We start from the raw sequence: 57671 nt of genomic DNA, 5'->3' as shown, positions 1-57671 counted from the left end.
ACCCCAGCACTGTTGTAGCGTTGGGCATATATCCCACTGCTAGACCCGTCCTGACCATCGTCATTGCTAGTCCAGGAAATGACAAAGTTCCCTGTGGCATCTATTGCTACTGTGGGGTTAGATTGATTGCCGTTGGTATTGAAATTGACTTGGAATTCGTTTCCTTGAGCCACCCCAGCACTGCTGTAGCGTTGGGCATATATCCCACTGCTAGAGCCGTCCTGACCATCGCTTTGCCAGGAAATAACAAAGTCCCCTGCTGCATCCATCGCTACTGTAGGGTTAGATTGACTGCTGGTGGTGTAGGTATTGACCTGAAATTCCCCCCCAACTGCCCCAGAACTGTTGTAGCGTTGGGCATATATCCCATAGCCATCCCCCCCATCCTGATAATAGCTTTGCCAGGAAATAACAAAGTCTCCTGCTGCATCCATCGCTATTGTGGGGTTATTTTGATAGCCACTGGTGTAGGTATTGACCTGAAATTCGCCTCCAACAGCCACCCCAGCACTGTTGTAACGTTGGGCATATATCCCATAACCAGACCCGTCCTGACCATCGCTTTGCCAGGAAATAACAAAGTCCCCCGCTCCATCCATCGCTACTGTGGGGTTAATTCGCTTATTGTTAGTGGAGGCATTGACCTGAAATTCGCCCCCAATAGCTGTCCCAGAACTGTTGTAGCGTTGGGCATATATGCCAGAGCCAGACGCGTCTTGGCTTTGCCAGGAAATAACAAAGTCCCCAGTGGCATCGATCGCTACTGTAGAGTTAGATTGATTGCCGTTGATATTGGAATTGACTCGGAATTCGTTTCCTTGAGCCTCCCCAGTCTTGTTGTACCGTTGGGCATATATCTCATCGCCAAACCCATCTTGACCATTGCTAGTCCAAGAAATGATGAAGTCCCCATCAGCATCCATTGCGACTGCGGGATTAATTTGATTATTGTTGGTGTAAGTATTGACTTTGAATTCATTCATGAAAAAACCTCTGAAAAAACTAAAAATTTGATTTCAACAATTACGGCCTGATTAAACAGATTTCTTAGTCATTAGGAATCACTGCACTCGGTCGCAGCCAATAATTCAACTCTGGTGCAGTAAATGCTTGGCGGATTTCTTTTCGTTCCTGATTCAAAACCATCGGACGCTGTACACCAGCAAGAAACTGTACATCATAAAGTTCTTGACAGCCTGCGGTGAACTTCAGCATTCCCACCTGTTGCCCATTTCGTAAATCCACAACTGCCACGCCACAGAGCAACTTCTCAAACCTTTGGGTTATGGGCAACCCTCCGAAAATATGCCGTTCCCGAATCTGGCATAGTCCGACTAGAGCGTAATACCCGACGCAGCACAACCCCCGCAGAAATCCAGGTAGTACACAAACTACTTGTTGGTCTCCTGATTCTGGATGAATGCGCCATATTTCCCCTGCACCAGAGTTGAGTAACCACAAAAACCCGTCATGCCAAATCGGGGAATGGGGCATTGATAATCCATTTACAATAATTTCACTGCTCTCTACTTCCACTAAGACTCCACCGTTGGCTTTACCCGGACGCCATCCCCCAACGGTATCTGTCGCACCGAGGGCAGTCACATACTTGGGTTTGCCATCCACCATCGCTAATCCATTCAGGTGACATCGGTCTTCTGGCACTACTTCAGAAATAAATTTCGGATGCCAGCGCGGTACAAAGCTAAAGTCTGGACTCAAAGCAGAAAGACACGAAAAGCGGGTGTTGACAATCCACAGCCCTTCTCTGCCAAATTCCAGGTCGTGAATATTAAGGTCGCCTGTAAAATATGTCATCCGTGGCAGATAAAGGGCATCGTAGCGTCCAGGCTGGTCTTCTAAAAACTCATAAGCTAAGGCGGGGGCATTTGCTAATAAACAGACTTCGTGATGGGTAGCCAGTGCCAGTCGTGAACCATTCACTGCCAATCCCATTGGTTTAGAAAATTGGCGTAACAGCATGGTTATCTGTTCCCCATTCCAGCCTACTAGTGCCAGTTTTCCAGCTTGGTAGGTGGTGATGGCAATTGAACCTCCGGCTTGACTTAGCCAGGAAATAAATCCCCCATCAGCATCACATTGAATTAAGTTATTCTCTTCTGGCGCAGTAGTAGGAAAAGTGGACAACATAAATCAGTTGAAATAAATTTCAAATTTTGTTGAGGAACTTTAGACTTAGTTAAATACAAAATATACTCAGTGGCTCCAGCCCTTAAAATTGAGCTGTAAATCACCAACTACGAACCCCGAAAATTGCTGGCACAAAGCACTAGTACAGCATGGCGTAAATCCAGGTATCACATCAATAAGTAGACAAGTTGCTCTGAGCAACTGATTAAAGGTGAACAAATTTATGCCAGAGTGTACTAGTGATTGATGCCATTAGTTTTGATGAGTTGTGAAAGTTTGTAGTCAGGGCTAAAACCCTTGAAATTGACTAATAAATCGTTCACTACGAAACTTTCAGAATTGATGACATAGACAACTAAGTGTGCCATCATTGTCAATAAACAAGCTTGTACCAGAAACAGTACCTGAAGGAATCGACCCCAGAAAATAGGTCGTGCCGCCATAAAGCTGCACTGGATCTAACTTTGCGGATATTTTGAACTTAGTTTTTTATAATGTCCTAGCGGTAAATATTGTTTGGTAATCTACTGTTATAATAAAGACTTTTCTATTTAAAAATAAACTGTATATATACTGAATGTAAAAATTAGTTAAAACTTCAATAATTTAAAAACTCGATCGGCAAGTTTTGTTACTATAACGGCAAATTGCGTTGTTAAAGTAGAGAAAATGCGTAGATGTAGCCCGTCGTATACATTGCCATTCTTCGTATTAAATATTTAGCCGAAATACGTATAACTATGCGATTTTTCACTTGAAATCAGTAGAGGTAAAAGTAGCAAGGTTGACATAAAGTGCCTTGCAATTGCTGAAATTCCTGCTACAAAAGGATTATAAAAATAAAATTACTATTTGACCCACAATTACATAAAAAAGCTTTTTTAGTGTGCCATTTAAAATTTACGACGAAAGTAGGATGAGACAACAAGAGTGTGGTGTGACAGTATGGTTCACTGGTCTGAGTGGTGCTGGTAAAACTACTATCTGTCAATTTGTGGAGAAGGAACTGCGGATACAGGGATACAGAGTTGAAGTTCTAGACGGTGATGCGGTGCGTCAAAACCTATGCAAAGGATTGGGTTTCAGTAAAGAGGATCGAGAGGAGAATATTCGGCGCATTGGTTTTGTAGCTCAACTTCTTGCCAGAAATAATGTCATTGTATTGGTTTCGGCTATTTCACCATACCGCGAGATTCGGGAAGAAGTGCGCCAAATGACTCCATTTTTCATTGAAGTTTATGTCAACGCATCATTGGCAGTTTGTGAACAGCGAGACGTAAAAGGGTTATATAAAAAAGCAAGAGCAGGAGAAATTAAGCACTTTACTGGTATTGACGATCCTTATGAAATACCACTCTGTCCTGAAGTCGAATGCAAAACTAACCAGGAAAGCGTTGCTCAAAGTGCAACTAAGGTTTTAGAAAAGCTAGAAGAGTTGGGTTATATAGTTGCTAGAATGAATGATTTATGAGTTAAATAAAGTTTTTAACTCATAACTTTTACTAAGATGCCAATAATTGCCGAATTAACCTGGCCACAGCTTTCTGCGTGAAGCGGTTGGCAATTTGTTGACCTAAACGTTGTACATCTGAATTTACCAATAACTGAGCAATTTGGGATGTAATTTGCACTGGGTCAAAGCCTCTTGTTTCTCGGAGAATACCTAATATACGTTTGATATGCTCCAAGGTTTGTTGTTGCTCAACTGTAGCTGCTGGAGTTTTATTAACTGCTGTCAATCCTACCCGTTCTCGTAACAAGGAGGTAAAGTTATGCAAAACATTTTTACCTAAAGCATCGAGTCCGTTAACAGATTCATCTACTAGCTTGTCACGAATAAAAGCACCGCGTTCAGATGACAGAAATTCTATCCCCTGATTTAGCACTAAATTAAAGTCGTAGTCTTGACTATTACGCGCATTTTTTAACAAGTTTTCTAAGCGATTCCAGCGAAATCTGCCATCTTTAAATAGCAAATCTTGCAATGATGCTCTTAATTGCGGTGCTGGATCTGTTAACAGGCGTTTAGAAACGTAGGGATAAGCTTCGCTGAGAACTTTAAAGTTTGGATCTATATATATCGCAATACCTTCAAGCGTCACAAGGGAACGAATAATTAAGGCGTAGTAGGGCGGTACGCGGAAAGGATACTCATACATCAAAGCTGATAGTTCATCGGTAATGCTTTTAATGTTGAGTTCGGCAACGCTGGCTCCTTGGGCATCAGCAAAAACTCTGGCAAAAGCTGGGATAATTGGTGTTAAATCGGTTTCTGGTGATAAGAAATCTAACTTCACGTAGTCTTTTGCTAATCCTTCAAAGTCGCGGTTGACTACGTGGACGATCGCTTCGATCAAACCATAACGCTGTGGTGGCTTAATCTCGCTCATCATCCCAAAGTCGAGATAAGCTAACTTACCATCGGTTGTCGCTAACAAATTACCAGGATGGGGATCTGCATGGAAAAATCCATGTTCTAGCAGCTGGCGCAAGGAACACTGCACACCCACTTCAATGAGATAACGAGCATCTATCCCTTGGGCGCTAATTTCTTCTGTCTGGGTTAATTTAGTGCCGTTAATCCACTCCATCGTCAAGACGCGGCGATTGGTGTATTCCCAGTAAATTTTCGGTACGTATACGTCTTTTATATGACCGTATAACTCAAAAAATCGCTCCGCATTTTCACCTTCATGGATGTAATCCATCTCTTCAAAAATGCGATCGCCTAATTCATCGAGAATCCCAACTAAGTCACTTCTTACCTTTTTAACCTTTTTCTGCACCCAAGCCGCGAGGTTACGCAAGATATACAAGTCAATGGTGATCCCCTCTCTTAAGTCGGGGCGTTGAACTTTAACAGCAACTTCTTCACCAGTTTTTAGCTTGCCTTTATACACTTGCCCCAATGAAGCCGCAGCAATTGGCTGGGCTGAGAGTTCGGCATAAACCTCTTCTGGAGGTGCGCCTAATTCTTCTTTGATAAACTGGTAAGCAATTTCGTTGGGAAAAGGCGGTAATTGGTCTTGTAGTTTAGTTAATTCTTCTAGGTATACGGGAGGAACTAGATCGGGTCTGGTGGATAAAGCTTGTCCAATTTTGATGTAAGCTGGGCCTAATTGGGTCAGCAATACTCGTAGCTGAGTGGCTCGGCGGCGGTCATTTTTGACGACAATTCCCCGTTTACTATCCGACCACAATCCAAAAACAAAGGATAGAGTTGGCCCCAACACGGCAAAAATCCGCCGTAAAACTTGTACTTTTCTATTTTGGTAATGCGCCGCTATGCCCACGGGATCGTAAAGCGTCTCAGGCTGGGATGCTATTCTCACCTTTTGGGCTGCTAAAAGTCTTGGCGAGCGTACAACTAAGCTTGGTGTAGCATCTTCTGGCACTACATCAATAACGTCCGGTTCGTCGCCTCGGCGATTGGTGCCGTTGCGACTGTCCTCCTGAATCGGTTGGGAACTAGGGGGAAGTGTCTTAACAATCATGAAGAAGGCCACCAGTCAGAACGATCACATTAAGTATTGTAACAATATGTTTAGAAATTGGGAATTGGAAATGGAGCATTGGTTATTTCTTCCTCATCTTCTCCTGCTCCCTCGTACTAATAGGTCTGCTACACTTAAACGGGCATACTAGTTCAATAGTAGTAGGTATTGCTAGTTGCTGAAAGATCGTACTTATTGTCTTGTAAGTTAGAAGTATCTGGCATCTGCCCTCATGGAGAATTTGGCTTGATGTTGCTTTGCCTGCGAATTGAAAACTTTGCCCTCATTGACCAACTGGAATTAGAATTTGGCGCGGGACTAAATGTGTTAACAGGTGAAACCGGCGCTGGAAAATCGATTATCTTGGATGCCATTGATGCCGCTTTGGGCGGTAAAGTCTCTAGTCGAGTCATTCGCACGGGGACAAGTCGGGCGATGGTAGAAGCTACTTTCACCTCAAACGCTCCCCTAGCAGCTTGGTTGACTGAACAAGAAATAGATTTACTTGATGAAAATTCTGTAGTCATTAGCCGAGAAATCACAGCCACTGCGAGTAATGTCCGTAGTCGATCGCGGGTGAATGGTGTGTTGGTGAATCGGCAGATCATGGCAGGAATGCGCGATCGCTTGGTGGAAATTACCGCCCAAGGTCAAACTGTGCAAGTGGGACAATCTGCCCAAGTCCGGGACTGGTTAGATTTGTATGGCGGCGACTCCTTGATGCAGCAGCGTCATAAAGTCGCCACGAGCTTTAGTAATTACCAACAGGCGCATTTAGCACTAGAAAAACGCCGAACATCAGAACGGGAACGGTTGCAACAACTAGACTTGCTCACTTATCAAGTGCAAGAATTGGGAGCAGCCAATATCAGCGAACCTAATGAATTGGAACAGTTGGGACAAGAACGAGAACGCCTGAATCATGTCGTCGATTTGCAACAGATGAGTTACAAGGTTTATCAAGCTTTGTATCAAAACGATCATGAAACTCCCGCCGCAGGTGATTTATTGGGAGACAGTGAGGCGATATTAAATGACATGGTGGAATACGATACCCAACTACAACCCCTATTAGAATTGGTACGGGACGCGCAAGCTGCCGTAATGGAAGTGGGAAGGCAGATTAATGCTTATGGGGATGGATTGGAAGCAGATCCGCACCGATTGGAAGAGGTAGAAGAACGAATTCAGGAGTTAAAGCAAATTTGCCGCAAGTATGGGCCGACACTTACAGAAGCGATCGCTTACTACCAACGTATCCAAGCAGAATTAGCCCAACTTAACGACAGCGAACAATCTATCGAAAAGTTAGAACAGCAAGAAAAGGCTTGTTTTGAGAAACTTACCCAAGCAAGTAATCAGTTAACTCAATTGCGGAGTAAGGCGGCGGCCAATTTAGAATCACGTTTGATAGCTGAACTCAAGCCCCTAGCGATGGAAAAGGTGAAATTTCTGGTTGAAATATTACCAGCTTTCCCAACTGCGATGGGAGCAGATAAAATTACCTTTATGTTTAGTTCCAACCCTGGAGAACCACTGCAACCTTTAACAGAGGTTGCCTCTGGCGGGGAAATGAGCCGCTTTTTACTGGCGCTGAAAGCTTGTTTTTCTCAGGTTGATGTGGCTGGGACAATGGTTTTTGATGAAATTGATGTCGGGGTTTCGGGAAGAGTCGCCCAAGCGATCGCGGAAAAATTATATCAGCTAAGTCAACGCAACCAGGTGTTATGTGTTACCCATCAACCTTTAGTTGCGGCAATGGCCGATCGGCATTTTCGTGTAGATAAGCAAACTATTAATCAAGGCAAAGGTAAAAAAGCTAACAATGATAATGCCGAACAGCGTACTGTTGTTAGAGTTACTACCTTGGATAACTTAAACACCCGTCGGGAAGAACTAGCGCAATTGGCTGGTGGTAAATCTGCAACTGATGCGATCGCTTTTGCAGAATCTCTATTATTACAAGCTGCTAACCACCGTCGCGCGAAGCATACTTAACCAAATAATTACGAATTACGAATTACAAATTTAGGCTGCCAATTCTGAAAGACGTAAACCAGCAATATTCTCACAGGAAAAAGTCTCTTTACCCATACATCGCCGACAGATTAGCTCTATAATTTGACCTGCCCGGTTACGGAAAAACCATTGGCACAAGGAATCATCTTCTTGAGGAGTTAGAGACAGAGGAATAAAGCCTTTCTTCTGCCATACTTCTGCTGCTGTATAGATATCATCAACAAGAATGGCAACGTGATGGACAGTATTAAAACCTTGCTCCTGGAATAAGCTAGCAATCTGTTCATTTGGGGCGTTAGGCGCAAGGAGTACCAAAATCATTCCTGACGGCATTAAGGCTGAGAGAAAGTACATACTTGCATCTTCGGGCAATAGGTTTTGCTCAGGACAAAAATCATCAGGCCATTTTCCTGGGCCTTCAGTGATTTTGGCATCATAGTTAATCAGAGATTTAGCATAATCTGTAAGAGTTTCTGAATCAGGAAACAATAGTACATAGTGATCTACGATCACTCGTTCACCAAATAAATGTATACAAAAAGATGAGCTTAAAAATTCTGGAGTCTTGTACCCATCTTTATACAATAGCAATCCATCATTTTCTACAAAAGGCGACTCCTTATTCATTGAAGTTTCAGCTAAGTTAAAACCTTTTCTAGGATCTAATGAAAGGTTATTGTTCATAATACTTACCTATAAAAACAATTTATAATATTTATTCAAAAAACAGGGTTTATGTTTATATCTACTATTATACTCAAATGCTTTGAGCTAATCTCAAACACCCGCAAGGCAATTATAGTAACTAAGAATACTAACTGTCTCTAAACTTGCGTCGAATAATTCTTAACTTATCTCTTCTTTTTATTCCCGATGAAAGGTACTACGTAGCTTGTCTCTTTGTATTCTTCTGAGCAAGACGCTGTACTTAGCAGGCAAGGAACAGCTTTGTTGCCCTTCCACTCTAGGTAACTTTCCAAGTATACGAGCAATCTGTTCTTTGAAATTTTCAAATACAGCATTATACTCTTTCTATTCATGAAGCCCATTTGTCAAGTCCAATCTATACAAATTTAAATGAGTTTACCCTGCAAATTTAAATACAAAAAGCATCTAAAAATTTGACATAAGCATCTAAAGATTTTTCATTGTATAGATCGGTGATTTTTTATATATTTTTTAGGTAAATAGCATTAATTATTAGATTAGTGTTTTTTAAAGTTAGTAAATTTCATAAAAACACTCTGTAGCTTAGTCCAAAAAGCTCAAAATTAGCAATTTAAAAAACGAATAAAAAAGCTATATATGAAGCTTAATTATGCTTTTTGATATTTATTAATGAAGCAAAATTTATGTCCTAATAGGAGAATTAACTCTAATGGCATCTGATTCAAATTCTGTTTTTGGTAATACCGTTAATAGTGGTGGTCAGGCTAGCAACCCCAGCGATCCTTTCGCATCTGGAGGCGCTTTTGGCATCCCAACGGCTGACAGCTTCGATTTTGATAAGTATGGAATTCCAAAAGAAGGCAGCTTTAGTTTAGGTAGCTCTAGCATCCCAACGGCTGATAGCTTCGACCCTTCTAAGTATGGTATTCCAACGGCTGATAGCTTCAATCCTTCTCAGTATGGTATTCCAAGCGGAGGCAGTATACCAAGTTTTGGTGGTGGCCCAACTGCTTAGTGGCAATTATATAACTTGAAGGGCAAATTCAAGTTATACATAATTTCAAAAGTCTGGGTTGATCTATCTTTTAATTACGTGATGTGCAACTTTCACTAAACAAAAATCCCATCCTAGCAAGAGATAACAATTATAATTTTGTAGCTTTTGCATAGGGTGGGGTTTTTATTATCTATGGAAGACTTAGTAGATATAACTCCATCATCTAATACTGCCATTTTAAATTTATTTATACTCTTGCAAAGCTCCTAACTTACGAATTCCTGGCCAAATCATAGCTGTAGCAATCACTACTAAAATTGTGCCAATTCCACCACCCACAACGGAAATCATTGGGCCAAATAAAGCCGCAGTCAAGCCTGATTCAAAGCCCCCTAATTCATTCGAGGCACTAATAAACACGCTATTAATAGCAGCAACTCGACCACGCAAATGATCTGGTGTTCTGATTTGAACTAATGTGTGGCGAATCACAACGCTAATACTATCTAGTGCGCCACCAAGGATCAGCATCAACATAGACAGCCAAAAGGAACGAGAAAGTCCAAAAATAATTGTTACAACCCCAAAGCCAACTACTGACCACAATAAGGCTGGGCCTGCTTTACGTAATGGTGGTAAATACGCCAGGGTAATGGCCATAGTCAAAGCACCGATGGAGTGAGCTGCTTGGAGATATCCCAACTCCACTGGCCCCACGTGTAAAATATCTTTGGCAAAAATCGGGAGAAGCGCGATCGCACCACCCAACAATACTGCAAACATATCTAATGTAATCGCGGCTAAAATCAACTGATTCTGCCAAACAAATTGAGCACCGGCTGCAAGTGCTTTAAATGAAATTGGCTCGGTTGCGCGAGTGACTTTTTGCTGTTTGATCGCCAGCGTTAAAATAAAACACAGTAAAGCCGCGATCGCTGCTACTACATAAACTCCTGTAGCACTTCCTAACAGCGCAATTCCAAATCCCCCCAAGGCTGGGCCAATAACTGCGGCTAACTGAAAGCTACTACTATTCCAAGTAGCTGCATTGGTAAAAGCACTGACAGGTATTAATTGCCACATTAGAGCATCACTGGCAGGTTTAAGAAATGCCCTCGCTACACCCGTTAATACCAAACAGGCGTAAATTAGAAAAATTGCACCCTGAGTATAGGAAAGTACCCCTAAAGCTAGGGAGCAGAGGGCTAGCAACATTACCGAGAGTAACATGGTCACTTTGCGATCGCGGCGATCGGCAACATCTCCGGCAATTAAGGTGAGAATAATCATCGGTAGGACTTGCGCCAGTCCTACACCACCTAAAGCGATCGCTGAGTTAGTTCGCTCATAGAGTTCCCAGCCAATCGCTACAGTTTGCATTTGCGACCCCACGAACAGCACCAGCCGTCCAATGGTAAATAGCCGATAGTCTCGAAACTTAAAGGCTGCAAAGGGATCGTGTTGTGCAACCTCAAAGTTATGGGGCTTTGAGTTCTGTTTTCTCGAAGACATTTTTTAGTAGAGTTAAGCCTTCTTCAATGTTGGAAATTTGGTCTTCTGAAAGACCTTTTAGCAAGTCGGTAATATGAGCGCGAGTTTGATCTTGGGATTGCTTGAGATGATGTTTTCCATCTTCAGTTAAATTGAGCAGCACCCGCCGCCGCTCTTGAGGATGAGCAATCCGTTTCACGAAGTCGCGTTGTACCAAGCGTTCTATGGTTGCTGATGCCGTGGCAGAGGTGACACCTAAATGCTCTGCTAAGTCAGATAATGAAGCACCAGGATTACGGTTGATAAATGCTAGCGATCGCAATTGAGGTATAGATAAAAAAGCGGCACTATGGGCACGCATATCCGCTCGGATAAACCGCATCACTAATGGAACTGTTTCCATTACTCTAGCGGCACATTCTTCGGAAGTTGCACCTTGATTAGGTTTATCCAAGGTCATGGGCTTGTTGTTCTCCTAGTTACATAGCCACCCGTGGATAAAGTTTTCCACCAAGGATGGCCAAAATTATTAATGTGAATAAGAGAATTGTACAATCCAGACCAAAGCCATAGATGCTAGTGCCGTTTAACAGCATGGTGCTACGTAACCCGTCAACCAGATAAGTCAACGGATTTAAATGAGAAATGAACTTTAACCAACTGGGCATCAAAGAAATTGGATAGATGGCATTGCTCGCAAAAAATAACGGCATGGTTAACAATTGTCCGATACCCGTCATCCTTTCTCGGCTTTTCACCAAACAGCCAATAATTAATGAAAAAATACAAAATGTTCCCGCCCCTATTATGACTAGCAGCAGTACTTGGAGAATAGCTAGGGGATAAAGATTTAGTTTGACACCTAATAAAAATGCTAATCCGTAAATGAATATTACCTGAGATAAGCACCTCACCCCACACGCCAGGGCTTTGCCCAACACCATCGCCACGCGAGGCGTAGGACTAGCTAAAAATTTATGGACAATCCCTAAATCTCGCTCCCAGATTAGCGTCATTCCACCACTAAAAATTGCCACAAACAGAATACTCTGAGCCAAGATGCCAGCAGAAATGAAGTCTAAATAGGGTAAGTTCCCTGTAGGAATCGCGCGAGTTCGGGTGAAAACTTGCCCAAAAATTAGTAGCCATAATGCTGGTTGCACAGCTCGAACTATTAAATCAGTGGGATCGTGGCGGAGTTTACGTATTTCTAATTCTGCGATCGCCAGGGTTTTCGTAACTAGCTCTTTAATTGCAGAGATCGAATTTACTCGGACAGTGGGTGGTGCTTTAACCCAACCGTTGAGCAGTACGTCTGGTTCTTGCTGTGTCACGGTAGTTGACTCCTGATGTTAACTGGTCGCCTGTATAGTGAATAAAGACATCATCCAAAGTTGCATTTGGGTTATCTAAAGAAGCTTTTAAGTCGCTTGGTGAACCTGTGGTAACGACTTCACCTTGTTGCATAATCGCCACTCGGTTACATAAGCTATCTGCTTCTTCTAAAAAGTGGGTTGTTAAAAATATAGTTGTGCCGTAATCAGCACAGAGTTGTAGTACAAGTTGCCATACCTGAGTTCGAGCGATGGGATCTAGTCCAACAGTCGGCTCATCAAGAAACAAGATTTGGGGTTGATGTAAAACTGATATGCCGATTTCCAGTTTGCGGATCATCCCACCAGAGTAGTTTCGTACCAAGCGTTTCGCCGCATCTTGCAAACCCATGTATTCTAGAATTTCATAGATGCGGCGATCGCGTCCTTTGGCAGGTATTCCATACAACTTGGCGAAGATTAAGAGATTTTCGTAACCAGTGAGGCTACCATCAGCAGAGAGTGCCTGGGGTACATAGCCGATAGCCCGTCTCACTGGATTAGATTGACGAGCCACGTCATAGCCAGCTAAGGTTGCTTTCCCTGCACTGATAGGCAGTAAGGTTGTCAACATCTTAAGAACTGTACTTTTTCCTGCTCCATTGGGGCCAAGCAGCCCAAATATTTCGCCTTGTTCCACAGATATGCTCAGGTTATTAACTGCGGTGAACTTACCAAAACGGCGTGTGAGTCCCTGAGTTTCCAAAATCAACGGTTTTGGTTCGCTAGCAGGTTGCGATCGATTTATTTTGCCCGTCAGTATTGTCACAAGTTTGATGCACTTCTATTAATTAGTAAATCTAACTATTAGCTTCTCAATAGATTTGCCAGAAGTCAATAGACGAATGGCATAAATTTGAATCAGAGTAAAAAGACACTCAGTAGAGTGGCGGCGAGGTTATCGATGGGTGAAGTTTTACTGAAAAATTAAGCGCAAAGACTTGCTAAGATAGCCAATAGGTGAGGAAATGTTCAGAATGCCTACTGCTGCCCAGCTAGAGAGTCTATACCGCATCGCCTATCAACTGACCTATGTTATGCTTCAGCCCATACATCTAGTTTGCGTTGATAATCGTACTCGCAATGTGTATTTATTAGCTGGTTATAGCGAAGAACTGGAGTTTCAAATTCTACCCAACGGGGAGTTTGCTGATGAGCCGCGTTAACTATGATGCAATGTCTAATGCCGAGTTGAGAGAGTATTTTCTCAAACATCGTAAAGATGAAGCTGCATTTCAGGCGTACTTAAACAGAATTAACCAACGTCCACTTAGAATTATTGCATCTCTCAACGACCCTGATTTTGATGAAAAAGTTCAGGTCGCTATTCGTCAAAAGTTAGAAGCTGCAAGAAATGGTAGCAACCAGCCGTTTAACACAGCATTGGAGCCGAAAGACCAAGATTGATCTGTGAAATTGATTTGCGTTATTGTGGAGTATCAAAAATTAATTTTCATCAACAAGCTGCAAAACCCTCTTGTATAAAGGTTCCGCCACCCAGAATCCTGCTTGGTTAATCAAAGCATCTAACAAAGGTTTCACAGCAGAAATCAGCCTTTGACTTTTAGATTCAACCAAGATCCCTAACATTCCTGTGTAACCAAGATTTAGCCTAGCTGCAATCATGCGACCACGACGTTCATCAATCAAATCTATTACTCTCGTTAAATAAAAATTCATAACCCTTGATTTTTAAGGCTTTGATAAATTTACGAGTAGGTTGGGTTGAGGGACGAAACCCAACACGAAAAATCCTTGGTTTTGTTGGGTTTCACTTTGTTCAACCCAACCTACATTTTTTCTTTCATCAGAGTCATAAAAGAGCGATATGTTGTTGTAGGATGCTGAAGATGATGGCTGGCTTGATGGATCTGATTGGGACGGTGGAGATTTCAGGGGTTCCTTGCCTCCACGAAAGCGATAGCGATGAAGTATGAATAAAATTAGAATTGGCTTGCTAGATGTAGTAGCGCTGACAGTTGATCTGCCTGAATACAACCTGTACCGTGGTCAAGTTGGCACAGTAGTAGGATTATTAGCTGGTGGTGCTGCATTTGAGGTTGAATTTAGCGATCGCTCTGGCCGCACTTATGAATCTGTCGGTTTATGCCCAGAGCAAATTAGTTTAAAAAGCGATATCTAATTTAGGTTACGCCTACGCATATTAGATATATACCTAAAAGCGCGATCGCATTAAAAATTATTGAAAAACTGAGCGCGATGAATACGAATTATATAAAATCTCTGGTTATCTTCAACATTTTATTTCCACCAGGCTGTAGTTCGTATTCAACCTTTTCAATATCTATTTTGTAACCTTTTAAAGTGTAATATTTGACAATTTCATCTAAATGCTGTGAATGTTTCCACATTAAAGTTATGAGGGGGAATATTCGGACTTCTTTAGCAATACGCAACATCTCACCTACAGAATCTAGGTGAAAATCGTAATCGAGATGGTCTGAATATAAAAACAGTAAATGTGAACAAAGCGCTATGTCAAATTCTTGATTATTAAATGCCAATTTTGGCAATTTACCGATTGTGTATCTGTTGCTTTTTTTGCCAGCGTCATAATCATATAGAAATTCTTGAATAACTTTCACCCTATTATGTCGCAAATCATCTGGTGATTTATGATAGCTCCATACCCAATCATTCGTTGTAGCCTTGACTTGATTAATAATATTATCTACTACTTCATTAAATCTTTGCAATATTTCATCACTGGAGAATTGGTATAGTGGATCAACAGAAACTACACTTTTACCCTGACGTGTCATTTCTGCATTGAAGCTTGCTGGCCCATCCCCAATCCCAATGATTCTTTTATTTAAATCAGCATTTGTTAAATTGAATATTTTTATATATTCATCCATTGACCTCCCAAAAGGAACTACTTTATCTAGAACCATTGCCATATAATTTCCCTCGCAAATGACTGATTAAACAAGATAATAGTAAACTCAAAATGTTTTATCTACTGCTAGACGGCAATCATTCAGAAGCACGTTAAGTTCTTTTAAAACTGTCAAGGGATTTCTACCTATAAATACAGCAGCGATCGCAGCTTCATAAGGATTTCTACCTGTTCCTTTGACAGCATTTATTGCAGCCTGATTTGATAATCCTCGGACACTAACTAGCCATGCCGCTAACACATGTCCAGTACGTCCAATTCCACCAGAACAGTGTACAACAACTTTCTCTTTTTGTTTATCAGCTTCTATTAAGAAAGGAAGTATTTTCTGTGTGAGGGTTTCTAAATCAGATAAATGGAAATCTGCAATTGGTGCCCAGCAAACTAGCTGATTCCCAAATTCTTGTTTGTATATGTTTAGAAGATTAGAGTAAAAACCTAGCTGTTGTTCATCAAGAAGACAGCAAACACGCTTGATATCTTGGCGCTTCATGAACTCTATCCAATCCTGAACATTCTTGTCAGTGTATCCAGGCCGCGCAGCACCAAAGACTATTTGCTCTTTCTCGCAAGCTGGGGCAAACTTGTACATATTTGAGTCAAGGTTGGTAAATCTCACCAATAGCAGAAAATAGCGATGGCTGCGCCAACGCTTTCAGCGATCGCAGTTTAAAAATCTCTCTATAGCCGATGCCAGCTAGAGTAACTATATCAAAGACCTAATACAATACCTACGTATACCCTATTATCTTGCTTTAGACTGATACTGTACTGCATCCAACCTACCTGGAAAAAAATAAGATAGGTTGAATGGTAAGAATAAAGTTTTTCAATAAATTTTATATTTTTGTGAATTGTCTTGCTGCTTATACTACCTCTAATGCTTATTTTTAGGACTTTTGCAGCTTACTTAGCTAGCTCCAGTAGTTACCTTGACGAATCAAAGAGGTTAAGAGAAACTAACTAAATACTGATGTATGTGCTTATAATACTAATAAGTTTTGTAAAGATTCTGAGATATATATGTTGAAACATGGAACATTAGTTAACAAATGGCGAGTTTGTATCTAAATATGTTCCTACGGCTATATTTTTAGCCTTCTGCTAAGGCAGTACAATTTAAGCGTACTTATCCTGGTTGGCCAAAAGAATGGAGACATTAGAGTTCATAATCTATCCAGACGGTCGGGTACAAGAGAAAGTCACTGGCATTGTGGGTAATTCTTGCGCTGAAGTTACAGCAGCAATAGAGGCGCAGCTGGGGCAAGTACTTAATCATGAGCCAACCTCAGAATATTTCGCCGCCAAGGTGCAGCAATCTAATGTGGCGAATACACACACCACTTACAGCGATTGGTAAGTTTTCACAGTAGTTTAGTGTTATTAATTCACAACCACCATGTCACACTTTAGCCAAATTAAGACTCAAATCCGTAACCTTGATTCTTTGAAAGATGCTTTGACTGAATTGGGCGTAGACTGGAAACCCGGCCCACGCGAAGTCCGTGGCTATCGCGGTCAAACCCATCCTGCTGAAGTTAGTATTGAGCAGGAAAATGGCTATGACATCGGTTTTAGATGGAATGGCAAAGAATATGAATTGGTGGCTGACTTGCAATATTGGCAGCAAGATTTGTCTGTAGATGGATTTTTGCGCCAAGTAACACAGCGCTATGCTTATCAAACAGTTCTGAAAGAAACCGCTCGTGTTGGTTTTCAAGTTTCTGAACAACAAAAAAATGAAGATGGTTCAATTCGCCTGGTAGTACAGCGCTGGAGTGCGTAATGGCTGATTTTCTGCCGTCGCCGGAAGAACAAGAAGATAACCGTTCCGGTTTGGAACCAGAACTAGGGGGTTTTTTACGGGATGCCCCAGAACGTTCTGGTTTAGAACCGGAATTGGGTGGTATGTTGCGCCAAAATGGTGTTTATGTTGACGAAATCACCTGTATTGGCTGTAAGCATTGCGCTCATGTTGCGCGTAATACCTTTTATATTGAACCAGATTACGGGCGATCGCGCGTAGTTCGGCAAGATGGGGATGCTGAGGAAATTATTCAAGAAGCAATTGACACTTGTCCCGTTGATTGCATTCATTGGGTTGATTACACTGAACTGAAAAAATTAGAAGACGAGCGCAAATATCAGGTAATTCCTTTAGTGGGTTATCCTGTAGAACAGGCAGTTGCTGCTAGCGAACGTCGGCGTAAAAAGCAAAAGTTAAAAACCAAAAAATCCCGTTATTAAGATAAAAACGTTAAATTAATATAATAAAGGACTGGTATATCCAGTCCTTTTGTTTTCGTTATGTAGTTAATTTCTAATGTAAGGATAATTTTGAATTCCCTGTAAGAGCTAACTCTCTTCATTTAAAATTTAGAGGATCGTGTTGTGAAAGCAATTTTTCTACTTTTGCCTCGTCTAACCTAGCCGTTAATCTTCTAGTTTCGTGCAAGTCTCTAGTAGTTTTTGCCAAAGTAAAAGTTGAGCCAACAGAGAAAGCCATACCCATACCTATAAAGCCTTTCACCCAGCCATTTACAGGTAAGTTTACAATACCGAAGCTGGTCATAGAAATAGAAATCACAAAAGCTGCCCAAGTTTGAATAACCCAAGCTGCACTATCTTTTTGGGTACCAATTGTTTGCATATTTTCTACCTTTGATATGAGTTATTAATACCAATTATTAATTCCTAATTAAGAAGCGTAAGATTTAATCTGGGTTTCCAGACTTGTATCTATAGTTTATTTTTGGAGAATTGGTATTAACAGTAATTATATTTCTTGGTAGGTTTACTGATAATTAATAGTAAGACCAGTTTCGTAACTGGACTTCAAAAGGTAAGCTTAAGAGCAATTGGAGTAAGTAGAAACTGGCACAAGATTTGTACCAGTTTTACAAGTGGCATTAAAAAGATGAGTTTAGTTATTCATCTGGAAAAGTTTGTACCTTGCCATCAGGACTGAGAACAACTCGAATTCTGACATTTTGTCCATTTTTATTAGCGGAAACAAAAGGTTTGCCAACTTCAGGCATCCCAGCGTTATCAACGAATTCTCTTGCTGCCTTATTAAGGGGGAAAATTCGTTCAATTGTGCCGTCAACACCAACTATCAAACTGTACTCTAATGTTTGTCCCAGTCCAGTAGGTGGTTGCCAACGCTTCGTTAGGTATTGTCTAGCTTCTGCTACTTGAGGTGTGTCAAATAATGTGCCAGTAGCTACTTCTCTGGATGTGGGGTTTTTACCTGCGTCCCCTAATTGATCGATAAATGGATTATTAGCAGCAGTTCTAGAAGAGGGAAGTTGTGAAGTAGGTTTCTCTCCAGCAGAAGATTGCTGTAAGGAACTGATTGTTTCGTCTAGTTGTTGTGAGGTTAGTGGGGAGGGTTGGGTTGGGGTATTGACACGATTCTTATTGGGTATGGTGTCAAGAGATGGAGGGAGGACTGGTGAAATATTAGTTGGTAAGCTATTGGCGTTAGAAGATAGTCTGGGTGGCAAATTCCGCAGTTGAGGGATAGCACCGGGTTGGGAACTTGACCCAGTTTGATTCTGTGCCAGATTTGGTAATATGGCAATTTCCTGGCCTGGGATTTTGCTGGATGGTGCGATCGCTCGATTACTAGGAAGGGTTGCAGTCCTCCCTTGAGGTATTGTCAATGTATTTGGTGGCGGTGCAGAGAAACTACTAGAACTAGGGGCTGTTAGAGGTGCTTGGGGTAAAGTGGATGTGGAAAGTGGAGGGGTGGAACCTAGCAAATTATTTGATGGAGGGGTTAGCCCAGGTTCAGGGGTGGGAAAGTTTAGTGAGGATGAAGGTTCTAGAGCAGCCTTTACTGCTTCTGAATTTGATGTTTTGGCTGTCTGCTGTTGCTTTTCTCTAATATTGTTAGCATATTGCCAAGTAACTGGTAAAAAACCTACACCTAATACTAATACTGCGGCAACAGGCGCCCAAGCAGGAAACCTCAGAGTCGAACCTGTGCTGTTGAGAGTTGGAAGTGCCATGACATCAGTTGAGTATTCATCTAAAGCACTTGCCAAATCGAATAGTTGCAGCAAACTGAGTTGAATTACGGGGCCAGATGAATAGTTGGCCAGAGAACCAAGAAATAGATTATGAGTTAAATAGCTGCTTGGTTCTAAGTGGATATTTGCCCCTGGAATCTGGTTACTAAAAGCATTTAATGTTTTTGTTGAAGACTTTAATTCCGGATCGTCCAGTGCTGTGCTTGACTCTTGGGTACTGGAGAAACTGACCCAAAAGCTTTCTGGAGATTGTTGGAGGAATTGCTGTACATAGTTGGTGACAGCATCACATAAAGCTTCGAGTTGCTCGCGATCGCCCCGAATTGGAACTCTTTGTTCTTCTGGTAGTCGGGGATCGTCAAAACGTAGCTCAAAGCTCAGATGTTTGAGGACAGTTTTCCCCATCCAACGGGACAGAGGTGAGCTTTGCGCGAATACTTCTAGCGTGCAAGTCGGTGGTGTATAGCAACGAATAACTGAATTTGATAGAGGCATGACAGGAACTACGAAGAAGACTATATTGGGATTTTGCAAAAATTGAGCCAGTTGCTTGCAAAGAAAAGTTGGAACGGTGGATTCTTCCACTCAGAAATTTGTCAGGTTCCTTCTGTTATGCAAACTGGCGTGCAAGGAGGAAGCATTGTTGATAGTGCATCGCTCAAGAACTAATGACCATCAAAAAGGAATCCTTACCTAGCAAACTTTTGAAAACGAATTTTGGTTGAGGAATTTCAAATCTAAAATTTAAAATTTTGTTGAACGGTCTATAAGTGCTAGCCAAAGACGGCGATGCCCACCAGGAGCGCTGTAAAAAAGTAAATCTACAAGCAGTTTTAGAGCCAGGTTAGTTAGTAAATCCGTTGAGATTTGCTCGTCCTCTTCCATCCGCTCTTGGTAGGTGTTGCAAAAAGCATCAATATAGTCTCCAAGTAAAGCAGCCTGGTGAGGTTCCCGGTTATTTTCTGCCATTTGTTCTAACAGACCAACAGCGCGGCGAATCAATTCCTGATGCTGTTTGGCTAGGTAGCAGACGATCAAAACAAGCGATCGCGCTTCTTCGACATCTAGCTTTTTTCGCCCTCCTTGACCTTTGCGTAGAGGATTTGATTGGCGCAATCGCCATAAAGCTACGCGGTCTGGCACTCTTGACTCTAAATTCAGATCGGTTGCCGCCGAAAGCATTGCCTCTGAACCAATCCCAGTTAAGGTTTCTAGCGCTAACAGCACCAAGTCTAATTGGGTTTTGATATTGTCCCATTGAACTGTGTTTGGGGCTGGAAGCTTGATTAAATCCTCCCACTGGGAATTTGGAGTGGCTGAGTTGGCGGCCGAGTGCATAACTTTTAGCATAGGTGATCGAGCTGATAGGGGATGTTGCTGTTACCCATTTTGAAACCAGACTCTTAAGAATCAAGCTTGGTTTCCCATAGATAGCTATGAGCCAGAGGCTTCAGCTAGCTTTTTTATCTGGTAAACAGTAGGTATCTTTGTCTTACTCTAGATGAAAATTTATTTTCGACAAAGTAAAAAATTATCAATTCTGATTAAGGTTTACCCGACTTTCGCTGTTAGCTCCGTATCAGAGTATAAATAAACTATTGTTTTAAATGCTAACCGCTAACGATCGCTAAGTAATTATGTAGAATACCTCCTAATTTGTTTGCATTTTTAAATTTTGAAATTTCTTGATATTTATTACTTGGTCTTAATATATACATAACTACTCTACAAATATTTTTCCTGTTTGCTAAAGGCACTTTTTGCTGCTGGACATTACCCCAACTGAGTTTTAGTTGTGTGCAGCCTGTTATTTCAGTATAGGCTGGGCAACATCAGGACGATTGACGCCCCTATGAATAAAACTGATGACAAACTTAAAAATTTGATAAAGTCAGCGTTTGAAGATGTTGGGTAATTGATTTATTCCAACTAAGTTGGTACTATAACTCTAACCGCAAACCACGCACATATCAGAACTCATTTATAAAGTTAATGGGCAGAGGTAATAGTTTAGATATTTACCAAAACCCATGCTTTAGTATGGGTTACAGATAATTCATTTAATAGGAATAGCAACGCAATAATATAACAACTATGAAAAAGCATTTTTTTGCCTTTTCACTGATAGCTTGTGCTGTCGGTGTGACTCTGCCAACTCAGGCATTTGCAGTTAAGCTATATGGTGCTGGAAGTTTGCGCGATAGTCTTACAGAAGTAGCTGAATCTTTTAACGAAAAATATGGAATTCCAGTAGAAACGCGATTTGGCCCGTCTGGTTTGACACGAGAATTGATAGAACAAGAATTTTCTGAAACTGGAAAATCCGCAGATGTTTTTGCCAGTGCAGATATTGATAACCCTCAAACATTGTTTGAAAAAGGTTTGAGTGAACCTGTAGTGAACTTCACTAGCAACCGCATGACTGCTGTTGTCAGATCGGGACTTGGTATCACGTCAGATAATTTGTTGGACTTTTTGTTAAAACCTGAAATCAAATTGGGAACTTCAACGCCTATAGCAGATCCATCTGGTAACTATGCATGGGAGATATTTGACAAGTCCGATCGGGTTACGCCTGGTAATTCCCAAATTCTGAAAAATAAAGCTTTACAGTTAGTAGGTGGTAATCCTAATGCTCCTATAGTTCCTAATGGCAAAAATAATTTAGTCTACTTTTTAGAAGAAACAAAACAGGCAGATATATTTTTAGCTTATTACACCAGTGGCAAGACTGCCCAAGCAACAGAAGGTGGTGAAAATCTGCAAATAGTAGAGTTACCCGAGTATTTAGCAACGAAAGCTAATTATGGACTAACTACACTGAAAAATGCCGATCCTGATGGTGAAAAATTGGCTGAATATATCCTGTCACAAAAAGGGCAAGAAATTTTAGCAAAGTATGGATTTAGCGCACCTTCGACTTCTATTCCCGAACATCAAGATGCGGGTGGAATTTTACTGGCGGTAGGGGTAGCTTTTATCTTGAATAAAAAATTAGTCAAAAAGCAATTAATAAAAATAGACCAAGATAGGTAGAAAACTTCCTAATCTAATCTTGTTCTAAGTCAACCTGATAGCACCTTTAACAACAAAGTCAAATATGAATAAGCTCAATACATTTACTTTTTACTCTCAAAAAATAGTAAAAGCAGGTATAGCTTTGATAGCATTAATGTCATCGAGCATTTTGCTTACTAGCCCTACCCATGCAGCTACCTTTGGTCAAAATCTTATTGTTAATGGGGATGCAGAACAAGGACAAGGAGATCCCATTGGTAATGCTGTTGGAACTGATATTCCCTCCATCCCTGGTTGGATTCCAACTGATAGTTTTAGTGTCCTGCAATATGGAGCAACTGGCTTTGAATTTACTAACCCTTTGGGTAATATAGTCGCTGTTAGTGGACTTCCTGATGCTAATAGTTCAGGGCCAAATATACGTGGTAAAAATCTCTTTTTTGGTGGTGCTAATAGAAGTTCCTCAAGTGCTTCTCAACTAATTGATATAGCTAACCTTGCTTCCATAATTGATGCTGGGCAAGGAACATACGATTTGAGCGCCTGGTTAGGTGGCTACGGCACTGATTTAGATAATGTGAAGTTTAGTCTTAATTTCCTCAATCAAGATGGTCAATCTTTAAACACAGCATTCATTACTTCGCCCATTCCAGACGAAAGAAATAACACTACAGGTTTATTATTCCAGTCTACAAAGGGTTTTGTTCCTATCGGTGCAAGACAAATTAATGTTGCTCTAGATATGAACTATGTTCGTGGGCGCGTGAATGATGGCTATGCCGATAACCTTTCGTTAGTAATCACCAAAGTTCCAGAACCATCAATTTCAGGTTTATTGCTAGTTAGTTCATCTTGTCTCATGGTATATAAATTACGTAAAAATCGCCAATGATTACTATATATTTCATCATCACTTTAGGTGATGATGAAATTATCAATAGAGGTGATAGCTCATAAGTAAATACATTTGTCCTAATTCATATTTAAGAAAAAATTTGATGTTGAAAGCAAGATTTTTTACAAAGCAACTAATTATTGCTCTGGGGCTAGGATTAACTACTCTTTGTACCGCTACTCCCTCTAGAGCTTTCGTATTAACTTATCAAGGTAATACAACAAATCAACAAACTTGGCGGCGTACTGCACCGGGAGATCCTCCCGATCTAGTAAGTGGTGAAAAAGATGGGACAAAGGGTATGATTGTACCCTATAGCGTTTTTCAGTTTACAGTCGAACAATCCAGTTTATATACATTTGCAAGTGCTGTACCTGGAGCTACGACATCTACTAATGGAGCCTGGGATAATTTTTTAGTTTTATATCAGGATAGTTTCAATCCCAATAACCAATTGACCAATGTCCTAGTAGCAAATACTACTCCCAATGATGGTAGTTCTGCATTCAGGCGGCAATTAACCACTCAACGAAATTACTTTTTAGTTACAACTGGTCGTCGGGTAAATGACTTTGGTGGTTTTACAAATACAATCAGTGGTTCTGGTAAAGTCGTAGCAGTTCCAGAATCGGATTCAATATTTGGCCTGTTAGTAGGTACTAGTGTCATTTACTTGCTGGTATCCGATTTTACTGCTAAGAGTAAAAATGGGAAATGCACAAGAAGTGGACAGTCGTACTAACTTTTTAAGAAAGAGGCTTGCAAACAGTAAACGTTGGTTGGTATTTTCTCTAACTATTGTGAGAATTACCATTTGCAAGTGAACTTTATTTTATGTGAGCAACGGTAACACCAGTGCCGCCATCTGCTTGTTCTGCTGGTTCGTAGTTGTTCACTCTGGGATGCTGTTGCAAAAATGCGTGAACTCCTTGTCGCAGTTTCCCAGTACCGTAACCATGAATAATCCAGACTGGACCTGTAGCTTCCGAAATGGCTTTATCTAAAATGTATTCGGCATCAGCCACCCGTTTACCACGCAAATCGATGGTATTTTTGGAAGTCCGAATTTCTGGGACAACTGGCGGTGGCGGGGTTACTGCTGCTGGGGCTGGTTTGGCTTTAACAACTGGTTCGGGTTTTTGACCATCTAGAGATTCTACATCTTGCAACTTCACGTTCATCTTCATTAGCCCAAACCGAACGCTTAACTCGCCATCTTCATCGGGGGCGGCGATCACATCTGCTATCTGTCCCAATTTTGGAATGCGGACGCGATCGCCAATTTTGGGCATAAACCCAACTTTTGGTTTTGCTGGCGTTGGTGGCTGATATTGCTGGCCAATTTGATTTAAAGCATTGGTAGCTTGCTGGGCTTCTTGGGCTGTGGGCGTACCTTTCTGCAAACGGCGAATTACTTGGGCAATTTCACCTTTTGCCTGAGCGATCGCTTGTTGCACTGCTATTTCCTGTGAAGCCCGCAAACTGCTTTCCCTTTCTTCCAAACTTGCGGCTTTTGCAGATACTTCTTTATATAAACGTTCCGCTTGCTGCAACAAAACTTGGGCTTCCGCGGCTTTGGTTTCCTGGCGGCGGCGTTGCGCTTCTAAGCCAGCAATCACCTGGTTAACTTCATCTGTGGCCTCTCCCACTTGGGTTTTTGCCTGTTGTACTACTTCTGGTTTTAATCCCAAGCGCAGGGCAATGGTTAAGGCATTAGAACGTCCGGGGATGCCCCACAGCAGACGGTAAGTAGGCGAAAGAGTACTTTCGTCAAATTCTACAGAGGCATTTTCAAACCGATCGTCTTCGTATTTCAGGGCTTTCAGTTCCCCGAAGTGAGTGGTGGCGATCGTTAACTGGGAATGATTGGCAAGATATTGCAACAAGGCGATCGCTAAAGCACTACCTTCCACTGGATCGGTTCCTGCGCCGACTTCATCAAGTAAAACGAGTGCTGAGTGCTGAGTGCTGAGTCCTGAGTCCTGAGTGCTGAGTGATGGAAAGATAACTCCAGTCTCCTGCTCCTCTGCTCCTTTGCTCCCCTGCTCCTCTGCTTCGCCATTCCCCAATGCTTCTAAAATCCGACTAATGCGGCGGATGTGTCCAGAGAATGTGGATAAGCTTTGCTGTAAGGATTGTTCATCGCCAATATCTGCTAGCACTTTATCAAACCAAGGTATTTCTACTGGTTCGCGGGCGGGAACAAATAAACCCACTTTGGCCATTAATGCTGCTAACCCCAAAGTTTTTAAGGTTACAGTTTTACCGCCAGTATTGGGCCCGGTAATTGTCACTACCCGAATTTGCGGACTAATCAACAAATCTACAGGAACTACTGGTTGCCCTTGTTCGTGCTGTTGTTGCCACACTAACAGAGGATGTCGTAAGTTCCGCAAGGTAATCATTTCCCTGTCTTCGCGCTGGATAAATCGCGGGGGATTGGCTCCTAACCAGAAACTATATCGCGATCTAGCGGTTGCCAAATCCAAAGTAGTAGCGATCGCTAACAACCTCTCTAAATCTGGTTTGACTGCGGCTACTTGTTCCGTCAAAATGCGGCGAATCGTTTCTTCTTCAGCTTGCTCTCTCCTGATAATCTGCCGCAGTTGGTTGCCTAAAGGTACTACTGAATTCGGTTCTACATACAGGGTGGCACCACTGGTAGAGGTATCGTGAACTATACCGGGGATGGCATCTTTTTGGGGTGCTTTTACAGGGATAACAAAGCGATCGCTGCGTTGCGTAATCAGCTGTTCTTGAACTGCGCCAGATTTTGCCTGTAAGATATTTTGCAGCTTTTGGGTAATTTGGCTGCGTACTCGCCGCAAGTCTGTGCGAATTTCTCCCAGTTTTTGACTCGCGCGGTCAGTTACCTGGGCCCGTTCATCAATACAGCGGTGAATTTCTTGTTCTAGTTCGGGATAAGTTCGCAAATCGGCAACCAAATCAGTCAATATCGGCAAATCTTCTTGATTGTCGATGACACGGCGCAAATTTCTCGCACCAGCAAGGGTAGTAGCGATCGCTAACAGTTCTTCCCCTGCCAAAACTCCACTGCGTTCTGCTCGTTCTAAGGAATCGCCAATATCTTGAATTCCTTCAAATGATAGTCCCGTGGTCAGGCGACTTTCCAGTTGGTAGATTTCTTTGGTTTGCTCTAACAACAGTTCGCTTTGGGTCTGAGAATCAGGTATTTTCAGATGACGCGCAGCTGTCGCCCCCAGCTTCGTTGCGGCAAAAGTGGCAAGGTGCTGGCACAGGCGATGCCATTCTAATAATTCTAAGGTTTCAGATTGGATCAAGGTTTCAACATCTAATCTGAAATTATGGTAACAATTCTAGCTGCTAGATGGATAAATCTTAAAGGAGAAAATTTTGCTTTAATTCAATCAGCCAGCTAGTCTGTGGCAATAGTCAAGTAATAACTGGCACATTAAACATCTTTTCTGAGAAAGTATCCCAACACTAACTGCCATCGAAAACAATACAGAAACGAATTAGGCAGCAACTATTTCTTGTGCCAGAACGTAAGGCTGAACGATGAGAGTATTAAATCGCTTACTGCGATCGCCATTCCATTCTCCCACTTGTACTGTTGTGGGTTTGGTAATTAATTGTTTATCAATCCACTGTTCCACTGATGGAATGTGATCGCTGGCGATCGCTACTCCAACATCCACCAAGTCTAGCTCAAGCGCTACCAAAATTACTGCATCTCGTTGTACATGAGGAATTAACCATTCCCACTCTGCCTCATCCAAAATTTCTGTTAATTCCGCTCTTAAATCCGACATTACTTCCCAATGTTTATTTGTAAATGGCTATTTTTACATTATTCACTAGTTCCGAGTTCCTGACAAATGACTAATAATTAAACTTCAGATTTCATTTCATCTATTTCAAATAAAGACACAATTACTCCAGCGATGGGAATAGATATAAAAACACCTAATAATCCTGCTACTCTAGCCCCTACTAGTAAAGCAAAAAACACCACTACAGGATTAAGATTCAGCGCGCCTTGCATAATTCTGGGAGCAATCAAGTTGTCTTGTATCTGCTGGAGCACAATACAAGCTATTAATACTTTTACTGCTAACCAAACACCTTGAGACAACACAAATAGAGTCACTGTGCTTACTCCTAATGTCGCCCCTATGCCAGGAATTATATCAACAATTCCGACTATTATTGACAATATCAAAGCAAAAGGCACTTTTAATATTACAAAAACTAGGAACGTCGAAATTGTTAAAAATCCACTTAATAGCAACTGACCTCTAAAAAATCCTAAAAAAGACTTTCTGATTATATTTGTAAATCTATTACGACGTTGTTTTGGTACTACTTTTAAAATAAAATTCCACAATTTATCTCCATCTAATAGCATGAAAAAAGCTACAACTGCAATCAATATAAAAGTTACAAAGTTCGTCATAAACCCTTGTATAATAGCCAAACTAGTAACAAGAGTGGATACAGCTTGATTGCGCAATTGTTCTTCAATAAAACTTAAATCTATCTGTAAATTACGGTTACGTAAAAATCCTTCTATTCCCTCTAATAAAGGTACTAAAGAATTTAAAAATGCAGTAATACTATTAATTAATTGTTGTCCTTGAGATAAAACTGTTAAGCTCACAGTAATTATCAGACCGCCTATAATCACAATACTGAGCAAGAAAACTACACCAACAGCTAGACCGTGAGGCAAAAAACGCCTCAGCCCTTGTACAGGATAACTGAGCAAAAAAGCTAAAATTGCTGCAAATGTAAAAATAACAATGACCGATTCAAAATAAGCTAAAAGTTGTACAATTGCCCAGCCAGAAGCAACTAAAAGCAAAAATCTAACTAATGCTAGATTATTTAATCGCTCCCAAAAATTCTTGGCTTCAAAGCCGCTCATAATAATTCATAATTCGTAATTCGTAATTAAGCAATAAAAACGCTAGTTGTTTAGGGCGATCGAGTTAGCTGCCCTGTAAGATTGAGAGTTATTAGTTGTAATTCCTTTACTTTATTGCTAGAGGAATAAAGTTTAAGATTAGAGTAATCGAATAGCGATCGCTACCTCCCTAAAGCATATATCTGTAGTATCTCTAGATTCATCGTCCTAAATCATGCATTTCGTTAATTACTTTGGCACACTTTTGTGTCAACGTTTCCAATTCTTCTTTATTACTGGAACTAGGAGCATCAATCAAGTTACCAATTCTAACGGTGATGGGAACTGCGTGAGGTAGGGACGAGCCTTTTTGTAAAATCTTCTCAGTACCCCAAACACTTACTGGTAATATTGGGGCTTTTGCTTTCGCCGCCAGCAGTAGTGCGCCTCTTTTGGGGTCTGTAATTCGACCATCTGGGGTGCGAGTACCTTGCAAGAAAACACCGACAGCCCAACCTTTATTGAGATATTCTAGGGCGGAACGGATGGCATTGCGATCGGCATTTCCCCGACTTACTGGGTAAGCACCATACAGTTTAATCGCTTGCGCCAAAATGGGAATATTAAATAACTCTTCTTTAGCCATGTACGCCACTGGACGACGTACACAATTAGAAACAATCGGCGGGTCAAAGTAACTAGCGTGATTACTTACTACTAATAGAGGCCCTGATTGGGGGACATTTTCCGCACCATAAATCTGGCCCCGAAAGTAAGCGTGAAGCATGGGGCTGACGACTGACCATTTAAAGGCGTGGTAAAGTGCCAGACTGATCAACGGTTCGCGGTTTTTGTCCACAGAAGATAATGCAAATCAAACTGAATTTAGCATACGCGATCGCAACACCCAGATCAAACGCGAAAAAGCTATAGATATGAATTACTTCACCCATCTGGGAACACTAAATCTAGAAATCTTTAGAATTTAACAGTATGTTTCTCACTACAGTCAGTATTCCTGGATACAAGGTTAGCGAACAACTCTACAACGGTTCTCGAACCCTGGTTTATCGTGGTTATCGAGAAACTGACTCTTTACCTGTAGTGATTAAATTGCTGAAAAATCCTTATCCGAGTTTCAGCGAACTCTTATCGTTTCGTAATCAGTACGCCATAGCTAAAAATTTAAACTCACCTCTAATCATCCAAACCTACAGCTTGGAATCGTATCAGAATGGCTATGTGTTGGTAATGGAAGATTTTGGCGGGATTTCTCTTAAAGATTATTTCACCTCTGTACAGAGGCGACATATCCCTTTTCTCCAAGAGTTTTTAAGAATTGCGATCGCACTGTGCAATACCTTAGATATACTCTACCGCGAACGGATTATTCATAAAGATATCAAACCCGCCAATATTCTAATTAATCCCGAAACCAAACAAGTTAAATTAATTGACTTTAGTATTGCATCTTTACTGCCACGAGAAACTCAAACGCTGGTGAGTCTAAATGTATTAGAAGGGACACTCGCTTATATTTCTCCAGAACAGACAGGAAGAATGAATCGGGGGATTGACTACCGGACTGATTTTTATTCTTTAGGTATCACTTTCTATGAATTACTTGCAGGAGAATTACCCTTTCAATCAAACGATGTGATGGAGTTAGTTCATTGTCATATTGCAAAACTTCCACCACTTTTAGGAAATAGGGAAGAGGTTCCTGAAGTTCTCTGTGATATCGTGATGAAACTGATGGCGAAAAATGCTGAAGACCGCTATCAGAGTGTATTAGGAATTAAATTTGATTTAGAAAATTGCTTAACTCAACTTCAAACAACTGGTAGGATTGAGAACTTTGAAATTGCCCAAAGAGATGTGTGCGATCGCTTTCTTATCCCCGATAAACTCTATGGACGAGAAACAGAAGTAGAAACCTTACTCCAAGCATTTGAGCGAGTTAGCGTGGGTGCAACTGAAATGATGCTGGTAGCTGGTTTTTCAGGGATTGGGAAAACTGCGGTTATTAACGAAGTTCATAAACCGATCGTGCGCCAATGTGGTTACTTTATCAAAGGGAAATTTGACCAATTTCAACGGAATATTCCTTTAAGTGCATTGGTGCAAGCATTTCGAGATTTAATAGAGCAACTATTAACAGAAAGCGATCCAAAAGTTCAGCAATGGAAAAGCAAAATATTAGAAGCTGTAGGTAAAAATGGGCAAGTAATTATTGAATTTATTCCGGAATTAGAAAAAATTATTGGTCAACAACCATCAGTTCCAGAATTATCAGGCAATGCAGCACAAATCAGATTTAATTTAATATTCCAAAAGTTTGCTCAAGTCTTTACCAGTGTAGAACATCCATTAGTGATGTTTTTAGATGATTTACAATGGGCAGATTCAGCATCATTGAAGTTAATGCAGTTATTAATGGCTGATACAGGACATCTTTTATTAATTGGTGCATACCGTGATAACGAAGTCGAAAGAGCACATCCGTTAATGTTGACTTTGAGTGAAATTCAAAAAACACAAGCAACGATTAATACGATTACATTAGCACCATTAAGTCAAAGACATGTGAATCAGTTAGTTGCTGACACACTTAAGTGTTCTGAGGATTTAGGGTTGCCTCTTTCCCAACTTATATTTCAGAAAACTCAAGGCAATCCATTTTTCGCTACACAGTTTCTCAAAGCATTATATCAAGATAAGCTGATTCAATTTAACTTTGAGTCAGGCTGTTGGGAATGTGACATTGCAGAAGTGAATCAGCAAGCGGTTACAGATGATGTTGTTGCCTTTATGGCATTTCAAATACAAAGACTGCCGCAATCAACTCAAAACATCTTGCAGTTAGCTGCTTGTATTGGTAATCAGTTTAATTTAGCTACTTTGGCAGTTGTTTCGGAATCATCGGAAATCGAAACTGCTGCTGATTTGTGGAAGGCTTTAGAAGAAGGATTAATTTTACCTACTGGTGATATTTATAAATTATTTCAACATAGCGGACAGGATTCTGATTCAAAGCCTTTCAATTCAAATTTCCAAGTACCCATCTATAAATTTTTACACGATCGCGTCCAACAAGCTGCTTATTCTTTGATTCCAGAAGATCAGAAACAGACTACTCACTTAAAACTGGGACAACTACTGTTAAATAATATTTCTGCAACCGAGCAAGAAGAGAACATATTTCAAATTGTTAGTCAATTCAACCTGGGGTTAAGGTTAATTACTCAACAGACACAACGAGAGCAAATAGCTCGGTTAAATCTGTTAGCTGGACGGAAAGCTATGGCTGCGACTGCCTACACTGCTGCGATTGATTATCTAACGCTGGGAATGGAACTGCTAACAACAGATAGCTGGCAAAGTCAGTACGATCTTACCCTAGCGCTGTATGAAGATGCAGCAAAAGCAGAATACTTAAACACCAACTTTGAACAAGCTATCAAACTGACAGACTCGATCTTGCAACAAACTACGCAGATGTTGGATAGGGTTAAAGCTTATGAACTGAAAGTTCAGATTTATATTGCTCAAGATCGGCAAGTTAAAGCTATTGAAACAGGGTTAAAAGCACTGGAGCAGTTAAAAATTCCTTTGATATCGCTTGATGTAGAACAGGAGAATCGTTTAGCTCAACTACCAACTTTAACAAACTTAGCTAATATTCCAGAAATGACCAATCTGGAATCTTTGGCTGCATTGCGGTTGCTGATTAGCATTACACCTCCTGTTCATCATGTCAAACCGGATATGTTTCCGTCAGTAGCATTAACAAAGCTCCATCTTTGTCTTGAACAAGGACATTCATCCTTGGCTGCTTTTGCCTATGGAAGTTATGGTGTATTTCTATGTGCTGTAATCGGAGATATCGATACAGGTTATCACTCAGGTCAGATATCTTTAAAGCTATTAGAGCAATACCACAGTAAAGAAATCAGTTCAAAAATTTATATGATTTTTGGTGTTTTTATCTGTGCTTACAAGGAGCATGGCCGAAATACACTCATAGCTTTACGGGAAAGTATCCAGTGTGGGTTAGAAGTTGGAGATATCGAACACGCTAGCTATTCAATGATGGCTGAGTGTACGCATTTATTCTTAGTTGGAGAAACTCTAGATGCTGTTGAAGAAAGGCAAGCAAAATATATCGATCTACTTTTAAAACTCAAACAAAAACATTGTGTTGATTATGCCCAGATTTGGAGGCAAGTCACCTTAAACTTACTCGGTCGATCTTCTCACCAATATTACCTGACTGGTATTAATTTTGATGAGACAGAAATGCTGCCGCATTTTCATAACACCCATAATCATCAGTCACTATTTGCCATTTATGTTGCCAAAACAGCTATCCTTTATACCTTTAACCAGTATGAACAGGCTGCAAGCCATGCAGAAAAAGCCACCGAATATGTAGATGGAGCCTTTGGTCTACTGTTAGTTGTGGCACATAACTTTTACTACTCTTTGTGCTTACTTGCAAAGTATTCTAGCTGCGATCGCCAACAGGATCGGCAAGAATGTTGGCTAGATCGGGTAGTTACCAACCAAAAACTTATGCACTACTGGGCTGGCTATGCTCCTGTTAATTTTCAGCACAAATATGACTTAGTTGAGGCAGAAACAGCACGAGTAACGGGAGATAAGCTCAAGGCGATGGAATATTACGATCGCGCCATCTCCCTCGCTAAAGCCAACGGCTATATCCAAGAAGAAGCACTTAGCAATGAATTAGCAGCCAAATTCTATCTCGACTGGGGTAAAGAAAAAGTCGCTCAAGCATATATGCAAGAAGCATACTATTGCTACGCTCGTTGGGGTGCAAAAACCAAAGTGGAGGATTTAGAAAAGCGCTATTCCCAGCTACTCCAACCTATCCTGCAACAGCAACGAATCAACCTCAATCCCTTAGAAACCATTGCTTTTCGTGGGACTTCCTCATCTACTCGCACGAGTAGCACTGGTAGCACTAGTATTTTTGATGTTCTAGATTTTACCTCTGTCCTCAAAGCGGCTCAAGCTATTTCCAGTTCTCTGGAATTAGATCAACTCATTGCCAGTCTTACTCGTATTATCTTAGAAAACTCTGGTGCAAAAAAAGCTGTACTGGTTCTTCCCAAAGAAGATACTTGGCAAGTACAAGCAATTACCTTTGTTAAGCATAAGGAAATACAAACTATTTCACAATCACAATTGCTAGACAATTGTCAAGACATTCCTGTAAATATTATTCATTATGTAAAAAATACCCAACAAACAATTGTTATTGACAATTGTAAAACAGATATCCCTGGTTTAATTGGGAAATATATGTTGGAATATCAACCTCAAAGTGTATTGTGTATCCCGATTATTAATCAAGGACATTTGCTAGGAATTCTCTACCTAGAAAATAGGTTAACTCAAGGAGTTTTCAATAGCGATCGCCTCAGCGTAATTAACCTTCTTTCATCTCAAGCTGCAATATCTCTAGAGAATGCTCGGCTATATCAACAAGCTGGGCAAGCATTACAAGACTTACAACAAGCACAATTACAAGTTGTCCAAAGTGAGAAAATGTCTGCATTGGGTAATTTGGTTGCTGGGGTAGCTCATGAAATGAACAATCCTTTGGGCTTTATTGCTGCCAGTCTCCAACAAGCTAAACCCACTATTGCAGATATTATTGAACACTTAAAACTATATCAAGAAAGTATACCAAATCCCAGCGATGAAATCAAATATCATGCTGAAGATATTGACTTAAATTATAGTTTATCAGACTTACCCAAGATAATTGATTCTATGACGATGGCGTGCGATCGCCTCCGCAATATCAGCACCAGTCTTCGCTCTTTCTCCCGTACCGATCGAGATTACAAAGTGCCATTTAATATTCACGAAGGTATCGACAGCACGATTCTAATTCTCAAACATCGTTTGAAAGCTAATGAAGAACGTCCAGAAATTAAAGTGGTAACTGATTACGGTAATTTACCTCAGGTTGAATGTTTTCCTGGGCAATTAAATCAAGTATTTATGAATATTATCGCCAATGCTATTGATGCGCTAGATGAATCAAATACAGGACGGACTTTTGAGGAAATTAAAGACAATCCCAACCGAATTACAATTAAAACCTCAGTAGACAATGAAAGCGTGAAAATTGCGATCGCGGATAATGGTCAGGGAATCAATGAAGAAGTGAAAGAAAAGATTTTTGACCACTTATTTACTACCAAAGGCGTGGGTAAAGGTACGGGGTTAGGATTAGCGATCGCTCGTCAAATTGTTGTAGAAAAACATGGCGGAGTAATTGAGGTAGATTCTAGACCAGGCGAAGGTACTGAATTTGCGATCCAGCTACCGATGTAGTATGTATATCCGTCTGCACATCCATAGGGACTTTCAGTAAATCTTCAGCCTCAATACTTATCTCTGCCACTTCATGCTTACCCAAGTTAGACAAATCCTTAATAAAAAGTGCTCTTTCAAAAATTTAGAAGTATTGTTATTACTCTGAGTAATCCCTGAAAGCAAGGATTACTACATTTTTCAATAATCTAAAAAAGTTAAACGGGTAAATCAGCAGCACTTTGGATGTTTTCTAATATTAAATCAGGGCTATTACGTTTAACTAAGCCAGTTAGTACTTTACCAGGACCAATTTCTACTACTCGCTCGATACCGTTAGCTGGTAATTGCAGACAAATTTCTCGCCATCTTACAGAACCAGTCATTTGTTTGTTCAGGCGTTGCTTTAAAATCTCAGCATCAATGGACGGAATTGGTTCGACATTAGACACCACTGGCACAATCGCGGGTTGAAATTCCACAGATTCTAAAATGTCTTGGAATTCCGTTGCTGCTGGTGCTATTAAATGTGAATGAAATGCTCCAGAAACTTTTAAGGGAATAGCACGCTTTGCTTTAACTTGAGTCATCACCGCTTGTACAGCCTCAGTCGTACCTGAAATTACCACCTGAGCCGAACTATTATCATTTGCTATCACCACATCAGGCGTTTGAGCAATGACTTTTTCTAACTGTTCGCGGTCAAAGTTCATCAAAGCCGCCATCATCCCACCGACGGAACTATCCATAAGTTCTGCACGACGCTTCACCAAATATAAACCAGCCGACCACTCAAAGACACCCGCTACATAAAGAGCAGTGTATTCTCCCAAACTGTGGCCAGCAACTAAATCTGGCTGATATCCTCGTTCTCGAAGCAGGTCAGCAAGGATGCTTTCGATCGCATAAAGACTTGGCTGAGTATACAGCGTCTGTGATAACTTCTCTTCTTGAGTTTGACAAATTTCAGTTACAGACCAACCCAAAATATCCTCAGCTTTGGCAAGCTTGTCTTTAGCAGACGGTATATCTAGTAAATCCATTCCCATTCCCAGCGTTTGGGAACCTTGTCCGGGAAACACCCATGCAGTTTTTGTCATTTGTCAATAGTCAGTGGTCATTGGTCATTTGTCATTGGTCATTTGTCGTTGGTCATTAGTGAATAACAAAGGACAAAGGACTAATGACAAAGGACAATATATTATCTTCCCCATTGAAAGATTGCTGCGCCCCAGGTAAGACCGGCACCAAAGCCGGATGTCGCAACGATGTCATTGGATTTAATTTTACCTTGTCGTACTGCTTCATCTAAAGCTAAGGGGATGGAAGCAGCTGAGGTATTGCCATACTGGGCGAGATTACTGATAACTTTATGTTCTGGGATATTCAAGCGTTGGGCAACGGCATCGATAATCCGCTGATTGGCTTGATGCAATATCAGCCAATCTATCTGGTCAACGCTGATGTTGGCTTGAAACAAGGCTTTATCAATTATTTCTGGCACTTTTTGCACGGCAAAGCGGTAGACTTCTTTGCCGTTCATCGTAATCGGTTGGTAAGTGCCTTTGGTGATATTTACATCAGTCACCAGTTCTTGGGAAATACCTGTATAAGCAAGGTTGAGGTAATGGTTTTGCGTACCATCACTTTTAAGTGCAAATCCTAATAAGCGATCGCTTTTGGCAGCCTGTAACACCACTGCCCCGGCTCCATCACCAAACAATACACAAGTCCGACGATCTTCCCAATCTACCCAGCGAGAGAGTATATCTGCCCCGATCAATAGTACGTTTCTATAGGCGCCAGTTCTAATGTATTGGGCTGCTGTAACCAAACCAAACACAAAGCCGGAGCAGGCAGCGGTCAAGTCAAAGGCGACTGCGTTGGTAGCTCCCAATTTAGCCTGTACTTGACAAGCAGTACCAAACAAATCATCAGGGGTAGAAGTCGCTAGCAGAATCAGGTCTAGGTCTTCTGGTTTAATTCCCGCAGATGCGATCGCCTGACTGCTGGCGGCAGTAGCGAGTGCACTCAAGGACTCAGATGGCAGAGCTAATCGACGCTGACGAATTCCCGTTCTTGTCGCGATCCACTCATCTGATGTTTCAACTAGTTCGCTCAATGTCTCGTTGTGTAGGGAAGTTGCTGGTACTGCCGAGCCGCTTCCGGTGATTGCTACGCCTAAGTTTTGCACTCTTAATCTCCCAAGCTATCAGCTTTTTGTCTTTTGTCCTTTGTCCTTTGTCAATTGTCCTACCCTTCGGGAAGCCGCCCTCCGGGCGTCTATGTCAGTTGTCCTTTGTCAGTTGTCAGTTGTCCTTTACAAATGACGAATGACGAATGACCAATGACTAATGACTAATGACTAATGACCAATGACTAACCGCTCTCGCGCTCTAGGATATATTGGGACTGAATTCGTTGTATCACCTCGTTGTCAACAGCTTCTTTTGCCATGCGAATTGCATTAAAAATTGAAGGTGCTTGGGAGCTACCGTGACCGATAAAACAGACTCCCGCCACGCCTAAGAGCAAAGCACCACCATGTTCTGCGTGATCCATTCGCTGCTTAATCCGCTTCAAGTTGGGTTTTAAGAGTGCGGAACCGATTTGACCGTGCAATCCTTGGGGTAATTCTTCCCGCAGAATTTGCAGAATCACTTCTCCAACGGCTTCGGCAAATTTTAACAATACATTGCCTACAAAGCCATCGCAGACAATTACATCAAAGCGACCGGAAAGCACATCACGCCCTTCAGCATTGCCAATAAAATTAATTTGAGAATTTTCGCGTAGCAGTTGGTGGGCGCGGACGGCTGCATCATTGCCTTTGGAGTCTTCTTCACCGATATTCAGCAAACCCACTTTCGGTTCAGCTGTACCCAAGACATACTTACTGTAAGCCGATCCCATAACGCCAAACTGCTCTAAAAACTTGGGGCGACAATCTACATTTGCGCCAACATCAAGTACCAGCACTGGCTTACCAGCAATAATTGTGGGAAAAACTGTCCCGATCGCTGGGCGATCGATTCCTGGCAATCGTCCTAAGCGGAGCAAAGCTGATGCCATAGCGGCTCCAGAGTGACCCGCAGAAAATACGGCATCTGCCTTTTGCTGCTTGACTAAATCCATCGCCACATTGATAGAAGCCTTGCGTTTGCGTCTAACTGCATTTAGAGGCTCCTCATCCATTGCGATCGCTTCTTCAGCAGTCACGATCTCCACCTGCCCTAAACTTGTTTTTGATGGCAAGGCAGCTTCTATTTGTTGGGGATCGCCAACTAACAATACATCTACACCCAATTCTTCTCTTGCTCGCAATGCGCCAGCAACGATTTCACCGGGTGCATGATCCCCTCCCATTGCGTCAATTGCGATCCGTACGCGAGTCGATCCCATTGCTCACAGCTTCTAGAAACCTTACAAATTTTACCAGATGGCAATGCCCGAAAAAGCTTAATTTTCTGACCGCCAAATTAATTCTGTTACTATTGCAACAATTTTTACTGGCAAGCTCAAGATAGCACGAATTGTTGAGTATTGGGCATTGGGTACAAGAGGCAGAGGGGCAGAGGGGCAGAGGGGAAAAACTTACTGCAACTTCTCCCCTGCTCCCTTACTCCTATTCCCCGCTTCCCAGCACCCAATCAACTAGCGTCCGAACGCCGTAGCCAGTTGCCCCTGCGCTGTTGTAGCCATTTTCTTTATCTGTCCACACTGGGCCGGCAATATCTATGTGCGCCCAAGGGGTTTGTTTGACAAATTGCTTGAGGAAAAGGGCTGCGGTGATTGCACCACCTGGACGCGGCCCTGTATTTTTCATGTCCGCTATACCAGACTTTAACCCTTCAAAATATTTTTCTTCCATTGGCATCCGCCAAATCTTTTCTCCCGAAGTTTGAGCAGCTTTTTCAATTTGGGAAGCGACAGCTTCATCGGGAGTGTACAAACCAGCAATATCTTCACCCAAGGCAATGACGTTGGCACCAGTCAGGGTGGCTAAATCAACGATCGCATCTAAGCCCAATTTGTCGGCATACACCAAAGCATCTGCTAAGGTCAAACGTCCTTCTGCATCAGTGTTGTTGACTTCAATTGTTTTGCCATTTGATGCTGTGAGAACGTCTCCAGGGTGCATGGCGTGACCGCTAATCATGTTTTCGGTCGCTGCTGAGATGAAGTGAACTTCCGAATCTGGCTTAATTTGAGCAATTGCTTTGGCTGCGCCCAAGGTGGCAGCTGCACCCCCCATGTCAATTTTCATGGTTTCGATGCCGCTACCAGCACCTTTAATGTTAAGTCCGCCGGAGTCGAAGGTTAAACCTTTACCAATAATTGCTAATTTCTTTTTGGGTGTACCTTCTGGCTTGTAAGTTAAGTGAATGAATTTCGGTGGCAAGTCGGAAGCTAGGGCTACTCCCAAAAATGCACCCATACCCAACTTTTCACAATCTTCTCGTTCCAGAATTTCTAGTTGTAAACCGTATTCCTTGGCGATCGCTTGAGCAGTTTCGGCTAAGGTAATTGGTGTGACTGCGTTGGCTGGTGCTGCCACTAATTGCCGTGCCAAATTTACCCCAGAAACAATTTGATTGGCGCGGGTAATGGCAGGTTCTTGTCCACTGAAACCCAGTAAATCTACACTTTCTATTTGTGAACCTTTATCTTCTGGTTCGGATTTAAAGCGAATATCTTGGTAAAGTGCTAATTCCACACCTTCTGCGATCGCTTGGGCACTGGCTGCTGGATCGTTGTTCCATAATGGAAAACTAAAACCCAGAATTTTGCTTTTCTGCTTTTTTCCTACCCTGGCTACAGCCGCAGCAGCGCGACGCAGAGTATCTAGTTTTAGTGCATCTGGTTTACCTAAACCGACCAAAATCAATTTCCGCACTGGGCTACCAGCATTTACACGGGTGAAGATTGTGCTGTTGGCTTTACCTTTAAATTCTTCTTCAGTAATCAGTTCTTTTAATACCCCAGAAAACTTTTGATCTAAAGTAGCTAGTTCTCCGGTTAACTCTACTGCATCTTCAAATAATCCAATTGCCAAACTATCGCCTGCCCACTCTAGTAAAGGCTTATCACTAGGTTGAATTTTCATTTTGGGATTTTGCGTAAATATTCCTTCTTGTACCAGTATTGCTCAAAATTCTGGTTTCATGGTGAGGGGAGTGGGTATTGGGCATGGGTAAGAAGGGGTCAGTAGCCATAACTTAGCCAGTTAGTATAAATAGTACTCATTAATAGACCTCTTGCAAAAGTGCTTTTTGCACTCTTGGGGAAAAGGGTAAAGGTTAAAGGGGAAAGGGACAATACAGAACCTTTTCCCCTTCCCCTTTCCCCTTTTCCCGACAAATGCCAAGAAGTCTAATGAGTCTTCGCTCCTCGTGAATCCACCTCAGAACTCCGTTAACGAGTCTTTGATCCTCATTAATCCACCTCAGAACTCCGTTAACGAGTCTTTGATACTCATTAATCCACCTCAGAACTCCGTTAACGAGTCTTTGATACTCATTAATCCACCTCAGAACTCCGTTAACGAGTCTTTGATCCTCATTAATCCACCTCAGAACTCCGTTAACGAGTCTTTGATCCTCGTCAATCCACCTCAGAACTCCGTTAACGAGTCTTCGATCCTCGTGAATCCACCTCAGAACTCCGTTAACGAGTCTTTGATCCTCATTAATCCACCTCAGAACTCCGTTAATGAGTCTTCGATCCTCGTTAATCCACCTCAGAACTCCGTTAATGAGTCTTTGCTACTCGTTAATGAAGTTATCCACTATACTCTTTATATTTCCTGCCCCATGCCCAATGCCCTATACCCCCAATACCTTTCGGTTAAGGGGAAAAGGGAAAAGAAAAACCTTTAACCTTTACCCCTTAACCTTTTCCCCAAACCCAATTTCAAGTTAAAAATGCTTAACCGAACAGTATTGCCTATACTACCCCAATTTTATTTGGGTCAATGTCAAATTTGCTGGCGATCGCTGCGATTATTTCTTGCTCAAGTGGTGTAGTCTTATTGTCAAGCTGGGCAATTTTTTCACACTGAACGAGCAAGGGTATAGCAAAATCACGATTCAGCTGATTGAGCAGTATATTTAAAGACTTAGGTGATTTGATATTTTGGGCAATGGCATCCAACGAGGTAGGACTGAGTTTTACAGCTTGTAATTCTGGCAAAATTTCTTCCAAAGTCTTATCTGGATGGCTAGCCAAAATCATGTGAACTAAGATTTGATCCATGACGGCTTCTTGAGCGATCGCACTTTCTAGATACTTTTCACTTTCGGCTTTTAATGTTGCTAATGTCTGTGGCGATGCTAAGGAAGTGGATTCATCCAGCTTGGTTTCGTAAAATCTACAAGCAGCATACCCCAATGAATAGATCATCGTCGCATTTGAACTAGCTCCAATCACTGCACCCGCCAAGGGCACATTTCGCAGCAAGCCTAATCCCGCAGCTTTCAACAAACGCCCTCCACCCAAAGCCAACCCAAAAATTGCTAAAATTTCACCTTTACGAGCAGGATCTTTTAAATCTAGCCCGTAGACAGATGCAATTTGATAAAGCATTTCTGACTGCAATTTTGTTGTGGCTGTTAAATCAATTGCCAACAATGCAACTGCTATTCCTGGCAAAATACTAGTGGCTAATCCGACTGTCCCTGCTTGAGTTGCTTTTTCCACCATGATTCGGTGAGCTATCTGGCTAGGTGATTCATTTGGATACTGTTTTTTAAGCTTGTTTACCGCCGCTTCTGCTTTTTCCAAATCAACAAGGTTATTATCAGTAATTAGCCAATTAAGATTTAATACTCCAGATAGTTTTCTAATCAGCCAATTTTCGCTGAGGCGATTCACAACCTGACCGCTGGTTTGAGTTGTTTGCTCAATAAACTTATGTGTTTCTTTTGCCGTTGCTTCTCCCACCCCTACTGCTGTATCTAAAACTGCTTGTCCAGTCTGAATAACAGTTTCAACAAAAGACTCTAATACAGACGGTTCATTTTCTATTGATGATTGAGCCTGAATTTTTACTTCTGAAGTTTCTCTGGGTGAATTAACTAATTTATTCACCTCTATTTTTTGGGGTTTGTCTGCCATTGCTTGACACCATCTTGTAAAGCCTCTCTCTTTTGGTTGTAGCGAAGTTTGAGTGGCTTTGACATCTCTCGATAAGTACAATTCGTCAGAGCAAATAGGAATTATTCTGAGCTTTAACTATAGACATAAGATGGATGACTAAGAAGGGAAAAGGGGAAGGGGAAAAGGGTAAAGGGCAATACACAAAGAACTTTTTCCCTTCTTGGTATGAAGCCCCTATTTTTAAATATGGAGAATAAAAAAGAAGATTTTTAAGGCACGTAGTGCGATAACTTAGCGGTATCTATATTTGAAACCCCTGCTTTTAAGTTACTGGTTCCCTTTACCCTTTCCCATTTCCCTTTCTTCATTTTTATCTATTTGCCAGCTAATATTATCTGCTACGGAATTTAAGGAAGGCAATAAAATCACTAACTTGTTTAAGTTGTTCTTCATTCAATTTGTCTAATTCTTGTCCAAGGAAGTCTTGGAGAGCAACCATTTGAAAGTCTCCAAAAATACATGGTTAACGTCTTTGAGGACGCAAGTATTGTTTGAAGGTGATGAGATATTAGATTTCCCTATCTTCTCACCGAACTAGGCAAAAGTTAAAAAGCAAAAGAAAGAATGGTTGTGAACCGCATGAATTTATGTGTATGAAACTTTTTACTTTTTAACTCTATTTGTATCAGTTTTACTTTCTAAAAAGTCATTATCTTTAAGAATTTCATAGAGATTAGTATCTTGCTCTAGCAAACAAGCGTGTCCACAATGGGGTAACACTACAATCTTGTTATTTGGTAAGATTTTCCCTATCCGGTTGACTTCGCTTACAGAAGGCAAAAGGCGATCGCTAGCACCAGCAATCAGCAAAACTGGTTGAGTTAAACGCCTTAACTTTTCCTCATCAACATCAAACTCTCGCAATAAAGACAACCGCCAAAGAACGGTTTCTGCTGGGACAGAACGCATCGTTTTTAGCAAATCGTGGCGATCGCTCCGAGAAATGCGTGACAAAGATGCTAAAAATGGCAACAAGCCTAGTGCGCCAATATCATATAATCCTGTTGGTACCAAGTAAGTTAGCTGGGATGCCCAACTTAACCAAGGGCGAAGATGAAAGGACGAAGCTGGGTTAATTAGGATGATTCGCTTAAATAAATCGGGTGCTTGGATCGCCACTTTCATTGCCAAGCAACCACCAAAGGACTCGCCACACAAGTAAACTGGCCTCTGAGAGCTTTTTTCTAATTCGGCGTCGATCAAGTCCAATACACTCTTAGTTAGGGCATCCCAAGTGTTAAGGTCTTTCCGAGGGAGGGCCAAAGAGCGCACATCAAAGCCAGTTTCTAATCCTGCGGTTTGCGATCGCAATAGTTGACCAGTTCCATCCATTCCTGGCAAATACACCAATAGCGGATACTCTGGCTGTACTCGTTTAGGAGTTAGAAAACAAGGGTTTAGCTCAACTTCTGTGATAGTCATTGGTCATTAGTCATTAGTCATTGGTCATTGGTCAATGGTATAAAACTTTTGTACTGTTGATTGTTGCTTTCAAGTAAAGTTCGGTGCTTCTTACCTAAAACAAATGTCCTTTTAGAGCAAACATTGAAAGTCATTAATAACAATCCAAAATTGTTCGACTGAGCAAAGCCGTACTCCTTCAAAGAAGCAAGCTACGCGTAGCGTTCCGCAGGAAAGTCCAAAATCGAATGGCTCTAATAGCAACCTTGACGCAGTAAATTGCTAATTTCGCCCTGACAGTGTTCTGTCAGTTCAGCCACAACAGTTCTGGCGTGTTTGCCATGATATTTTTTATGATGTTGGGGCGTAATCCAATAAGGACGACCGATTAACACCGCAACTCGACGATAAATTACCAAGGGATGCCAACCATTTTGATTAAATAAGGGTTCTGAAGGGTCGAATACACTTAAAAGTCTTAATGGGAAGCCATTGGTGTTGACTTCTTCTAAGGAAGCGATCGCGATCGGCAAAATAGCTAAATCCTGCACATTCGCTCGCAATGCTAAATGGGCAAATCCCCGCTGAAACTCACCCACCTGGTTTGGCTGAGTAAATTTCACCATTGGTGCAGTCCCTTCTGGAAATACTCCCACCATCTGCTTAGACTGCAATAGCACCTGTGACTGCGAAAAAAAGCTTTGCTGGCGGTTTTGAGTATCTTCCAAGGGAAAACACCCCAATTGACCGGTGACAATCTCTCGCATGACTGGAACTTGTCCCATGTAGTGATGGCAAGCAAAACGAATCGGACTCGATAACGCCGCCATTAAAATCAGTGCATCCATAAAGCTGCGGTGATTGCTGACTACCAAGACGCTCGCATCCTGGGGAATGCGGTCTTCGTAATAGCGGAACATTTGCGTTGAGAATGCCGCCACCAAAGCGCGAGAAATCTCTAGGGGGCTATTTCCACTCATACCTAATCAATATATTTTCCGGTAAATATGACAATTTGTCTTAATTTAATTTTTACATTTCTTTACTATTGCCATGACCGTCTTAAGATAGAAATATCTAATCTCCAAAAGTAATTAGATTTTCCGTATTCTCGATTATGTATTCTCGATCACAATGATATCTAATATAAACTATTCGAAAAAATTATGATTAGTTAATTTCCATTTTTTAGGTAAAAATGAATTTAATTGATGCATATTAAAAAACAATTCTGGACTTGATAAATTTGCTAGTATGAAGACGTTATTGGAAAAAATAGGAATAATATTGTATAATTGCGTGGTTTTGCCGCTGAAAGCTAAGAGATAAAACGTTTTAATAAGTTAATTTTTATTTTGCATGAATCTAGTGAATAAAACAAAAAAGACATTTGCACTAACCACACCCCTATATTATGTAAACGATGTCCCTCATATAGGCAGTGCTTACACGACGATCGCAGCCGATGTAGTGGCGCGATTTCAGAGATTACTGGGACATCAAGTATTACTAATTACAGGTACAGATGAACATGGGCAAAAAATTCAGCGATCGGCAGAAAGTTTAGGGAAAGCGCCACAAGAATTTTGTGATGAAATTGTCCCTAGTTTCGTGAGTTTATGGCAATTATTAGATATTCAATACGATCGCTTTAGTCGGACTACTGCGCCTCATCATCAAGCGATCGTTAAAGAATTCTTTGAGCGAGTCTGGGAATCTGGTGACATTTACCAGGGACAACAACAAGGCTGGTACTGCGTATCCTGTGAAGAATTCAAAGAAGAACGGGATCTGCTAGAAGGACACCGTTGCCCAATTCATACTAACAAAGAAGTGGAGTGGCGAGACGAACAAAACTATTTTTTCCGCTTATCCAAATATCAAACTAAGCTGACAGAATTTTATCAATCTAAACCGGATTTTATTCAACCAGAAAGTCGGCGTAATGAAGTTCTCAGCTTTGTCAATCAAGGGCTACAAGATTTTTCTATTTCACGAGTGAATCTAGATTGGGGTTTTCCCGTACCAGTCGATCCCAAGCACACTCTCTATGTCTGGTTTGATGCGCTGCTAGGTTATGTCACAGCATTACTAGAACCAGATGCAGAACCGACTTTAGCAAATGCATTAGAAACATGGTGGCCAATCAACCTGCACCTAATTGGTAAAGATATTCTGCGCTTCCATGCAGTTTACTGGCCAGCAATGCTGTTATCGGCAGGCTTACCCTTGCCAGAGAGAGTATTTGGACATGGCTTTTTGACTAAAGATGGGCAGAAGATGGGCAAAAGTCTGGGTAACACCCTCGATCCTGTGGCATTAGTTAAAAGCTATGGTAGTGATGCCGTTCGTTATTACTTCCTTAAGGAAATCGAATTTGGCAAAGATGGAGATTTTAATGAAGTTAGGTTCATTAATGTTTTGAATGCAGATTTGGCAAATGATTTAGGTAATTTGCTCAATCGCACTTTGAGCATGGTGAAAAAGTACTGTGCTGAGAATAATGTCCCATCAATCGGCAATGAAGGGATTCCTGACGAAAATCCTTTGAAAGCAATTGGTTTACGTTTAGGGGAACAGGTGAAACAAGCATACCAGGAGCAAGCTTTCAGTCAAGCTTGTGAGGCTATCCTTTCACTGGCGCAAGCCAGTAATAAATTTATTGATGAACAAGCTCCTTGGTCATTATATAAACAGGGACAGCAGGAATCGGTGGAAAAGGTTCTCTACGCAGTTCTAGAATCAGTTAGACTAGCAGCTTATCTGCTATCCCCAATTATTCCGAACATTAGTAGCGATATTTATCAGCAGCTAGGCTTCAGAATAAATTTTAACGATCAAAAACAAAGTTCAGTTACCGCTCCTTTTGCCATCCATGCTAAATGGGGGCTACTATCGAGCAAACAACAGTTGGGTACACCTCAACCGATTTTTAAGCGAATAGAACCCCCGAAAAACGATTAGTCCTTATCAAACTCTGATTTTGTTCAATTTTTTATTTTCTCACAAAATTTATCGTGGCTCAATTTAAATTAGCCGCGGAACATTATCATAAGCCGCTGTGACTAGCATCTAAAAGTTGGTAATTTGTATCAAAAATAACAGGGATAAAAATTGAGGTATCACAACAATGTTGAATAATTTGGAAAACGATTCAATATTTACGCCAGAACAAGTTTTGGAGAATCGGGGTAGGGTCGCCATATTTATTGATGGCTCAAATTTATTTTACGCTGCACTGCAACTAGGGATTGAAATCGATTACACGAAGTTATTATGTCGATTAACAGGAGGTTCTAGATTACTGCGTTCTTTTTTCTACACTGGTGTAGACCGGACAAACGAGAAACAACAGGGTTTTCTGCTGTGGATGCGTCGCAATGGCTATCGAGTCATTGCTAAGGATTTAGTCCAGCTACCAGATGGCTCTAAAAAAGCTAACCTGGATGTAGAAATAGCAGTAGACATGATGGCGTTAGTAGATTCTTATGATACCGCAGTTTTAGTTAGCGGTGATGGAGATTTAGCTTATGCGGTAAATTCAGTCAGCTATCGTGGCGTGCGGGTAGAAGTTGTCAGCTTGCGTTCCATGACCAGCGACAGCTTAATTAATGTAAGCGATCGCTACATTGATTTAGAAGCCATCAAAGAAGATATTCAAAAAACTCCTCGCCAAAGCTATCCATACCGGCCGTTATCTGGGATCGGTTTTTTGGAAGACCCCAGAACTAGTGATGGACACCTAGAAATTCAAGAATAATGGCGTATCAATTTCATAAAAGAGGGAGATGGGGAAAGAGAAAAATTCAAAATTTCTCCCCCACTCCCTCCTTTCTTATTTTACCTTTGACTTTTTTCTTGGTATTTGGTTTAGTTGGCTGCGGTGGCAAATCCCCCACAACTTCGCAACAAAATACTGCGGATTCATCTAATAAAGATAGCAATTTGACTTTCTTTGATGTCACCCTAGAACAAGCAGATGAAGTGGGAAGGCCAATTTGGGCAGTCAGAGCTAAAACCGCAAAATACACCAAAGAAAAACAAATTGGTCAGGCTGAAAGTCCTTATGGTGAATTATATCAAGATGGCAAAATTGTTTACCAAATTAAGGCTGATGTAGCAGACATTGAACAAGATGGGAAGCAGTTGTTTCTAAAAGGTAAGATATTTGCCACAGATCCTAGCAATGGGATTGTGTTGCAAGGTAATGAATTAGAATGGCGTCCCAAAGAAGATTTGTTGATTGTTCGTAACAAGATTAACGGCACTCATAAACAACTACAAGCAGTAGCACAGGAAGTCCGAGTTAAAACCCGCGAACAACGGATGGAATTTTCTGGAGGAGTAGTAGCAAATTCTATCGATCCCCAGATGCAACTGAGAACTGAACATTTAATCTGGAATATTAAAGAAGAAAAACTGATTGGCGATCGCCCTCTAGAAATTGACCGCTACAAAGATAATAAAATTAGCGATCGCGGTAAGGGAAATTCTGCTGAAGTCAACTTAAAAACAAAAATTGCTACTGTCCAAAAGAATGCTCAACTAGACTTACTAGACCCACCAATGCAAATAGCTAGTAACTCTATGACCTGGAACATGAACGCTGAAACTGTCACTACAAACTCACCTACGCGAATGTTCCAGCGTGCCGAAAATGTTACAGTGACAGCCAATCAAGGTGAAATGAAAATACCGCAAAAAACCGTTTACTTAAAAGGTAACGTTAACGCCGTTGGTCAGCGTCGCCAGTCTCTAAGATCCAATACACTAACTTGGTATTTAGATAATAAGTTAGTTGAAGCTCAGGGAAATGTTGTTTATCGGCAAGTTGACCCACCATTAAATTTTGTGGGTGAAACAGCAGTTGGTAATCTGCAAACAGAAAATATTGTTGTCAAAGGTGGTAGTTCTAGCGGTAGGGTAGTAACGGAGATTATTCCCCAAGAAAGAGCCAATCGTCAGCAGTAAAGTTAGGGTGAATGGGGCCTGCCTTCTCACCCATAAGTTTTGGGTTGGTCGAGTACTAGTAGTTCGCCAAGCGAACTTGGCGGGGTAAAGGGCAAGGGGAAAGGGGGAAAGGGTTTAAATCCCTTACCCTTTACCCTTTCCCCTTTCCCCAGCCCTCACCCAGCATTTTTGGGTTGGCAGAGTACTAGACTAGGATCTTAGTAATACAAGCCTTTTCATAGCCCATGAATGGATCAAACCGATTAAGTAAGGAATCCCTGCCAACATCCCAGCAAGTAGAACATTCCCACTATCACGATACAGACCACGAGCATACAGATCGGACTCATGGAACTGGAGAGTTGGCTCATCCTCACGTCCATAGCGAAGAGTCATTACGGCGAATTGCCAATCGATTATCGCGTATAGAAGGACATGTTCGTGGTATTAAAACAATGGTGCAGCAAAATAGCCCTTGTCCTGATGTTCTACTGCAAATTGCCGCAGTGCGGGGCGCATTGGATAAGGTAGCGCGAATTGTTTTGGATGAACATTTAACTGAGTGTATTGCTAGAGCCGCACAAGAGGGTAATATTGACGTTGAAATTAAACAGTTAAAAGCTGCTTTAGATCGATTTTTACCTTAAAAATTAGAAAAATAATCTAAAATGCGTCCGCAAAATTAATAATGCACTAGCAGCGATGTATCAAAATTCAATAGTGCATACTGCCATTCACTCTAACAACATCATATTGCCAACTGGTAGACAATCTATTTTTATAAACTTTCCTTTATTCACTTTTTCCAAGAGGCAACGAGGGAAAAACTTATTCCATCAGACAATCCGTTGTGAAATGATGATTTTTACCTAGACTATGATCCTAGAAAATTATCAATTTCATTATTCTTTAATTGGCACTCTAGATAAACCACTAATTCTTTTTTTACATGGCTTCATGGGTAACATTAATGAATTTGATGAAGCCTTCAAATTACTATTCAATGAATTTTCCTATTTAACACTTGACCTTCCCGGACATGGCAAAACCCAAGTTTTGGGTGAGGACAAATACTATACAATGGCAAACACTGCTCATGCTTTAATCAACTTACTAGATGAGTTAAAAATTGCCAAGTGCTTTTTAGTTGGTTATTCAATGGGTGGAAGATTGGCTTTATACCTAGCCCTGCATTTTCCAGAACGCTTTCATAAAGTTGTTCTAGAGTCAGCTTCGCCAGGTTTGCCGACAGAAGCAGAACGATTAGAACGCATTAAACTTGATACTCAAATCGGCAGAAAATTAACAAGAAGTCTTCAAAAAAGTGATTTTGCCACTTTTATATCAAATTGGTATAATCAACCGATTTTTGGTTATATAAAAAATCATCTAGAATACGATCGCATGGTTGAAAGTCGGTTGCAGAACAATCCAAAGGAATTAGATAAATCACTGCGCTTTATGGGTACTGGATGTCAGCCTTCTTTGTGGGAAAAGCTACAATTAAATACAATTCCCATGCTTTTACTAGTGGGTGAATACGATCAAAAATTTATATCTATTAATACAGAAATGGCTAAAATATGTGAATTTACTCAGATAAAAATAATTAGTAATGCTGCACACAATATCCACTTTGAAAATACCTTAGCATTTGTGGAAAATCTCAAAAGCTTTTTATCCGCAGCAAGTTAAAAATTAGGATAACTTCACTACTTCTTTACTGCCTTGCTAGAAGGAGTTGGGGATGGTGGCATCGGGGCTGTCGGTTGTTTAGCTGCGGTTAATTCTTCTTGCAACATTTTTTGATAAACCTTGGGCAAAGAGTTACTAACAGAATTAGTTTCTATGCCATATCCCAGACTTGTCCAAGTGGGAGAGAGCCGCCGCAAAACATCATTTAACTTTCCCTGACGCAACAGTTGAGAAATACTAGTTCCCCAAACTTTAGAATCATTTAACCAACGGTAAACTACTACATCTTGATATTCTGCTTCAAAACTATAAGTAGTCCAAAACATCATTCGCATCGGCTTTGGGTGATAAAGAGGGGCTAAACGATACCAAGTAATGTTGATAATTTGATATCTGCCAGCAGCGGTAGAACAATTACCTGTGTTGGGGCCTGTGACAATTGTGACGCATATCTCAGGATGTCGGCTAAGGTCGTTGACTTGCTGCCCACCATATAACAGCGAATAGGGACGGTTTCCACTAGCCTCACTTGCCGAGATGGTTCGCATTAAAGCGCGGATATAAGGGTCGCCCTCTTTCATCACCAAAGGCGGCTGTTTATTTTCAAAGATGGGATCGGAAGGCGATCGCAAGTCTCCAATATACCATTGCAACAAATACACAAATCCGAGAAGCGCGGCTATTGGCCCGATAAGTTTTTCAACACCTTTGAATTCAAAGCCTTTCAGAGTCTAACTCCTTCAAATTCACTCTTTTTGCTAACAAAAATCACCGACGAACTGATTCGAGTAAAGTTCACACCTGATTGTTAGTTATTATTTCCGATTTGCTCATTTTTATTAGGAATTAGCAAAAAAGAGTATAAATACAGGAGCTGGCAAGTAACTGAGGTACAGAATGCAAGAACTCACGCATCAGATATAAAGAGTTTCTACCTTCTGCCTCAAAACCCGTAGCTTTGTACTCCATGCAAAAGCAAACTATTTTCAGTATAACAAGTGAGATATTCGTAAAAATCCCGGACAAGTATAAACTCAATCACTTCTAGTAGTATTTACTCTCAGTAATAATTGCTTTCTTGCTCAAATTGGGTTGATAAGTCGATACAACCTCATTGCAAAGGTTTCGATTTAAGTTGACACCGATTCCAATACTTGTCGGTTAAGGGTAAAAGGGGAAAGGGTTTGAATTTACCTTTACCCCTTCCCCTTTTACCTTTCCCCCAAACCAAAAGAGAGATTGTTGGGTTTATCCGAAAAGTATTGACACCAATGCACATCTGTGAACCCTTACAAAAGGTCTGTATTACGACCGATTGAGAACTGTAATCAGGGTGATTGGGTAATTAATAAGTCTGTTCTTCTAGCCCCGCATCAACTTCGTATCTTAAAATACCAGGATTTTCCTGAAGACACTGTAGATAACAAATGTTACTGTGGGCTAGTTGAAAACCAAGAGGCAGATAGCCTTTACCAATATTGAATCTGCTTTGTGTTTTTACACAATAGTCATAGTCATGGGCACAATATTCAAGTAGCTTGAAATATGAAAATCACTCGTATTCTCCACCAGTTTGAAAAACTATGGTTAACCGTTTTACTTCCGTGAGTACTGCTCTCACACTTAAGGTCGTTGGAATAATCTGCATTTTGTCCTTTTTCGTTGACTTTTTGATTCTGTTGTTACCCTTTCAACCCACCGATCGGGTATGGCAAATCAATTTGGCAACAGCGCTCGTCGATCGAGGAATTGTTCCTCTAGTCGGTTTGGGGCTTCTGTTTGCTGCCTATTGGATTGAAAATGCCGATTCAGCAAGCGATCGCCCCCAAGGTATCGATTTAAGATTTCCCGCCGCGATTATCTCCAGTATTTTAGGGTTGATGTTCTTGCTGATTTTTCCCCTGCACCTAAATAACGTCAATCAAGCCAAGACTCAAACACTCAACCGAATTACCCAAGAAGCAGACCAAGCAGAAACTCAACTAAACACTCGGTTATCGCAATTGCAAGCACAACTGAATACTGACCAAGGAAAAGCGCAACTAGAACAGTTGCGAAACCAAACCAAAGCTCAGTTTAGTGAAATCCTCAAAGATGACCAAAAATATAAGCAAGCAATTGAAAGCCCTCAAATTCCCGCAAATATCAAAGAGTTACTGAAGAAGGCTAAAACAAATCCCCAAGTACTTGACAAAGCTATCGAACAACAAACAGATGTTCAAACGCTGCAAACTCAACAACTGAGCCAAGTTCGCCAGCGTCGAGACGAAGCACTGCAACAAGCTAAAGATACTGCTTGGAAGTCTGGACTGCGGATTGGTATTAGCAGTTTGCTATTGTCCATTGGTTACATTATCATCGGCTGGACAAGCCTAAGAGGTAGTGGTGCTGTACAAGGTGGTAAACCTAGAACTGCCGCACGCTAATCCACTATTGGCATGGCAGTAAGAAGTATCCAAAAATTATTGACGGCTGATACTGCCATGCGTCTAATAGCTAATAACTAATAACAAGACAATTATCACTGAGTAAAATCGCTATAAAACTTGAGTAATGTTCTCAATTTACATACTGACATATAACGAAGAACTAGATATTGCTGCTTGTATCGAATCGGCGATGTTATCAGATGACATCATTGTTGTGGATTCATGCAGTAGCGATCGCACTGTGGAAATCGCCAGTCGCTATCCCATCCGCGTTGTCCAACACGCTTTTGAAAGCCACGGACGCCAACGCACCTGGATGTTAGAGTCTATCCTCCCGAAGCATCAATGGGTTTATATTCTCGAAGCTGACGAGCGTATGACACCAGAACTATTTGCGGAATGTGAAAAGGCAAGTCAGAATCCAGACTACATTGGTTACTACGTGGCTGAACGCGTCATGTTCATGAATCGTTGGATTCGCTACAGCACACAGTATCCCCGTTACCAAATGCGACTCTTCCGCCATGGTAAAGTATGGTTTACAGACTACGGCCATACTGAGCGAGAAGTTTGTGAGGGTGCAACTAGCTTTTTAAAAGAAACATACCCACACTACACTTGTAGCAAAGGTTTGAGCCGCTGGATTGACAAGCATAACCGTTATTCTACGGATGAAGCTCAAGAAACCTTGTATCAGCTAGAACAGGGAAAGGTTAACTGGCAAGATTTGTTCTTTGGCAAATCGGAAGTCGAAAGACGGCGTGCCCTGAAAGATTTGTCTTTACGTTTGCCCGCCAGACCGTTGCTACGGTTTATATATATGTATTTTATCTTAGGCGGATGTTTAGATGGACGCGCCGGAGTGGCTTGGTGTACATTACAGGCATTCTACGAATACCTGATTTTGCTCAAAGTCTGGGAAATGAAGTATCTGCCAAAACCTAATTTAGATACAACAGCAATTTTGGTACAAGAGAGTACGCAACAGTTGCAGGGCGCGGATTCTGAAACTACACAGGTTGATGCGGCGTGAAGAGGGCTAGAGATTAGAAGGATTTCTTGTATAGCGATGCCTACGGCGGTAAACTACGCAAAATCATAGGGCACACAGATATACTACACAGATCCCTGACTTTGTAAAAGTTGTCAGGGGTTTTGTTTTTCATAATTTAAGGCTAGATATAAAGAGACTTTTCATAAAAGCCACCCCTGCTCAAAAGTGAATAACTGACCAGATAAAATAATTTATTAGTTTACCCTGTAGTACTTTCACAATCATGAGCAGCTTTTGATTAAGAACGGTAGATTAATAATATCTAAGAACTTGCAACAATCATTTACAAGTCTTATAAAGAAAAGTAACATCCTCTAAGAATAATCAGTCGTCATCGGATTGGTTAATGTCTATGTGTATGCTTATAGGAAAATAGCTGATTTTCAGCAGCAGGCAACTTGCTAGCGCTTTAGACAGTTACTTGCGGCAGAATCTGCCAAAGTTAAAGCCTTCGGAATTTGACGAATCTGCTGGTATGGATACGAATAACAAAAGTTCCTCTAGCTTAAAACAGGAGAATCGGGGCTTGGTAATCGATCGCCTAAAACAGGACTTAAAAAACGACCTGATTGCTGGTTTGTTGGTAATAATTCCCCTAGCAACCACAATCTGGCTGACAATTACCATTGCAAGTTGGGTAATCAACTTCCTCACCCAAATTCCCAAACAATTGAATCCCTTTGATGGGTTAAACCCATTTTTAGTAAATATACTTAATTTATTAGTAGGCTTGGCTGTACCACTACTAAGTATATTGCTAATGGGCTTGATGGCTCGAAATATAGCTGGGCGGTGGTTGTTAGATTTTGGTGAGCGATTATTACAGGCAATTCCTTTAGCAGGGCAGGTATACAAAACTCTCAAACAGCTTTTAGAAACAATACTGAAAGATTCTAATGGCAAGTTTCGCCGGGTAATTTTGGTGGAGTATCCTCGCCGAGGAATTTGGGCGATCGCTTTTGTTACTGGTGCAATCAGCAGTGATATTCAAGCCCAGATGTCTCGCCCCGTGCTAAGTGTTTTTATCCCCACCACTCCAAATCCAACTACCGGATGGTACGCAGTCGTTCCTGAAGACGAGGTGGTGAACCTCTCGATGTCGATTGAAGACGCCTTTAAAATAGTTGTATCAGGTGGCATTGTCGCCTCCAATACGCCTTTGGTTTTCCCCAAAGAGTCCACATTGGAAGTGAAACACGAAGAAATCAAGCAGCAGGTTATTCCCGTTGAAGAAACGTGAAGAAGGCAGAAGGCAGGAGGCAAGAGGCAGGAGGCAGGAGGTTCAATAAAGAATAGTGGCTTACACCCCATCTAATTCCAAGCCACTAACTCAGAAATTTTGGTATCTTGACTTAAACTCCAAGGAAAAGCTCTGGTTGCGACAAGAGATATAGGAGTGTATTTCTCCTGCACTCTGCCTCTCTGGAATCAATCTGGCATAGTCACAAGCAAATGCGTAATGTTGTTGTTTAACTGTGCCAAAATTGATAGGCTTATAAGTTTGTTTTGCCTAGTTAATTCAGTTCTCGCACAATCACCCCTCAGTTTTATGCAACCTCGTAAACCCCAGCAAATTGCTCGTGAATTGGCGCTTTTAAGTCTTAGCCAATTGCCAGTCAACCCAAAAAAATTAGATAAATTGGAAGACGATCAACTAGTATCCAAGTTGGTGCTAGGAGCAGTACGCACTCTGACCTCAGAAGTACAAGATACCCTCGATAATGCCGCAGGTGAACTGCAACGCAGTAACGATCGCCTCTTAAGTAGCCAAACTCGGGCCTCCGACCTCAATACTGCCAGAACAATGCTTCAAGAAGCGATCGCCTGCACTCAGACAGCAATCAATCAGTTGGGTACAGCAGTTGATTTCCCAGTATTGATTCAGTTAGCCAATCAGGACAAGGGAGTTCGGAATTACGCTAAAGAGCTTGTGATTACCGTCAACGAAAATCGACACATTATAGATGAACTAATTTCTGCTGCCTTAGTAGATTGGCAAGTAACTCGCCTCGCCCAAATTGACCGCGATATTTTGCAAATCGCCGTGGCAGAAATGAAGTTCTTAGGAGTACCAGACAGTATCGCCATCAACGAAGCTGTGGAGCTAGCCAAACGCTACAGTGGAGACGATGGTCATCGGTTTATTAACGGTGTTTTGCGCCGAGTCACTGAGCAGAAAAAAACTGCGTAGTACTGCTGCGGAATTAATAATTTTTATACTGCCGTGGAGAAAAGTCTGTAGCCGCTTTTGCGGCTTCCTCCAAGCGGAACCTCTCCCTTTAGGAGTAAGGGGAAACGCTGTGAGAACGTAAAAAGCTCTCTGTTGTCACGATTCTCCTAGAACTGGCCTTGAAAGGTGAGGATAACTCGGAAGTTTTCACCCCAAGAAAAAGTGCAAAGTTAAATTAAACTCATAATTCATAACTCATAACTCATATAAACAATACTGCTGCAATGGTTTTTAATTGGTTCCGTCGTCAACATAACGATTCCTCTAATACTCCCTCTGATAAGAAACAGGAAGAAACTCCTCCTGCACAAGAACCCCAACCAGAGCCAGCCGAAACCTCAACACCAACTGCTGAGACTGCACCAGACACAACAGCAGATTTATTAGCATTTGCGAAAGCTGCCTACAAAAATATTCAGCAAAAACAGCAAGTTGAGGTAGTAGAAACCCCACCTGATTCAGCAGATACCTTAGCATCATCAATACAACCTGAAACCGCAGAAACGGTAACTGCGGCAATAGCTGAACCTGAAGCAACTGAGGAACCTGTTAGTACAACCGTAGAAACGGCACAGCCAGAAGTTATCCAAGCTGCTAGTGAGGAAGAAATTATAGAAGATTCTTCTGTGGCAGCAATTGCTGAACAGCCAGATGTTTCCACCACAGAACTCACTGCAAGTGAAGTTGAACCAACACCCACCGAACAATTAGCTACGCCAGAGGCAACACAGCCAATAGCACCAGCTAACTTATCCTTTTTAGAACGAGCGGCGGCAGAACGGCAAGCCAAGCTAGAACAACTAATAGCCACTGCCATTGAAGTTCCAGAACCGGAAGTAGTACAGCCAGTAGCGACAACCTCAGAAACAGGAGAGGAAATTCCCGGACTGTTATTTGATGATGGGTTTGTCTGGTCGGCGAAAGTTCTAGCAGCTCAAGGTAGGAGTGCAGAAGACGTTTCTATTGAAGAAATTACCTGGCTGAAAAAACTCCGGCAAGGATTAGACAAAACTCGCCGTAGTATTCTTAACCAACTGAAGGCGATCGTTGGTCAAGGGCCGCTAAACCAAGCTGCTGTAACGGAAATTGAGGCATTGCTTTTACAAGCTGATGTGGGTGTAGAGGCAACAGACTTTATTATCAATGCCCTACAAACAAAACTGCGAGAAGAAGTTACCGCACCTGAAGAAGCGATCGCTTTCCTGAAAAAAATCCTTCGGGATATGCTGGATGCACCGAGCAAAACATCTCACAAAACTACCTTTACCCCAGAAAAAGAAACCTTAAATATTTGGTTAATCACTGGGGTAAATGGTGCCGGTAAAACCACTACCATCGGCAAAATTGCCCACTTGGGACAAAAATCTGGTTATAAATGCTTGATTGGCGCAGCAGACACCTTCCGTGCCGCCGCCGTGGAACAGGTGAAGGTTTGGGGTAGTAGAAGTGGCGTCGATGTAATTGCCAATCCGGGAAAAAATACAGATCCGGCAGCAGTTGTATTTGATGCGATCGCAGCCGCCCAAGCGCGTCAAACCGAATTACTTCTCGTAGATACAGCTGGGCGACTGCAAAACAAGAAAAATTTAATGGATGAACTCGGTAAAATCCGGCGAATTATCGACAAAAAAGCCCCAGATGCCAAAGTAGAATCACTTTTGGTTCTAGATGCCACTTTAGGCCAAAATGGACTGCGGCAAGCCGAAGTTTTTTCCCAAGCTGCCCAACTCAGTGGTGTTGTCTTAACCAAGCTAGATGGCACTGCCAAAGGCGGCGTTGCCCTTGCCGTTGTGCAACAGCTAGGTTTACCCATTCGCTTTATTGGTGCTGGCGAAGGAATTGAAGACCTACGCCCTTTTTCGAGCTATGAGTTTGTCGAAGCTCTCTTGAGTGGTTAGTTGAAAAATTTCGAGTTAAAAATTTTTTTTAACAAACTTAGGACTTACGTAATACTGTATGATTCTTCTCTGGGAGACGCTGCGTGTTGGCGTCAGCCTCTGACAGAGAAGGAAATTCGATAAATTAAGCTTTTTAGCTATTTTTGCATAAGTCCTAAAACTGAGAAATTTAGGGATGACCGATCTGGTATTATCACTTGAACTAACTAGAAACAGCTCAAGTCCTAAAATTATGAATTTGTCACAATAAATTAGTGACTTTTGCTAAAATTTCTAGCTAATGCCCTTTTTGAAGTCTTAAATGGGCTTTTTAAATGTAGCAGCACGGTATTTATACCATTTTGGATTTTAGATTTTAGATTTTGGATTGTGAAACATCCATTGGATAAGTGTTTCAGTTTTCCATGTGTCGCAATCATTTTTCAAATTGGTATTAGTTATTACATACAAAAGCCCCTAGACTTGCATATTGCAGCAATTGAAAAGGGAATCGAGACTACTATCTATCCCACAAATACAACTCTATTGTGGGATGGATAGCAATCTCAGTGGTGAG

General features: G+C 41.4%; 50 protein-coding genes (1 of these 50 only partly in view). 23 read left to right on the top strand and 27 right to left on the bottom strand.

The genetic code is table 11. The features are described 5' to 3' along the window. From V7K45_RS15050 to V7K45_RS15040, 3 genes are all read right to left on the bottom strand, one after another. Positions 1–983: the 5' portion of a beta strand repeat-containing protein gene (locus tag V7K45_RS15050; RefSeq protein WP_335004679.1), read on the bottom strand. Its footprint begins 3751 nt before the window's first position; the window shows 983 of its 4734 coding nt (coding positions 1–983); the start codon lies at positions 981–983; the stop codon falls past the left edge of the window. A 64-nt stretch (positions 984–1047) separates the two neighbouring features. Next, on the bottom strand, positions 1048–2151 hold the full coding sequence (locus V7K45_RS15045; protein ID WP_335004677.1) for a TIGR03032 family protein: 1104 nt from the start codon (positions 2149–2151) through the stop codon (positions 1048–1050). Between the two features lie 236 nt (positions 2152–2387). Continuing rightward, a complete protein-coding gene (locus V7K45_RS15040; RefSeq protein ID WP_335004674.1) occupies positions 2388–2594 on the bottom strand; it encodes a hypothetical protein in 207 nt (68 codons plus the stop codon). 455 nt (positions 2595–3049) lie between these two features. Here V7K45_RS15040 and cysC point away from each other — a divergent pair, with 455 nt between their 5' ends. Next, the gene (cysC, locus tag V7K45_RS15035) at positions 3050–3622 is read left to right on the top strand and encodes an adenylyl-sulfate kinase (protein WP_335004745.1); all 573 of its coding nucleotides are present in this window, start codon (positions 3050–3052) and stop codon (positions 3620–3622) included. Positions 3623–3653: 31 nt separating this feature from the next. Here cysC and V7K45_RS15030 read toward each other — a convergent pair whose 3' ends face one another. Then, positions 3654–5645, bottom strand: coding sequence for an ABC1 kinase family protein (locus tag V7K45_RS15030; protein ID WP_335004672.1), 1992 nt, complete (start codon positions 5643–5645; stop codon positions 3654–3656). Between the two features lie 249 nt (positions 5646–5894). Here V7K45_RS15030 and recN point away from each other — a divergent pair, with 249 nt between their 5' ends. Then, positions 5895–7643, top strand: a complete 1749-nt coding sequence (gene recN, locus V7K45_RS15025; RefSeq protein ID WP_335004670.1) for a DNA repair protein RecN — start codon at positions 5895–5897, stop codon at positions 7641–7643. Between the two features lie 30 nt (positions 7644–7673). On the opposite strand, the gene V7K45_RS15020 is transcribed toward recN, so the two are convergent. Further along, positions 7674–8348, bottom strand: coding sequence for a hypothetical protein (locus tag V7K45_RS15020; protein ID WP_335004668.1), 675 nt, complete (start codon positions 8346–8348; stop codon positions 7674–7676). Between the two features lie 694 nt (positions 8349–9042). Here V7K45_RS15020 and V7K45_RS15015 point away from each other — a divergent pair. Further along, a complete protein-coding gene (locus V7K45_RS15015) occupies positions 9043–9348 on the top strand; it encodes a hypothetical protein (protein ID WP_335004666.1) in 306 nt (101 codons plus the stop codon). 225 nt (positions 9349–9573) lie between these two features. On the opposite strand, the gene V7K45_RS15010 is transcribed toward V7K45_RS15015, so the two are convergent. Genes V7K45_RS15010 through V7K45_RS14995 form a run of 4 tightly spaced genes read right to left on the bottom strand, consistent with a single transcriptional unit; the run spans position 9574 to position 12963 of the window. After that, positions 9574–10842 carry an MFS transporter gene (locus tag V7K45_RS15010; RefSeq protein ID WP_335004664.1) on the bottom strand — a complete coding sequence of 423 codons (1269 nt, stop codon included), beginning with the start codon at positions 10840–10842 and terminating at the stop codon, positions 9574–9576. Then, positions 10808–11281 carry a MarR family winged helix-turn-helix transcriptional regulator gene (locus tag V7K45_RS15005; protein ID WP_012410989.1) on the bottom strand — a complete coding sequence of 158 codons (474 nt, stop codon included), beginning with the start codon at positions 11279–11281 and terminating at the stop codon, positions 10808–10810. Before V7K45_RS15005 ends, V7K45_RS15010 begins: the two co-directional genes overlap by 35 nt. A 19-nt stretch (positions 11282–11300) precedes the next feature. Next, complete coding sequence (locus V7K45_RS15000) at positions 11301–12155, bottom strand: ABC transporter permease (RefSeq protein ID WP_335004662.1); 855 nt, start codon at positions 12153–12155, stop codon at positions 11301–11303. After that, positions 12112–12963, bottom strand: coding sequence for an ABC transporter ATP-binding protein (locus V7K45_RS14995; protein WP_335004660.1), 852 nt, complete (start codon positions 12961–12963; stop codon positions 12112–12114). The genes V7K45_RS15000 and V7K45_RS14995 overlap by 44 nt, the downstream gene beginning before the upstream one ends. A gap of 208 nt (positions 12964–13171) precedes the next feature. Here V7K45_RS14995 and V7K45_RS14990 point away from each other — a divergent pair, with 208 nt between their 5' ends. Continuing rightward, on the top strand, positions 13172–13360 hold the full coding sequence (locus V7K45_RS14990; RefSeq protein WP_334782024.1) for a DUF6888 family protein: 189 nt from the start codon (positions 13172–13174) through the stop codon (positions 13358–13360). Beyond that, entirely contained in the window at positions 13347–13601 is a 255-nt protein-coding gene (locus V7K45_RS14985) for a DUF6887 family protein (protein ID WP_335004657.1), read from the top strand. The genes V7K45_RS14990 and V7K45_RS14985 overlap by 14 nt, the downstream gene beginning before the upstream one ends. 39 nt (positions 13602–13640) lie before the next feature. On the opposite strand, the gene V7K45_RS14980 is transcribed toward V7K45_RS14985, so the two are convergent. After that, positions 13641–13874 carry a DUF3368 domain-containing protein gene (locus V7K45_RS14980; RefSeq protein WP_335004655.1) on the bottom strand — a complete coding sequence of 78 codons (234 nt, stop codon included), beginning with the start codon at positions 13872–13874 and terminating at the stop codon, positions 13641–13643. A 253-nt stretch (positions 13875–14127) separates the two neighbouring features. On the opposite strand from V7K45_RS14980, the gene V7K45_RS14975 reads away from it, so the two are divergent. Continuing rightward, positions 14128–14337 carry a DUF4926 domain-containing protein gene (locus V7K45_RS14975; RefSeq protein ID WP_335004652.1) on the top strand — a complete coding sequence of 70 codons (210 nt, stop codon included), beginning with the start codon at positions 14128–14130 and terminating at the stop codon, positions 14335–14337. Between the two features lie 88 nt (positions 14338–14425). Here V7K45_RS14975 and V7K45_RS14970 read toward each other — a convergent pair whose 3' ends face one another. Both V7K45_RS14970 and V7K45_RS14965 read right to left on the bottom strand, forming a co-directional pair. Further along, positions 14426–15115 (bottom strand): SAM-dependent methyltransferase, encoded by a 690-nt coding sequence (locus V7K45_RS14970; protein WP_335004650.1) that lies wholly within the window; start codon positions 15113–15115, stop codon positions 14426–14428. 45 nt (positions 15116–15160) lie between these two features. Continuing rightward, positions 15161–15706 (bottom strand): protein-tyrosine phosphatase family protein, encoded by a 546-nt coding sequence (locus tag V7K45_RS14965; protein WP_335004648.1) that lies wholly within the window; start codon positions 15704–15706, stop codon positions 15161–15163. Between the two features lie 558 nt (positions 15707–16264). Between V7K45_RS14965 and V7K45_RS14960 the strand changes: the two genes are divergently transcribed. The 3 genes from V7K45_RS14960 to V7K45_RS14950 are packed head-to-tail and all read left to right on the top strand — an operon-like array spanning position 16265 to position 17361. Further along, entirely contained in the window at positions 16265–16474 is a 210-nt protein-coding gene (locus V7K45_RS14960; RefSeq protein WP_094328129.1) for a DUF2997 domain-containing protein, read from the top strand. Positions 16475–16513: 39 nt separating this feature from the next. Then, positions 16514–16900, top strand: a complete 387-nt coding sequence (locus V7K45_RS14955; protein WP_322660747.1) for a DUF1257 domain-containing protein — start codon at positions 16514–16516, stop codon at positions 16898–16900. Then, the gene (locus tag V7K45_RS14950; RefSeq protein WP_335004645.1) at positions 16900–17361 is read left to right on the top strand and encodes a ferredoxin; all 462 of its coding nucleotides are present in this window, start codon (positions 16900–16902) and stop codon (positions 17359–17361) included. Before V7K45_RS14955 ends, V7K45_RS14950 begins: the two co-directional genes overlap by 1 nt. 118 nt (positions 17362–17479) lie before the next feature. Here the strand turns inward: V7K45_RS14950 and V7K45_RS14945 are convergent, their stop codons facing one another. The 3 genes from V7K45_RS14945 to V7K45_RS14935 all read right to left on the bottom strand — a co-directional run bounded on the left by V7K45_RS14945 (position 17480) and on the right by V7K45_RS14935 (position 20498). Continuing rightward, positions 17480–17764 carry a YiaA/YiaB family inner membrane protein gene (locus tag V7K45_RS14945; protein WP_335004643.1) on the bottom strand — a complete coding sequence of 95 codons (285 nt, stop codon included), beginning with the start codon at positions 17762–17764 and terminating at the stop codon, positions 17480–17482. Positions 17765–18041: 277 nt separating this feature from the next. Further along, the gene (locus V7K45_RS14940; RefSeq protein ID WP_335004641.1) at positions 18042–19643 is read right to left on the bottom strand and encodes a DUF4335 domain-containing protein; all 1602 of its coding nucleotides are present in this window, start codon (positions 19641–19643) and stop codon (positions 18042–18044) included. A 249-nt stretch (positions 19644–19892) separates the two neighbouring features. Beyond that, complete coding sequence (locus V7K45_RS14935) at positions 19893–20498, bottom strand: DUF3038 domain-containing protein (RefSeq protein WP_322660741.1); 606 nt, start codon at positions 20496–20498, stop codon at positions 19893–19895. A 744-nt stretch (positions 20499–21242) separates the two neighbouring features. On the opposite strand from V7K45_RS14935, the gene V7K45_RS14930 reads away from it, so the two are divergent. The 3 genes from V7K45_RS14930 (at position 21243) to V7K45_RS14920 (ending at position 23803) form a co-directional block, all read left to right on the top strand. After that, positions 21243–22184: a molybdate ABC transporter substrate-binding protein gene (locus tag V7K45_RS14930; protein WP_335004638.1), complete on the top strand. Its 942-nt coding sequence runs from the start codon at positions 21243–21245 to the stop codon at positions 22182–22184. A gap of 64 nt (positions 22185–22248) precedes the next feature. Then, positions 22249–23058 carry a PEP-CTERM sorting domain-containing protein gene (locus tag V7K45_RS14925; protein ID WP_335004635.1) on the top strand — a complete coding sequence of 270 codons (810 nt, stop codon included), beginning with the start codon at positions 22249–22251 and terminating at the stop codon, positions 23056–23058. 106 nt (positions 23059–23164) lie between these two features. After that, complete coding sequence (locus V7K45_RS14920) at positions 23165–23803, top strand: PEP-CTERM sorting domain-containing protein (protein WP_335004633.1); 639 nt, start codon at positions 23165–23167, stop codon at positions 23801–23803. A gap of 85 nt (positions 23804–23888) precedes the next feature. Here the strand turns inward: V7K45_RS14920 and V7K45_RS14915 are convergent, their stop codons facing one another. The 4 genes from V7K45_RS14915 to V7K45_RS14900 all read right to left on the bottom strand — a co-directional run bounded on the left by V7K45_RS14915 (position 23889) and on the right by V7K45_RS14900 (position 28808). Further along, complete coding sequence (locus V7K45_RS14915; protein ID WP_335004631.1) at positions 23889–26363, bottom strand: endonuclease MutS2; 2475 nt, start codon at positions 26361–26363, stop codon at positions 23889–23891. 195 nt (positions 26364–26558) lie between these two features. Further along, the gene (locus tag V7K45_RS14910) at positions 26559–26855 is read right to left on the bottom strand and encodes a DUF2288 domain-containing protein (RefSeq protein ID WP_335004629.1); all 297 of its coding nucleotides are present in this window, start codon (positions 26853–26855) and stop codon (positions 26559–26561) included. 77 nt (positions 26856–26932) lie between these two features. Further along, positions 26933–27970 carry an AI-2E family transporter gene (locus V7K45_RS14905; RefSeq protein WP_335004627.1) on the bottom strand — a complete coding sequence of 346 codons (1038 nt, stop codon included), beginning with the start codon at positions 27968–27970 and terminating at the stop codon, positions 26933–26935. 199 nt (positions 27971–28169) lie between these two features. Further along, entirely contained in the window at positions 28170–28808 is a 639-nt protein-coding gene (locus V7K45_RS14900; protein WP_335004625.1) for a lysophospholipid acyltransferase family protein, read from the bottom strand. Positions 28809–28942: 134 nt separating this feature from the next. Here V7K45_RS14900 and V7K45_RS14895 point away from each other — a divergent pair, with 134 nt between their 5' ends. Further along, entirely contained in the window at positions 28943–34321 is a 5379-nt protein-coding gene (locus V7K45_RS14895) for an ATP-binding sensor histidine kinase (RefSeq protein WP_335004623.1), read from the top strand. 197 nt (positions 34322–34518) lie between these two features. Here V7K45_RS14895 and fabD read toward each other — a convergent pair whose 3' ends face one another. The 7 genes from fabD to V7K45_RS14860 form a co-directional block, all read right to left on the bottom strand. Beyond that, positions 34519–35400 (bottom strand): ACP S-malonyltransferase, encoded by an 882-nt coding sequence (fabD, locus tag V7K45_RS14890; protein WP_335004621.1) that lies wholly within the window; start codon positions 35398–35400, stop codon positions 34519–34521. A 101-nt stretch (positions 35401–35501) separates the two neighbouring features. After that, positions 35502–36494: a beta-ketoacyl-ACP synthase 3 gene (locus V7K45_RS14885; RefSeq protein ID WP_335004619.1), complete on the bottom strand. Its 993-nt coding sequence runs from the start codon at positions 36492–36494 to the stop codon at positions 35502–35504. A gap of 185 nt (positions 36495–36679) precedes the next feature. Further along, complete coding sequence (plsX, locus tag V7K45_RS14880; RefSeq protein WP_335004617.1) at positions 36680–37702, bottom strand: phosphate acyltransferase PlsX; 1023 nt, start codon at positions 37700–37702, stop codon at positions 36680–36682. A 223-nt stretch (positions 37703–37925) separates the two neighbouring features. After that, on the bottom strand, positions 37926–39407 hold the full coding sequence (locus V7K45_RS14875; protein ID WP_335004615.1) for a leucyl aminopeptidase: 1482 nt from the start codon (positions 39405–39407) through the stop codon (positions 37926–37928). Positions 39408–40246: 839 nt separating this feature from the next. Further along, positions 40247–41416, bottom strand: coding sequence for an EcsC family protein (locus tag V7K45_RS14870; protein ID WP_335004613.1), 1170 nt, complete (start codon positions 41414–41416; stop codon positions 40247–40249). Positions 41417–42061: 645 nt separating this feature from the next. Next, complete coding sequence (locus tag V7K45_RS14865) at positions 42062–42880, bottom strand: alpha/beta fold hydrolase (protein WP_335004611.1); 819 nt, start codon at positions 42878–42880, stop codon at positions 42062–42064. A gap of 233 nt (positions 42881–43113) precedes the next feature. After that, positions 43114–43839: a lysophospholipid acyltransferase family protein gene (locus tag V7K45_RS14860; RefSeq protein ID WP_335004609.1), complete on the bottom strand. Its 726-nt coding sequence runs from the start codon at positions 43837–43839 to the stop codon at positions 43114–43116. A 379-nt stretch (positions 43840–44218) separates the two neighbouring features. Here V7K45_RS14860 and metG point away from each other — a divergent pair, with 379 nt between their 5' ends. The 5 genes from metG to menH all read left to right on the top strand — a co-directional run bounded on the left by metG (position 44219) and on the right by menH (position 49504). Then, positions 44219–45823, top strand: coding sequence for a methionine--tRNA ligase (gene metG / locus V7K45_RS14855; RefSeq protein WP_335004607.1), 1605 nt, complete (start codon positions 44219–44221; stop codon positions 45821–45823). Positions 45824–45989: 166 nt separating this feature from the next. Next, complete coding sequence (locus tag V7K45_RS14850; RefSeq protein WP_094348455.1) at positions 45990–46619, top strand: LabA-like NYN domain-containing protein; 630 nt, start codon at positions 45990–45992, stop codon at positions 46617–46619. Further along, on the top strand, positions 46619–47830 hold the full coding sequence (gene lptC, locus V7K45_RS14845) for an LPS export ABC transporter periplasmic protein LptC (protein ID WP_335004605.1): 1212 nt from the start codon (positions 46619–46621) through the stop codon (positions 47828–47830). Before V7K45_RS14850 ends, lptC begins: the two co-directional genes overlap by 1 nt. Positions 47831–48054: 224 nt before the next feature. Beyond that, positions 48055–48456, top strand: coding sequence for a metal-sensitive transcriptional regulator (locus V7K45_RS14840; RefSeq protein ID WP_335004603.1), 402 nt, complete (start codon positions 48055–48057; stop codon positions 48454–48456). A gap of 229 nt (positions 48457–48685) precedes the next feature. Next, positions 48686–49504 carry a 2-succinyl-6-hydroxy-2,4-cyclohexadiene-1-carboxylate synthase gene (gene menH / locus V7K45_RS14835; protein WP_335004601.1) on the top strand — a complete coding sequence of 273 codons (819 nt, stop codon included), beginning with the start codon at positions 48686–48688 and terminating at the stop codon, positions 49502–49504. A 17-nt stretch (positions 49505–49521) separates the two neighbouring features. On the opposite strand, the gene V7K45_RS14830 is transcribed toward menH, so the two are convergent. Next, positions 49522–50166 (bottom strand): glycoside hydrolase family 24 protein, encoded by a 645-nt coding sequence (locus V7K45_RS14830; RefSeq protein ID WP_335004599.1) that lies wholly within the window; start codon positions 50164–50166, stop codon positions 49522–49524. Between the two features lie 921 nt (positions 50167–51087). On the opposite strand from V7K45_RS14830, the gene hpsJ-B reads away from it, so the two are divergent. From hpsJ-B to ftsY, 5 genes are all read left to right on the top strand, one after another. Then, a complete protein-coding gene (gene hpsJ-B / locus V7K45_RS14825; protein WP_335004597.1) occupies positions 51088–51930 on the top strand; it encodes a hormogonium polysaccharide biosynthesis protein HpsJ in 843 nt (280 codons plus the stop codon). 127 nt (positions 51931–52057) lie between these two features. After that, positions 52058–52966, top strand: coding sequence for a glycosyltransferase family 2 protein (locus V7K45_RS14820; RefSeq protein ID WP_335004595.1), 909 nt, complete (start codon positions 52058–52060; stop codon positions 52964–52966). Positions 52967–53462: 496 nt separating this feature from the next. After that, on the top strand, positions 53463–54227 hold the full coding sequence (locus V7K45_RS14815; protein WP_335004592.1) for a DUF502 domain-containing protein: 765 nt from the start codon (positions 53463–53465) through the stop codon (positions 54225–54227). A 309-nt stretch (positions 54228–54536) separates the two neighbouring features. Then, entirely contained in the window at positions 54537–55178 is a 642-nt protein-coding gene (gene nusB / locus V7K45_RS14810) for a transcription antitermination factor NusB (RefSeq protein WP_292787087.1), read from the top strand. Positions 55179–55441: 263 nt separating this feature from the next. Then, positions 55442–57115 carry a signal recognition particle-docking protein FtsY gene (gene ftsY / locus V7K45_RS14805; protein WP_335004590.1) on the top strand — a complete coding sequence of 558 codons (1674 nt, stop codon included), beginning with the start codon at positions 55442–55444 and terminating at the stop codon, positions 57113–57115. Positions 57116–57671: the final 556 nt, after the last annotated feature.

Origin of the sequence: Nostoc sp. (genome assembly GCF_036917375.1) — a bacterium.
In the GTDB taxonomy this organism is placed as follows: domain Bacteria; phylum Cyanobacteriota; class Cyanobacteriia; order Cyanobacteriales; family Nostocaceae; genus Nostoc.
Note: the sequence above shows the minus strand (reverse complement) of the source record. Positions and strands in the feature narration are given on the sequence as shown.

Excerpts from the sequence above, each read along its gene's own strand:
- V7K45_RS15045 (WP_335004677.1), bottom strand. The coding sequence starts at position 2,151 with ATGTTGTCCACTTTTCCTACTACTGCGCCAGAAGAGAATAACTTAATT.
- V7K45_RS15040 (WP_335004674.1), bottom strand. The coding sequence starts at position 2,594 with ATGGCGGCACGACCTATTTTCTGGGGTCGATTCCTTCAGGTACTGTTT.
- V7K45_RS15030 (WP_335004672.1), bottom strand. The coding sequence starts at position 5,645 with ATGATTGTTAAGACACTTCCCCCTAGTTCCCAACCGATTCAGGAGGAC.
- recN (WP_335004670.1), top strand. The coding sequence starts at position 5,895 with ATGTTGCTTTGCCTGCGAATTGAAAACTTTGCCCTCATTGACCAACTG.
- V7K45_RS15020 (WP_335004668.1), bottom strand. The coding sequence starts at position 8,348 with ATGAACAATAACCTTTCATTAGATCCTAGAAAAGGTTTTAACTTAGCT.
- V7K45_RS15015 (WP_335004666.1), top strand. The coding sequence starts at position 9,043 with ATGGCATCTGATTCAAATTCTGTTTTTGGTAATACCGTTAATAGTGGT.
- V7K45_RS15010 (WP_335004664.1), bottom strand. The coding sequence starts at position 10,842 with ATGTCTTCGAGAAAACAGAACTCAAAGCCCCATAACTTTGAGGTTGCA.
- V7K45_RS15005 (WP_012410989.1), bottom strand. The coding sequence starts at position 11,281 with ATGACCTTGGATAAACCTAATCAAGGTGCAACTTCCGAAGAATGTGCC.
- V7K45_RS14990 (WP_334782024.1), top strand. The coding sequence starts at position 13,172 with ATGCCTACTGCTGCCCAGCTAGAGAGTCTATACCGCATCGCCTATCAA.
- V7K45_RS14985 (WP_335004657.1), top strand. The coding sequence starts at position 13,347 with ATGAGCCGCGTTAACTATGATGCAATGTCTAATGCCGAGTTGAGAGAG.
- V7K45_RS14980 (WP_335004655.1), bottom strand. The coding sequence starts at position 13,874 with ATGAATTTTTATTTAACGAGAGTAATAGATTTGATTGATGAACGTCGT.
- V7K45_RS14975 (WP_335004652.1), top strand. The coding sequence starts at position 14,128 with ATGAATAAAATTAGAATTGGCTTGCTAGATGTAGTAGCGCTGACAGTT.
- V7K45_RS14970 (WP_335004650.1), bottom strand. The coding sequence starts at position 15,115 with ATGGCAATGGTTCTAGATAAAGTAGTTCCTTTTGGGAGGTCAATGGAT.
- V7K45_RS14965 (WP_335004648.1), bottom strand. The coding sequence starts at position 15,706 with ATGTACAAGTTTGCCCCAGCTTGCGAGAAAGAGCAAATAGTCTTTGGT.
- V7K45_RS14960 (WP_094328129.1), top strand. The coding sequence starts at position 16,265 with ATGGAGACATTAGAGTTCATAATCTATCCAGACGGTCGGGTACAAGAG.
- V7K45_RS14955 (WP_322660747.1), top strand. The coding sequence starts at position 16,514 with ATGTCACACTTTAGCCAAATTAAGACTCAAATCCGTAACCTTGATTCT.
- V7K45_RS14950 (WP_335004645.1), top strand. The coding sequence starts at position 16,900 with ATGGCTGATTTTCTGCCGTCGCCGGAAGAACAAGAAGATAACCGTTCC.
- V7K45_RS14945 (WP_335004643.1), bottom strand. The coding sequence starts at position 17,764 with ATGCAAACAATTGGTACCCAAAAAGATAGTGCAGCTTGGGTTATTCAA.
- V7K45_RS14940 (WP_335004641.1), bottom strand. The coding sequence starts at position 19,643 with ATGCCTCTATCAAATTCAGTTATTCGTTGCTATACACCACCGACTTGC.
- V7K45_RS14935 (WP_322660741.1), bottom strand. The coding sequence starts at position 20,498 with ATGCTAAAAGTTATGCACTCGGCCGCCAACTCAGCCACTCCAAATTCC.
- V7K45_RS14930 (WP_335004638.1), top strand. The coding sequence starts at position 21,243 with ATGAAAAAGCATTTTTTTGCCTTTTCACTGATAGCTTGTGCTGTCGGT.
- V7K45_RS14925 (WP_335004635.1), top strand. The coding sequence starts at position 22,249 with ATGAATAAGCTCAATACATTTACTTTTTACTCTCAAAAAATAGTAAAA.
- V7K45_RS14920 (WP_335004633.1), top strand. The coding sequence starts at position 23,165 with ATGTTGAAAGCAAGATTTTTTACAAAGCAACTAATTATTGCTCTGGGG.
- V7K45_RS14910 (WP_335004629.1), bottom strand. The coding sequence starts at position 26,855 with ATGTCGGATTTAAGAGCGGAATTAACAGAAATTTTGGATGAGGCAGAG.
- V7K45_RS14905 (WP_335004627.1), bottom strand. The coding sequence starts at position 27,970 with ATGAGCGGCTTTGAAGCCAAGAATTTTTGGGAGCGATTAAATAATCTA.
- V7K45_RS14895 (WP_335004623.1), top strand. The coding sequence starts at position 28,943 with ATGTTTCTCACTACAGTCAGTATTCCTGGATACAAGGTTAGCGAACAA.
- fabD (WP_335004621.1), bottom strand. The coding sequence starts at position 35,400 with ATGACAAAAACTGCATGGGTGTTTCCCGGACAAGGTTCCCAAACGCTG.
- plsX (WP_335004617.1), bottom strand. The coding sequence starts at position 37,702 with ATGGGATCGACTCGCGTACGGATCGCAATTGACGCAATGGGAGGGGAT.
- V7K45_RS14875 (WP_335004615.1), bottom strand. The coding sequence starts at position 39,407 with ATGAAAATTCAACCTAGTGATAAGCCTTTACTAGAGTGGGCAGGCGAT.
- V7K45_RS14870 (WP_335004613.1), bottom strand. The coding sequence starts at position 41,416 with ATGGCAGACAAACCCCAAAAAATAGAGGTGAATAAATTAGTTAATTCA.
- V7K45_RS14865 (WP_335004611.1), bottom strand. The coding sequence starts at position 42,880 with ATGACTATCACAGAAGTTGAGCTAAACCCTTGTTTTCTAACTCCTAAA.
- V7K45_RS14860 (WP_335004609.1), bottom strand. The coding sequence starts at position 43,839 with ATGAGTGGAAATAGCCCCCTAGAGATTTCTCGCGCTTTGGTGGCGGCA.
- metG (WP_335004607.1), top strand. The coding sequence starts at position 44,219 with ATGAATCTAGTGAATAAAACAAAAAAGACATTTGCACTAACCACACCC.
- V7K45_RS14850 (WP_094348455.1), top strand. The coding sequence starts at position 45,990 with ATGTTGAATAATTTGGAAAACGATTCAATATTTACGCCAGAACAAGTT.
- lptC (WP_335004605.1), top strand. The coding sequence starts at position 46,619 with ATGGCGTATCAATTTCATAAAAGAGGGAGATGGGGAAAGAGAAAAATT.
- V7K45_RS14840 (WP_335004603.1), top strand. The coding sequence starts at position 48,055 with ATGAATGGATCAAACCGATTAAGTAAGGAATCCCTGCCAACATCCCAG.
- menH (WP_335004601.1), top strand. The coding sequence starts at position 48,686 with ATGATCCTAGAAAATTATCAATTTCATTATTCTTTAATTGGCACTCTA.
- hpsJ-B (WP_335004597.1), top strand. The coding sequence starts at position 51,088 with ATGGTTAACCGTTTTACTTCCGTGAGTACTGCTCTCACACTTAAGGTC.
- V7K45_RS14820 (WP_335004595.1), top strand. The coding sequence starts at position 52,058 with ATGTTCTCAATTTACATACTGACATATAACGAAGAACTAGATATTGCT.
- V7K45_RS14815 (WP_335004592.1), top strand. The coding sequence starts at position 53,463 with ATGGATACGAATAACAAAAGTTCCTCTAGCTTAAAACAGGAGAATCGG.
- nusB (WP_292787087.1), top strand. The coding sequence starts at position 54,537 with ATGCAACCTCGTAAACCCCAGCAAATTGCTCGTGAATTGGCGCTTTTA.
- ftsY (WP_335004590.1), top strand. The coding sequence starts at position 55,442 with ATGGTTTTTAATTGGTTCCGTCGTCAACATAACGATTCCTCTAATACT.